This window comes from Maribacter sp. ACAM166, assembly GCF_005771495.1.
Taxonomy (GTDB): Bacteria; Bacteroidota; Bacteroidia; order Flavobacteriales; family Flavobacteriaceae; genus Maribacter.
Genome location: NZ_VAUW01000001.1, coordinates 57672 through 115342, shown reverse-complemented (window position 1 = coordinate 115342; position 57671 = coordinate 57672). Strand labels below are relative to the sequence as shown.

At 36.4% G+C, this 57671-nt stretch carries 38 protein-coding genes and 1 pseudogene (1 of these 39 only partly in view); 9 read left to right on the top strand and 30 right to left on the bottom strand.

Features of this window, described 5'->3' with window-relative positions; all coding sequences use genetic code 11:
- Nucleotides 1–19 precede the first annotated feature (19 nt).
- The 3 genes from ES765_RS00495 to ES765_RS00485 are packed head-to-tail and all read right to left on the bottom strand — an operon-like array spanning nucleotide 20 to nucleotide 6824.
- A complete protein-coding gene (locus ES765_RS00495; RefSeq protein WP_138110565.1) occupies nucleotides 20–3667 on the bottom strand; it encodes an ABC transporter permease/M1 family aminopeptidase in 3648 nt (1215 codons plus the stop codon).
- Between the two features lie 34 nt (nucleotides 3668–3701).
- The gene (locus ES765_RS00490) at nucleotides 3702–4589 is read right to left on the bottom strand and encodes an ABC transporter ATP-binding protein (protein WP_138110564.1); all 888 of its coding nucleotides are present in this window, start codon (nucleotides 4587–4589) and stop codon (nucleotides 3702–3704) included.
- A 60-nt stretch (nucleotides 4590–4649) separates the two neighbouring features.
- The gene (locus tag ES765_RS00485; protein WP_138110563.1) at nucleotides 4650–6824 is read right to left on the bottom strand and encodes an acylase; all 2175 of its coding nucleotides are present in this window, start codon (nucleotides 6822–6824) and stop codon (nucleotides 4650–4652) included.
- A gap of 125 nt (nucleotides 6825–6949) precedes the next feature.
- On the opposite strand from ES765_RS00485, the gene ES765_RS00480 reads away from it, so the two are divergent.
- Entirely contained in the window at nucleotides 6950–8686 is a 1737-nt protein-coding gene (locus ES765_RS00480) for an ABC transporter ATP-binding protein (protein WP_138110562.1), read from the top strand.
- A 309-nt stretch (nucleotides 8687–8995) separates the two neighbouring features.
- Here ES765_RS00480 and ES765_RS00470 read toward each other — a convergent pair whose 3' ends face one another.
- From ES765_RS00470 to ES765_RS00450, 5 genes and pseudogenes are all read right to left on the bottom strand, one after another.
- Nucleotides 8996–9325, bottom strand: a complete 330-nt coding sequence (locus ES765_RS00470; protein WP_138110561.1) for a 2Fe-2S iron-sulfur cluster-binding protein — start codon at nucleotides 9323–9325, stop codon at nucleotides 8996–8998.
- Nucleotides 9326–9361: 36 nt separating this feature from the next.
- Nucleotides 9362–9607 (bottom strand): annotated as a pseudogene (locus ES765_RS22820) (four helix bundle protein); the annotation flags it as partial.
- A 139-nt stretch (nucleotides 9608–9746) separates the two neighbouring features.
- A complete protein-coding gene (locus tag ES765_RS00460) occupies nucleotides 9747–10805 on the bottom strand; it encodes an NAD(P)/FAD-dependent oxidoreductase (protein WP_138110560.1) in 1059 nt (352 codons plus the stop codon).
- Between the two features lie 70 nt (nucleotides 10806–10875).
- Complete coding sequence (locus ES765_RS00455; protein ID WP_138110559.1) at nucleotides 10876–11121, bottom strand: NifU family protein; 246 nt, start codon at nucleotides 11119–11121, stop codon at nucleotides 10876–10878.
- A gap of 2 nt (nucleotides 11122–11123) precedes the next feature.
- On the bottom strand, nucleotides 11124–12266 hold the full coding sequence (locus ES765_RS00450; RefSeq protein WP_138110558.1) for an Mrp/NBP35 family ATP-binding protein: 1143 nt from the start codon (nucleotides 12264–12266) through the stop codon (nucleotides 11124–11126).
- Nucleotides 12267–12461: 195 nt separating this feature from the next.
- Here ES765_RS00450 and ES765_RS00445 point away from each other — a divergent pair, with 195 nt between their 5' ends.
- Nucleotides 12462–14135: an amidase gene (locus ES765_RS00445; protein ID WP_249356163.1), complete on the top strand. Its 1674-nt coding sequence runs from the start codon at nucleotides 12462–12464 to the stop codon at nucleotides 14133–14135.
- A gap of 220 nt (nucleotides 14136–14355) precedes the next feature.
- Here ES765_RS00445 and ES765_RS00440 read toward each other — a convergent pair whose 3' ends face one another.
- From ES765_RS00440 to ES765_RS00380, 13 genes are all read right to left on the bottom strand, one after another.
- On the bottom strand, nucleotides 14356–15021 hold the full coding sequence (locus ES765_RS00440; protein WP_138110557.1) for an ABC transporter ATP-binding protein: 666 nt from the start codon (nucleotides 15019–15021) through the stop codon (nucleotides 14356–14358).
- Nucleotides 15022–15033: 12 nt separating this feature from the next.
- Nucleotides 15034–17484, bottom strand: a complete 2451-nt coding sequence (locus tag ES765_RS00435) for an ABC transporter permease (protein ID WP_138110556.1) — start codon at nucleotides 17482–17484, stop codon at nucleotides 15034–15036.
- A 12-nt stretch (nucleotides 17485–17496) separates the two neighbouring features.
- Nucleotides 17497–19905 (bottom strand): ABC transporter permease, encoded by a 2409-nt coding sequence (locus ES765_RS00430; RefSeq protein WP_138110555.1) that lies wholly within the window; start codon nucleotides 19903–19905, stop codon nucleotides 17497–17499.
- A 100-nt stretch (nucleotides 19906–20005) separates the two neighbouring features.
- A complete protein-coding gene (locus ES765_RS00425) occupies nucleotides 20006–22390 on the bottom strand; it encodes an ABC transporter permease (RefSeq protein ID WP_138110554.1) in 2385 nt (794 codons plus the stop codon).
- 383 nt (nucleotides 22391–22773) lie between these two features.
- A complete protein-coding gene (locus ES765_RS00420; RefSeq protein ID WP_249356160.1) occupies nucleotides 22774–25194 on the bottom strand; it encodes an ABC transporter permease in 2421 nt (806 codons plus the stop codon).
- A 104-nt stretch (nucleotides 25195–25298) separates the two neighbouring features.
- Nucleotides 25299–27698 carry an ABC transporter permease gene (locus tag ES765_RS00415; RefSeq protein WP_138110553.1) on the bottom strand — a complete coding sequence of 800 codons (2400 nt, stop codon included), beginning with the start codon at nucleotides 27696–27698 and terminating at the stop codon, nucleotides 25299–25301.
- Nucleotides 27699–27778: 80 nt separating this feature from the next.
- On the bottom strand, nucleotides 27779–30211 hold the full coding sequence (locus tag ES765_RS00410; RefSeq protein ID WP_138110552.1) for an ABC transporter permease: 2433 nt from the start codon (nucleotides 30209–30211) through the stop codon (nucleotides 27779–27781).
- A gap of 243 nt (nucleotides 30212–30454) precedes the next feature.
- On the bottom strand, nucleotides 30455–32929 hold the full coding sequence (locus tag ES765_RS00405; RefSeq protein WP_138110551.1) for an ABC transporter permease: 2475 nt from the start codon (nucleotides 32927–32929) through the stop codon (nucleotides 30455–30457).
- Between the two features lie 68 nt (nucleotides 32930–32997).
- Nucleotides 32998–35415 carry an ABC transporter permease gene (locus tag ES765_RS00400; RefSeq protein WP_138110550.1) on the bottom strand — a complete coding sequence of 806 codons (2418 nt, stop codon included), beginning with the start codon at nucleotides 35413–35415 and terminating at the stop codon, nucleotides 32998–33000.
- A 56-nt stretch (nucleotides 35416–35471) separates the two neighbouring features.
- Nucleotides 35472–37820, bottom strand: a complete 2349-nt coding sequence (locus ES765_RS00395; RefSeq protein ID WP_138110549.1) for an ABC transporter permease — start codon at nucleotides 37818–37820, stop codon at nucleotides 35472–35474.
- A 138-nt stretch (nucleotides 37821–37958) separates the two neighbouring features.
- On the bottom strand, nucleotides 37959–38654 hold the full coding sequence (locus ES765_RS00390; protein WP_138110548.1) for an ABC transporter ATP-binding protein: 696 nt from the start codon (nucleotides 38652–38654) through the stop codon (nucleotides 37959–37961).
- A 64-nt stretch (nucleotides 38655–38718) separates the two neighbouring features.
- Entirely contained in the window at nucleotides 38719–39969 is a 1251-nt protein-coding gene (locus ES765_RS00385) for an efflux RND transporter periplasmic adaptor subunit (RefSeq protein ID WP_138110547.1), read from the bottom strand.
- A 100-nt stretch (nucleotides 39970–40069) separates the two neighbouring features.
- Complete coding sequence (locus ES765_RS00380; RefSeq protein ID WP_138110546.1) at nucleotides 40070–41416, bottom strand: TolC family protein; 1347 nt, start codon at nucleotides 41414–41416, stop codon at nucleotides 40070–40072.
- 204 nt (nucleotides 41417–41620) lie between these two features.
- On the opposite strand from ES765_RS00380, the gene ES765_RS00375 reads away from it, so the two are divergent.
- Both ES765_RS00375 and ES765_RS00370 read left to right on the top strand, forming a co-directional pair.
- Nucleotides 41621–42985 (top strand): sigma-54-dependent transcriptional regulator, encoded by a 1365-nt coding sequence (locus ES765_RS00375; RefSeq protein WP_138110545.1) that lies wholly within the window; start codon nucleotides 41621–41623, stop codon nucleotides 42983–42985.
- Nucleotides 42985–44331 carry a sensor histidine kinase gene (locus tag ES765_RS00370; RefSeq protein WP_138110544.1) on the top strand — a complete coding sequence of 449 codons (1347 nt, stop codon included), beginning with the start codon at nucleotides 42985–42987 and terminating at the stop codon, nucleotides 44329–44331. The genes ES765_RS00375 and ES765_RS00370 overlap by 1 nt, the downstream gene beginning before the upstream one ends.
- A 3-nt stretch (nucleotides 44332–44334) precedes the next feature.
- Here the strand turns inward: ES765_RS00370 and ES765_RS00365 are convergent, their stop codons facing one another.
- From ES765_RS00365 to ES765_RS00345, 5 genes are all read right to left on the bottom strand, one after another.
- Nucleotides 44335–44679: an MGMT family protein gene (locus ES765_RS00365; RefSeq protein WP_138110543.1), complete on the bottom strand. Its 345-nt coding sequence runs from the start codon at nucleotides 44677–44679 to the stop codon at nucleotides 44335–44337.
- A gap of 13 nt (nucleotides 44680–44692) precedes the next feature.
- Nucleotides 44693–45319, bottom strand: a complete 627-nt coding sequence (locus ES765_RS00360; RefSeq protein ID WP_138110542.1) for a LysE family transporter — start codon at nucleotides 45317–45319, stop codon at nucleotides 44693–44695.
- A gap of 4 nt (nucleotides 45320–45323) precedes the next feature.
- Entirely contained in the window at nucleotides 45324–45992 is a 669-nt protein-coding gene (trmB, locus tag ES765_RS00355; protein ID WP_138110541.1) for a tRNA (guanosine(46)-N7)-methyltransferase TrmB, read from the bottom strand.
- 70 nt (nucleotides 45993–46062) lie between these two features.
- On the bottom strand, nucleotides 46063–47004 hold the full coding sequence (locus ES765_RS00350; RefSeq protein ID WP_410504233.1) for a sensor histidine kinase: 942 nt from the start codon (nucleotides 47002–47004) through the stop codon (nucleotides 46063–46065).
- A gap of 111 nt (nucleotides 47005–47115) precedes the next feature.
- A complete protein-coding gene (locus ES765_RS00345; RefSeq protein WP_138110539.1) occupies nucleotides 47116–47802 on the bottom strand; it encodes a response regulator transcription factor in 687 nt (228 codons plus the stop codon).
- 182 nt (nucleotides 47803–47984) lie between these two features.
- On the opposite strand from ES765_RS00345, the gene ES765_RS00340 reads away from it, so the two are divergent.
- The 5 genes from ES765_RS00340 (at nucleotide 47985) to ES765_RS00320 (ending at nucleotide 55138) form a co-directional block, all read left to right on the top strand.
- Complete coding sequence (locus ES765_RS00340; protein WP_138110538.1) at nucleotides 47985–50831, top strand: TonB-dependent receptor; 2847 nt, start codon at nucleotides 47985–47987, stop codon at nucleotides 50829–50831.
- Nucleotides 50832–50894: 63 nt separating this feature from the next.
- Complete coding sequence (locus ES765_RS21985; protein WP_212744191.1) at nucleotides 50895–53123, top strand: hypothetical protein; 2229 nt, start codon at nucleotides 50895–50897, stop codon at nucleotides 53121–53123.
- A gap of 149 nt (nucleotides 53124–53272) precedes the next feature.
- Nucleotides 53273–53581, top strand: a complete 309-nt coding sequence (locus tag ES765_RS00330) for a T9SS type A sorting domain-containing protein (protein ID WP_138110537.1) — start codon at nucleotides 53273–53275, stop codon at nucleotides 53579–53581.
- Nucleotides 53582–53760: 179 nt separating this feature from the next.
- Nucleotides 53761–54084, top strand: coding sequence for a T9SS type A sorting domain-containing protein (locus ES765_RS00325; RefSeq protein WP_138110536.1), 324 nt, complete (start codon nucleotides 53761–53763; stop codon nucleotides 54082–54084).
- Between the two features lie 76 nt (nucleotides 54085–54160).
- On the top strand, nucleotides 54161–55138 hold the full coding sequence (locus tag ES765_RS00320) for an acyl transferase (RefSeq protein ID WP_138110535.1): 978 nt from the start codon (nucleotides 54161–54163) through the stop codon (nucleotides 55136–55138).
- 149 nt (nucleotides 55139–55287) lie between these two features.
- On the opposite strand, the gene ES765_RS00315 is transcribed toward ES765_RS00320, so the two are convergent.
- The 4 genes from ES765_RS00315 to tyrS all read right to left on the bottom strand — a co-directional run.
- Nucleotides 55288–55626, bottom strand: coding sequence for a hypothetical protein (locus tag ES765_RS00315; protein ID WP_138110534.1), 339 nt, complete (start codon nucleotides 55624–55626; stop codon nucleotides 55288–55290).
- Between the two features lie 16 nt (nucleotides 55627–55642).
- Nucleotides 55643–56176 (bottom strand): hypothetical protein, encoded by a 534-nt coding sequence (locus ES765_RS00310; RefSeq protein WP_138110533.1) that lies wholly within the window; start codon nucleotides 56174–56176, stop codon nucleotides 55643–55645.
- 83 nt (nucleotides 56177–56259) lie between these two features.
- The gene (locus ES765_RS00305; protein ID WP_138110532.1) at nucleotides 56260–56646 is read right to left on the bottom strand and encodes a hypothetical protein; all 387 of its coding nucleotides are present in this window, start codon (nucleotides 56644–56646) and stop codon (nucleotides 56260–56262) included.
- 49 nt (nucleotides 56647–56695) lie between these two features.
- A protein-coding gene (tyrS, locus tag ES765_RS00300) for a tyrosine--tRNA ligase (protein ID WP_138110531.1) crosses the window boundary here: on the bottom strand, nucleotides 56696–57671 show its 3' portion. It continues 320 nt past the right edge of the window; 976 of the gene's 1296 nt are visible here — the last part of the coding sequence; its start codon lies beyond the right edge, outside the window; the stop codon is at nucleotides 56696–56698.

Here is a 57671-nt window from a genome sequence, read left to right as displayed (position 1 = left end):
GAACTAATCCCAACAGATCCTAATAAGATAGCTCTTGTTCTTCTATATCCTGTACATTGTCATCAGGAATTCTATCGATCATTTTATTATAGGGATCTATACCCGCTTTTACCGGCAACTTTTTGGTTATAAACGTAAATGTACTGGTTCCCGGTTTCATCCATTTTCTCTCTAATATCAAGGGAACTTTTTTTGTTTTTCCATCGATTATGGTATCGTTTTGAAACACACCTATATCCAATAGATTAGCACGTTTAGGAGAACCCAACTCTTTTCCATTACCATCATAATAATTCTTCGAGCTTTCAACGGTAAGCTGAACTTCGAACGTATTATTCTCAAGCTTTTTAAATGTTGCTTCACTTACCTTGTTGGTATATAAGGTGATTTTCTCAAAACTATCTTCTAGATAATACTGTAATGAATCTGGTGTCACTTCCTTAATATAGCTATACCACTCATTCGACGTTGCAAAGGGTGCTTTTGGCCTAAACGCTGCACTATCGATAAATTTTTTGAATCCATTATTCAAATTTTTCTCACCTATATAGTCTTGAAGACCATATAAAACCAACCCTCCTTTTTGATACCATACATAACCCTGCGTATCATTGTCAAGCAATGTTTTTTCAAATTTATTTTCACCCGCTCTCCCTCTTAAGTAGCTGTCAAGTTCACGCTTTAAGAAGTCTTGCATAGCATCAACACCATACTCTTTTTTCATTACCATCAATGATGAATATTCTGCCATGGACTCTGATATTTGATTTGCCCCTCTCGTAGCTGAAGGTGTTATCTGATGTCCCCACCATTGATGTGCTACCTCATGTGACGTTACCATATATGCGTAATCTAAATCTTCGGGGTCGCTAAAATCAGCAGTCCAGCCAAAACTTTCAGCGTACGGAACCGTATTTGGAAAAGATTGTGCAAATGATTGATATCTTGGAAATTCAATAATTCTCATCTGGCGATATTGATAAGGGCCATAATTTTCAGAAAAATAATCAAATGAATGCCTGACTGCCTTAGCAAATCGTTCCACATTATAGTTGTGACTAGGGTGATGGAAAATTTCAACAGCTACTTTCTCTCCATTTTCGCCTTGCCATTCCTCTTTATAAATATCATACTTCGCAGAAGAAACATTAAAGAAGTAATCCATTTCACCTTCCATTTTATAATGATAGTATTTTCTACCATTATCTTCCCATTCCTTTTGCAAATACCCAGGCATAATTGCAATTTGGTCTGGGGCTGTACTTACAGTTCCTTCAAAAGTTACATAATCAGCATCATCATTAAACAATAAATTACTTAGACCCCATTTATCATCTTGTGGCGGTACAGAATATTCTTTTTCAACCAAATCATACTCTTTCCTGTATTTATCACTAGTAAGTTCAGATTGTTGATTATAGCCAAATGAAGGAAAAAATCCGTTATTTAAGAATGTGCCATTATAGACAATATCAGACCCACTGCCTTCATTTGGAAAACCTTTATACCCACGTTTAAGTGCCAATTTCATTATGACCGTATCGCCCGGCATCATTCTTTTTGGGAGTTTATAAATTTTATAATCAAACTTCTCGTATACCTTTCCCTCTTTTAAATCAATATCATTAACCGCTAATTTCAGTAGCTCGGTTTGCAGCAATTGATCATATCCCCAATTAATATGTAGCGAGTCGATAGGCTCATCTCCTTTATTTACCATTGTAAAAACACCCGACATGGTTGCATTGCGTTCTTCAGGAACTAAATCGACATCTACTTTTATATCTGTAAATTTTGGTTGATTTATGTAATTGTACTTACTCAGTTCTTTCTCGTAATTCGCCGATAGCACTCTTCCTTCCTTTACATTCTTATAAGAGTTTACCATACTTACATTATAATAGATATATGCTCCAGCACCTAGCCACACTAAGGCACCTAGCCCCATAACAATTTTAGCTTTACCTCCAAACCGTTGGCTTGCCTCTTTCCAACGGGACTTTAAGCCAGAATCGGTACCGCGCTTCCAGAATAAAAGCCCTATAACCGTTAAAATAGTTCCAAATCCTAACCAGTAAAGTCTAAACCAATTTTGTGCGGCCAAAAAATGCCCAAAACCATTCATGTCAGAAATAGTATAACCGGGCGCATACCCATATAGCACCATATTGTAATCGATATCTGCTAGGCTATTTATTGCAAACATTCCAGCCCAGATGGCGATTGTAATTACATGACCCAAAAACTTTTTAGCAATTAGGGCATGAATAAAAAATGCCAACATGACGTAGGTTATATATTTCGGAAACTCGATTAAATAGAGATCGGTAAAATACATTGCAAATTCAAAATTGAAGTATCCTTGGAGTACTTGGTTAAGTAAACCGCTAATCAGAATCATGTTCACCAATATGAAACAGACAAATACCAAGGCCCAAAATTTTGATCCATAAATCACCCAATTTGGCAATGGAAGCGCCCCATAAATCTGTTCATATTTCACACCTCTTTCACGATGCAATACTTCCCCAGTCATGAAAACGATAAGAATGAATATGAGAATTACATACGTAAAATCCTTTATCTCTAACATATAATAGGTCATCGGTAACATTGGCGTACCATAAGTGGGGTTACCAAACCAACCATCAAAAAATAGAAATGCCACGGCCGCTATTAAAATAGCCTTGAAGAATAGGTCTTTAGTAATATTTCTAAACTCCATCCAAGACAAGCTGAATAATAATTTAAAATTATTGCTTCCACTAAAAACTTGGGAGACTTTGGGTATTTTAGTAAATACTGCCGCAGATGAAACTTCATTATCATCAATACCCTCCTTTTTTGAGCCTAATTTTTTATTAAGAAAGCGCTGAAAATCAAATTTAAAAAGCGTAAAAATAAAAATTAAAACGCCTATACCCAACCATAATATGCGATTCCACAGAACGGTACCCTTGAAGGGTATGGTTAGTGTATTTTGTTCTTCTGGCGTCCAATATTGGATAGTATTATTCAAAGCACCAAAACCAAACGGATCTAATAAACTCACCAATTCCTTATTTTCAATATCTTGGGTCAAGGTTAAGGTCACCAAATAAATTATAAACAATATGGCCCCGCCAGCATAGGCGAGCATGATACGCTTTGTAAGTGCAACCAATGCAAAAAATATACAACCCGTAAAGAAAAAATTTGACCAGTAGAATATTAAGGAAGGTTGTAAATAATACCAAAGATTAAAACTCGCATAGCGCTCTGCCGGTTCATAGCCGGCGTACGGCCCAATTGCATAACCAATCATAAAACCAAGAATAAGACCAAAACTCACTACGAATAATGTAGCCATAGAGCCGGCAAACCGACCTAAGATATAGCCTTTCTCACTAATTGGATAACTGAATAAATAGTTTTGGGTTCCATGTTCAATATCTCTATAAACGGGCACGCCCATAATGGCACTTGCCAACATAATACCGAATATGCTTATAACATTCAACGTTGATGCCAAGGATGCCGGTGCATTTAAAAAAACTTTTTCGGAACCACCATCAAGACCCCCAATCGAGAGAAATAAGGCGTAAACAAACAATATTCCGAAATAAGCCCAGGTAGCAGGCCTCCTTAATCGGTATTTTAATTCAAATAAAAATATTTCAGTGAACATGGTGGATGATTTTTTAGGTTGATGAGATTGAACCTTATACCGTTACTTCATTTAGACGAGTGGTTATTTCGGTAAAATAAACATCTTCTAAATTTGCCGGACTTGGTTCAAAAGTATCATCTGGCCTAGTCGCACTGTGCACATGAATTATGGTACGACCCGCTTTTAAATGGGTAGATATGACCTGGAAATTAGATTTATAACCATCCAACTCTTTCTTGTCAATCATTTTCTTCCAAATCTTACCATGTATACCTTGTATAAGTTCCGTCGGGTTTCCTTGAGCTACCACTTCTCCTAAACAGATAATTGCCATATTTTTACACAGGTTGGCAACATCTTCCACAATATGTGTAGATAAAATAATAATTGTATTCTCTCCTATTTCACTCAATAAATTATGGAATCGAACACGTTCAGCAGGATCTAAGCCTGCAGTAGGCTCATCTACAATAATCAATTTTGGAGACCCTATCAATGCCTGAGCAATACCAAAACGTTGTTTCATTCCACCGGAATAGGTGCCTAAACTTTTATTTCGAACATGCCATAAATTTGTTTTATTCAATAAAGCCTCCACAAGTTGCTTTCGCTCCCCTTTATTGGAAACCCCTTTTAGCGAAGCGATATGATCAAGCATCTTATACGAAGTAACTTTAGGATAAACCCCAAATTCTTGAGGTAAATATCCCAACATCTCCCTCACTTTATCGGTGTCTTTTAAAATATCCACATCTCCCATGGTAATGGTTCCTGAATCTGCCTGTTGCAGCGTAGCCATAGTTCTCATTAACGAGGATTTTCCAGCACCATTTGGCCCTAATAATCCAAACATTCCCTGTGGAATGGTCAATGTAATATCCTTTAGTGCATGTACCCCATTTGAATAGGTTTTACTTAGATTCTCAATTTTCAGTTCCATGGTTGGTTGTTTTGGTTTTATGCATGATACTCTTATTCCATTGATTACTAGGTAAATATACTACTTTCTTTTCCCGGGGCTATACGTTTCCTTCGCCCCGTTTAAAACATCATCTCTATAAAAGGCAGCATCCTTCCAATCTATATTAATATATTTTTCGGTCTGGTCATTAAAATGGGATGATTTTGAGTCGCCGCTTTGGCCACCTGCCAAGATGGTTTTTGCTTTAACCTTATCCCCAAATTCTACTGCCGCTACAAAACTATTTCCTCGTGTACCGTATATTTTTTTAGCACTGGGAGCGGTATATCGTGCTCCATAAGCAGCCAACGCACCCCAAGTTCCTGAAGCAAAACCAACTCCAACACTTGGTAGACTATCATTAAACGCTTGCTTAACATCACCATTCAACCGTTGGTATCGATTAATATCACCCCAAGGCATTTGCCATTTTCCAAAATCAGTTTGCAATGTTTCCAATGTCTCTTCAAATAAGGCTAATTTTTCTGCATTAGGTGAATCACCCCCCCAATACTCCACCAATTCCATACTATTCATACCTTCTGGTCTAACGGCCTTTTGGTAACTCAAGGTTCCATAAAAGTGGCCCAACGTCATTGCAACAGATTCTTTTGAAGTCTTATAATCCCAATTACGGAATACTTCTATAGCTTCTCTTAATTCCCTTTTAGGACTGGCGTCATAGGCTTTAACCAACCCAGGAATCAAGGCTTCAAAAGCCGGCAAATAAGGGTCATGTGCCATTTGAATTAAACTGTCAATTGTATAACCCTTTCTATCAGTCAATAATTCAATGGCATGCACTCCTCTAAAATTCTCTTGGTCTTTAGACATATAATAAGGGTAATCTTTCTTTTTCGGACTGAATTCCAAAGCCGAGGTATAAGGCGTGGAATTACAATTCTGTATCCATCCATTTTTGGGATTCAACACCAAAATATTTTCATCTACGGTATGCAACCCTTGCCAATCTGTTTTAGGATTACTACCATCCACAGGTTCTGAATAATTGAAGCTCACATCTCTTTTAGGAACAAAATTTCCATGGAAATACGCAATGTTCCCTTCAGCATCGGCATATACTGTATTATTACTTGAATTAGTTCGAATATCCATCATCTCCTTAAATCCTTTATAACCATCTTGTTTGGTTCTAATGAACGACTGTTCTAAAGCTTTAACGGGTTCCCACATCATGGCTGAAGCGGTCCATTGACCCTCTGCCACATGGGTTATTGGTCCGTGATGAGTTCTGTAGGCTGGGAATACCTTTTCTTTAATCTGGTCACCATCTGTATATTTTAAAACAATCTCAGTTGATTTTACAGATCGAAGTTCCTCCCCATATTGATAGAACATAGTATCATCGTTCTTGATAATCGTTTCCTTGAATTCATCCATCACATCGGTATAGGTAGAGGTATGCATCCATCCAGTTTTTTCATTGAACCCTTGGTATACAAAAAACTGTCCCCAGGTTACCGCACCATATGCATTTAATCCTTCCTCAGATACCATATGAACTTCTCCCCTAAAAAAAAATGAGGTATGCGGATTAATTAATAACATTGAATTACCTGACTGCGTCAATTTTCCGGAAATAGCAATACCATTTGACCCTTGTGGCTCTTCTGCTTCTATCTCCTTTTTCAACTGTAATTCTTCTAGCTCAGGAATTTCCATATCACTTTCGTAAAACGCAGCTATCTTTTTGATGGATATGCGTTCAATATCACCACCAATAGAGCCTTCACTAAAGTACATAGGCATCCAAGGTTCAAAATGGGTCAATAATTTTGGGGTAACTTCTGGATGGGTATAGAGGTAATAATTCACGCCATCGGCAAAGGCATCACATAGTTTCTTTAACCAAGCCGGACTTTTTTCATAATTGGCTTTAGCTTCTTCCTCACTCATAAATAATTTAGCCCGTAAATCACTGTACAAAGCTTCTTCCCCTTCAACTTCTGCTAACCTACCTGTTGCCCAAATATAATTTTGCTCTACTCGGTTAAAATCATCTTCGCATTGTGCATATAGAAGTCCAAAAACAGCATCTGCATCTGTTTTGCCATATATATGCGGAACTCCGTAATTATCCCTAATAATTTCGATACTAGCTGCTTGAGCCTCCCATCGTTCTACATCACCATTTGTTTTTTCCTTTACGCAGGAAAACACAAGGAAAGCCGATAGAAAATAAATATATTTCATACTTTGATTTTTTTGAACCTACAAGATACAGCCAATCATTTAAAACCGTTAAGCTTCCAAATATAATATGAAGGCTTTTTGCATCGAATTACAGTACCTTGCAGGCTTTTAAAAATCACCTTTTCATGTCCGAAAAAAAAGTTAGTATTCTTACAGCATTCAAAACAATAATTTGGCCCAGAAGAAAACTCGTTTTCGTTGGCTTACTGTTAATCGTTATTAGTAAAGCAGCTAGTTTTGTTGCCCCCTTATCCCTTAAATACTTAATGGATGATATTATCCCCAACAAAAATATTGAACTATTAAAGTTATTGGTTGGTGCAGTTGCATTAGCCATATTAGTTCAATCGGTAACGTCTTTTTTATTGACCAAAATTTTAAGTGTTCAAGCCCAATATTTGATTTCGGAGTTAAGAGCACAAGTACAGAAAAAGGTACTTTCCCTTCCCATTCGCTTTTTTGACAACACAAAATCTGGTGCATTGGTTTCCCGAATTATGAGTGATGTGGAAGGCGTACGAAACCTAATAGGTACTGGGTTAGTTCAATTGGTTGGAGGCACTATTACTGCCGTAGTTTCCCTGATTTTACTTTTAAACATTAGCTGGACGATGACTTTATTCACCTTAGTACCACTCGCTGTTTTTGCGTTGATTGCATTAAAAGCGTTTAAAATAATTCGTCCAATATTTAGAAATAGAGGAAAAATCAATGCCGAAGTAACTGGTAGATTGACCGAAACTTTAGGTGGCGTACGTGTGATCAAAGGGTTTAATGCAGAGGACCAAGAAAATAAAATATTTGAAGAAGGTGTGGAGCGTCTTTTTCTAAATGTAAAAAAGAGTTTGACAGCCACCGCATTCATGACCAGTTCCTCAACATTTTTATTGGGGTTGGCAACAACAGGTATAATGGGTATAGGTGGATATAAAATTATGATGGATGAATTGACCATTGGAAATTTCTTAACATTCACCTTTTTATTGGGACTAATGGTAGCGCCAATTGTTCAAATGAGTAATATTGGAAGTCAACTGACCGAAGCTCTAGCTGGTTTAGATCGTACGGAAGAATTAATGAATATGACACCGGAATCCGATGAAGAGAACAGAACCAAATTCATAAAAAACCTGGAAGGCAATATTATTTTCGATGATGTTTCATTTGCTTATGAAGAGGATAAAGAAGTGCTACATAATATTAGTTTTGAAGCAAAATCTGGTGAAGTCATTGCCTTGGTGGGTAGTTCTGGATCAGGCAAAAGTACTATTGCCGGTTTAGCTGCTACTTTTTTAAATCCGCAATCGGGTATGATTACGGTTGATGGTGAAGATATTGCCAAAGTGAACTTGGGTAGTTTTAGAAAACATTTAGGCGTTGTATTGCAAGACGAATTTCTTTTTGAAGGTACTATTCGTCAGAACATTCTGTTTCCTAGACCAGATGCGACAGAAGGAGAATTGACCGCTGCGGTAAATGCCGCCTACGTAAATGAATTTACAGATCGTTTTGAAGATGGATTGGAAACCTTGATTGGTGAACGCGGAGTAAAATTATCTGGTGGACAAAGACAACGTATCGCCATTGCCAGAGCTGTTTTAGCCAACCCAAGAATTTTAATATTGGACGAAGCTACTTCTAACCTCGATACCGAAAGTGAAGCATTGATTCAAAAAAGTTTGGCAGAACTGACTAAGGGAAGAACCACTTTTGTCATTGCGCACCGTTTAAGCACGATTAGAAAAGCAAATCAAATTTTAGTGATTGAAAACGGACGTATTGCAGAGCAAGGTACGCATGACGAACTAATTGCTACAGAAGGTAGATACCACAATCTGTTTACATATCAAGCGAGGATATAATTTGGTTGATGGTTGATGGTTGATGGTTGATGGTTGATGGTTGATGGTTGATGGTTGATGGTTGATGGTTGATGGTTGATGGTTGATGGTTGATGGTTGATGGTTGATGGTAAAATAAAAAAAACAATTCATTCGAGCTGAATTTAGAACCAAAGGTTATACTGAGCGCAGTCGAAGCACCTCGCAATGACGTTGATGAAATCAGTATTTATTGACGTCTTAGCTAGTGCAGCGTGGCTAAAAGTTGGCTTGGAGCACCAAATATAACATATTACTTAGTTGCTAAAAACACTCCTCATAAAGTAGCAATCAAAGTTCCTCTGGTGCCAATTCTACCTCAAGACCATCCATATCTTCAGAGATGTGTAATTGACAACCTAATCTTGAATTATCCTTTACATTGAAAGCTTCGGAAAGCATTGCTTCTTCATCATCAGACATTTCTGGTAGTTGGTGATCAGACTTAACATAACATTGGCAGGAGGCACACATTGCCATACCACCACAAATACCAATCGTACCTTCTGGGGCTAATTCAAAAGCACGAACCACTTCCATAAGGTTCATATTCATATCAGTTGGCGCATCTATTTCATGCAATACTCCTTTGCGATCAGTAATTTTTATTTTAATATCCATTAAAAGGATTTAGTAGTTAGGATTTAGTGAACTAGTTTATTTCATTGATTGAATTAGTCCGTAAAGCATTCTAGAAATTTCATTCGAATTTTCAATTAACTCATTTGTTCTTTCCTTATGTAAATATTTCAATCTCTCGGACAAATATAACATTGGTCTTACTTCACCATTTGAGCTAATGGAAAAATATAGAAATCTTATAAAATCAGGATTAGTTTTTCTATCAAAACCCTCTGCTATATTATTGGAAATCGAAACAGAAGCTCTTGAGATTTGGTCTTTAAAGGAATTATCTTTTTAACCAGAAAAGTCTTGATAAATAAGTACAGCAAAATCTTGAGATTTCTACCAAACTATTAAATCTTCGAATTTCTTTACAGCCATTTTTACTATTTCCTTATCTCGTGGTTCCTGACTCCTTTCAATCTATCGCTTTTATAACTGCCTTTGGCGCTTCTTTTTTACTTCCATCAAATCCGTTTATACCACCTACAGTAGTATACTTCATAACATATTTTTTATCTGGAAATATTTTCTGAAAGGCACTTTGGCACATTAACGTAGCTTCATGAAAGCCACATAATATTAATTTTAATTTGCCGGGGTATGTATTCACATCACCAATGGCATATATACCAGGAATATTAGTTTGATAATCGAAAGTATCTACCTTAATGGCATTTTTTTCTATTTCAAAGCCCCAATCTCCAATAGGTCCTAATTTAGGGGAAAGTCCGAATAAAGGAATAAAGGAATCTACTTCTAAAATTATATCCTCTTTCGCATCACTGATTTTCCGTATCAAAACAGACTCTAGTACTTCGTCTCCGTTGAGACCTATAATTTCTGCAGGAGTAATCAAGTTTAATTTACCTTGATCTTTTAGTTCCTGTACCTTATCAACCGAATCTAAGGCTCCTCTAAATTCGGTTCTTCTGTGTACCAAGGTAACTTGTGCTGCAATATTAGCCAAGAATATACTCCAATCAAGGGCAGAGTCTCCACCACCAGCAATAACTACTTTCTTGTTGCGGTACACCTCGGGATCCTTTATCATATAAGCAAGGCCATTATCCTCATATTTTGATAAGTTCTCCAATAACGGTTTTCTAGGTTCAAAACTCCCCAAACCACCAGCAATTGCTACTATTGGCGCATTGTGTTGCGTTCCCTTATTGGTCGTAACAACAAAAGAGCCATCGTCTAATTTCTTGATAGTTTCAGCACGTTCACCCAATGTAAAACCAGGTTGAAATGGCTTAATCTGCTCCATAAGATTGTCTACCAAAGCACCAGCAAGAACTTCAGGAAAACCAGGAATATCGTAAATAGGTTTTTTGGGGTATATTTCTGAACACTGACCACCTGCCTGAGGTAGCGCATCAATTAAATGGCATTTTAATTTTAGTAATCCTGCTTCAAAAACTGCAAAAAGACCTGTAGGTCCTGCACCAATTATTAGTATATCGGTCTTAATCATTAAAAAATCTTTTTAAAAAACCCTTCAAAGTTATCCTACTACAGAAGTAAATATTATGACATATATCAGGTTAAAGTCCTGCTATACTAATTACTTCATCTATTTGAGGAGCATATTTTTTAATGGTCATTTCTACACCACTTTTTAGGGTCATTTGGTTGACGCTGCATCCTACGCAGGCACCTTCTAATCTTACTTTCACGGAGTGTTCATCATCAATGGAAATCAAGGTGATATCACCACCATCACTTTGTAAAAATGGTCTAATTTCCTCCAATGCTTTTTCAACATTTAATTTTAGTTCTTCCGGCGTCATATTTATTTTTTCTTAACAGCGGAACATCCCGCCATTGTTGTAATCTTTATTGCTTCTGTTGGAGGTAGTGTTTTATTTCTTCCTACAACTTCCATCACCACCTGTTTCGTAATCTCTTCAAAAGCAGCCTCTACAGGTGTCCCACTCTGTAATGCAGCAGGCCTACCTATATCACCTGCCTCACGTATACTTTGCACCAAAGGTATCTCGCCAAGGAAAGGTACTTTCAAATCTTCTGCTAAATGTTTGGCCCCTTCTTTGCCAAATATATAGTATTTATTCTCTGGCAATTCCGCTGGTGTAAAATAGGCCATGTTCTCTATAATCCCCAACACTGGTACGTTAATGGAATCTTGTTGAAACATTGCCACTCCCTTTCTTGCGTCTGCAAGAGCAACTTCTTGTGGTGTACTTACTACTACAGCACCCGTTACCGGTAATGATTGCATAATACTCAAATGAATATCTCCTGTACCTGGTGGTAAGTCAATCAACATAAAATCCAAGTCACCCCAATGTGCATCAAAAATCATTTGGTTCAACGCTTTAGAAGCCATCGGACCTCTCCAGATTACTGCCTGATCCCGTTGAGTAAAAAAGCCTATAGACAACATTTTTACACCATAACTTTCAACAGGTTTCATTTTCGATTTACCTTCTATATTTACTGCGAGTGGCTTTTCATTAGCTACATCAAACATAATAGGCATTGAAGGTCCATAAATATCAGCATCCAACAAACCTACTTTAAAGCCCATTTTTGCTAAAGTAACTGCAAGATTTGCAGTTACCGTCGATTTACCCACACCGCCTTTACCTGAAGCTACGGCAATGATATTGGTAATACCAGGTATTGGCTTCCCTTTTATTTCATTTACCTTGTTGGATTTAACTGGTGCTTCTACCTTGACGTTAATCTTGATTTTTGCCTTCTCATAAACCTCTTTATGGATAATCTTTAAAATCTCTACCTCTGTCTTTTTACGGGCTTGTAGACTAGGGTTTTTAATGGTAATATCCACCTCTACCTCATCACCAAATATCTGAATATTAGTTACTGCTCCACTCTCTACCATATTCTGGCCTTCACCGGGAACTGTAATATGTTCCAAAGCCTTCAAAATGTCATTTTTTTCTATCTTCATTATATAAATTCATTCTAAACAACAAAGGTACTCCTTAGATAGGAGATTATGAAGTTAGCGTATTGAAAATGAAGATGTCATTATAAACAGATCCTGTTATTAGTAGAATTTAAATTCTTTTTCATTTATTCCATAGACGGTAATAGAAACTATACAAAAACCGTAATTTAGAACACTTATAAAAATTAATAGTACATGTTCAAATCCATGAGAAGTTTAAGCCGCCTATTTGCGTTAAATTCAATTGTTATTTTATTGACCGCCTGTTCTAGTTCTAAAACAGAATTCTCCAAAAAGGATGTTCTTAAATCCCAAAAATTAATTGGGCTTGAATTCAATAAAAAGCATATTGACACTATATATCCCTACCTAAAACGTAATAAGGAAGGTTTTGATACTTTAAGAAAACACACATTAGGTAATGATGTTTTTCCTGCCATTCGATTCGACCCTTTACCACTTAACTTCTCGCCAAAACCACAGCCCGGTTTTCCTGATTGGGAAATTCCGGAAGACGTACAGCTCCCCAAGAAAGAGTCAGATTTGGCCTATTATAACATTCCACAACTTGCCTCTTTAATTAAAAGTAAAAAAATAAGTTCTTATGAACTGACCCAGTTTTTCATTGAACGATTAAAAAAGTACAATCCTATTTTACAATGTACCATTACCATTACCGAGGAAATGGCATTGGAACAAGCAAAAAAAATGGACCAAGAATTAGCTACCGGAACTTACCGTGGAATTCTACACGGTATACCTTACGGAGTTAAAGATTTAATGGCGGTTGATGGATACAAAACCACATGGGGAGCTGAACCGTATAGAAATCAGAAAATTGAAATGACGGCAACCGTAGTTGAAAAATTACAAAATGCTGGTGGCGTTTTGGTTGCTAAATTAGTTTCTGGTTCTTTAGCTCGAGGAGATGTTTGGTTTGACGGAAAGACAAAAAATCCTTGGGATACAGAGCAAGGTGCCACGGGGTCATCTGCGGGTTCTGGCTCTGCCACCGCTGCTGGATTAGTACCTTTTGCACTAGGAACAGAAACCTTAGGTTCTATAACCTCACCAAGTACCAGAAATGGAGTTACAGGATTACGCCCCACGTACGGCAGAGTAAGTAGGCATGGAGTTATGAGTTTGAGTTGGTCTATGGATAAAGTAGGACCCATGGCACGAAGTGCTGAAGATTGTGCCATAGTATATAGTGTTATCACAGGAAAGGACCCAAAAGACGCTACGACCACTGATTACCCCGATGGTTTTGAACCTAATAAAGACATAACAAAACTCCGTATTGGATACTTAAAAAAGGATATCGAAAAAGATACCTCCTTAAGTAAGGGTAATTTGGAAAATGCATTGGAAACCTTTAAAAAAATGGGTCTTACCTTAAACGAGGTTGAATTACCAGAAGATTTGCCCTATAAAAGTTTTGATGTGATTTTAAGAGCTGAAGCCGGTGCATTCTTTGATGAATTGGTTCGCTCAGGCGACGTGGACAAAATGGTAGAACAAGATCAGAGTTCAAGGGCAAATTCGTTACGCCAAGCTCGCTTTATACCCGCAGTAGAATACTTACAAGCCAACAGACACCGCCAAGTACTTATTGAAAAAATGGAGGCTATCATGAAAAATTATGACATTCTTATTTCTCCAACATTTGGGAATAAACAATTAGTAATTACTAACCTTACTGGGCATCCGGTAATTTCTATTCCAACGGGATTGGATAAAGAAAAACACCCAACGAGCATTACGCTCGTAGGTAATTTATATGATGAGGCCAGTATTCTTTTATTGGCAAAAGCTTTTCAAGAAAATACCGAATTTGATGAAATGCATCCTAAAGGATATACTGATTAGGTTTCATTTTTGAGTAAGCATGTCAGTCCGAGTGTTTAAATATCAATTTTTTTATTGGTATTTACATGTATCAAGAACCTTAATAAACCAAATGGTTTTCGATAATTTTTTCTTCATTGTATTTCGAAAAAACACTCGAACTGACCCCTGCTAGTTAAAAGATTCTATCAAAATGCACAACAGGTTAGGATATAATATTTGTGATGATTAGTCGTAAATTTTAAATCTTTCTTCCATCTAACAGGTTAAGAATACGTGAACCGTATTCTGCATTCTTTTCTGAATGGGTAACCTGTATAATGGTGACACCATCTTCTTTGTTCAAGTTCTGAAATAGCTCCATGATTTCCTCACTTTGTTGGGAATTTAAATTTCCTGTAGGCTCATCTGCTAAAATCAATTTAGGTTTTCCAATCAATGCGCGTGCCACACCAACTAATTGCTGCTGACCACCACTAAGCTGTGTAGGGAATAAATCTTTTTTACCAACAATATTGAATCTATCTAACATATCGGCAACTAAGGCTTTTCGTTCAGAGCCCTTTACTTTTTTATACAATAGAGGCATTTCTAAATTTTCCTCAACAGTAAGTTCATCCAATAAATGATAGGATTGAAATACAAAACCAATATACTCCTTGTATAAATTAGAGCGATATTTCTCTTTTAAAGTATGCACTGATTCATTCAAAAAATCATACTCACCTTCATCAAAAGTGTCCAACATGCCAATCACATTTAGCAAAGTAGATTTTCCAGAGCCCGATGGTCCCATTATGGAAATAAACTCACCATCCTCAACTTCTAGATTTATATCTTTTAGCAAGAATACGCGCTGCCCGCCTTGTTGAACCCATTTGAAAATATTATTTAATTGTAGTAGCATAGTTTATTGTTTTTATTCTGTTCGTAAGCTTTTGACGGGGTTAGTATTAGCAGAAGCAATTATTTTGATACTCATGATTAAAAGCGCTATCATAACCATAGCAAATCCACTCAATGTAAAAATCCACCAACTTAAGATAGTTTTATTTGCAAAACCTTCAAGCCAGTAAGTTAATCCGTACCATGCGATTGGTGTAGCAATTAAAAAGGCAATCAGTACTAATTTTAAAAAGTCTTTTGACAACAATAGGTTTAATTGAAAGATTGAAGCGCCAAGTATTTTTCGAACTCCTATCTCTTTAGTTCTACGTTCCGTAGTATGAATTACCAAACCTAATAATCCTAAACAACTAATAAGTATTGCCAAACCAGTTGCCCATTGCAAAAGAATAGAAGTTTTTTGTTCCTTTTCATAAAATTTTTTTACAGTATCGTCCATAAAATTATATTCGAAATCAGCATCTGGATATATAGCTTTCCATATTGTTTCAATTTGTGCAATTGAACTCGACCAATCGTTAGTGTCTAAGCTTTCAAGTTTAAAATGTATCGTTCTAAATTGTGTCCACTTACCATTATAAGAACCACCTGTAAATGCCATTGGTGCTACACCATATTTTAAGGAGTGTTGATTGAAATCGTTCATCACGCCAACGATAGGTGAATTTTCATTGTCTGCCCTTATCGCCTTACCAACTACATTTTCTGGATTACTTATACCTAAAACCTTTAAATAAGAGGTATTTACTACATATTCCCGAATAGAATCATTTAAAGGCATCCTACCCGCCACTAATTTTAAATCATATAAATTAAAAAAATGTGCATTCCCATATAGTAATTGTATATCTGAATTCACTTCCTTTTCTCCATCTACAAATAAGGCGCCCATGCTCATTGTAGAAAATGAAGCAGGTGGATTTCCAGAAAGCACAACTTTAGATATTCCTGGCAAATCTTCCATTTCACGAACAAACCTCGCTCGCTTTGTAGCAGATGTATCTCGCCAAGGCGTCTTAAAATAAGCAATTGCCTCCGTCTTAAAACCCATATCTTTTTTCATCACATAATTCAACTGCTTACCAACCAACAATGTGGCTATTATAAAAACTTGGGCTATTACAAATTGAAAAATGGTTAAGTACTTACGTAATGTGCCTTTATCGGAGTTCGGTATAACTTGTTGTTTAAATACCGATACGGGTTTATATTTTGACAACACCAATGCTGGATAAAAGCCCGAAAACAAAGTCACTACCAAAACCATTACGGCCATGCCTATTATAATCAAGGGATTCCAAAAAAGCTCAAAACTTAGACCTTCTGGAATAAAATCTGAAAATAAATGCACTAGCCATTTAGCTAAGAGTACTGAAAGTAAGGTCGCGGCTAAAGTCAATAAAAATGTTTCTCCTAAAAACTGAAATATCAGCTGCCTTCTAGAGCTACCCAAGGTTTTTCGTATCCCAATTTCCTTTGCTCGTTGCATGGCTTGGGCGGTATTTAAATTGATAAAGTTTATACACCCTAATAGAACCAAAATAGTAGCCAATAATAACAGGCTTTTTAAAGCTGATATAGTGGTGCGACTCTCACTAAAATCAAAAGTGCCATAATCTGGATTCAAATGAATATCTGCCAGTGGCTGAATATTATATGTATTGCTTCTGACAACTGCTACCATTTCTGGTTCATCATGCTCTTTTGCTATTTGTGTTAGGGTTTTTTGAACCTTAGTTGGGTCTGTTTTTTCTGATAGCTTAATGAACAATTGGGAGGCAGAGTTGGTATTGTTCCAATTGGCTTCATATACCGCATTGGTCATATCTTGAGTAGCTGCTGTTTTTAAGGATATAAACTCTTCAAATACGATGTCTGTTCTATCTTTAAAATTAGCTACAATCCCGGATATCTTAGCTGGAATTGTATCGTTATAAACTACTGATTTTCCAAGGATGTCGTCCAAGTCTTGGTTAGGAAAATATTTTTTTGCACGTTCTTCTGATAACACTACATTGTTAGGCTCTTCCAAGGCACTTTGCGCGTCGCCTGCCAGCCAATCATATTTAAATGTTTGAAAAAATGAAGGTTCTGTATAGATTACGAATTCTGGATTTTTAAATCGATTTCCGGTTTCTTGATTTTCAACAAATAAGGGATAGGTAGTAAAAAAAGGAGCTACCGTTTCTAATTCTTCCATATTAAGATCTTTTAGCGCTTGCGCCAAGGGTACCGTTACACCTGCGTTATAAAAATCGCCATCGGGACTTTTAAATGCAGTGGTGACTCTATAGATTCGATCACCACCTGGGTGGAATTTATCAAAGGAAAGGTCATAAACAACCATAGCACCAATCACAAAAGCAGCACTTAGGCCAATGGAAAGACCTAAAATATTAATAATGGAAAACACCTTGTTTTTCCAAATAGTACGAAAAGCAATCTTTAAATAATTACGTAACATATCAACCTAATTTTACTCTGTCCGTAAACTTTTTACAGGGTTGGCCCTAGCAGCCCTTACAGTTCGTGATCCAATGGTTAGTAAAGCAATTAGCACTGCAATCGCTCCCGCTCCCACAAAGAACCAAACACTAAGGTCAATTCGATAGGCATAATTCTGCAGCCACTCGCTCATTACCCACCACGCAACAGGAGATGCAATTAAGAATGCAACCAAAACCAATTTTAAAAAATCTTTTGTGAGTATATATGTAATAGACGTTACACTCGCCCCTACCACTTTTCTAATTCCTATCTCCTTCGTACGTTGCGAAACAATTAATAAAGACATTGCGAAAAGCCCCATACAGCTTAATATAATTGCTATTATGGAACCACTTGCTATCATTTTAGCCGTGGTTTTTTCGCGCCTAAAGGTTCTATCTATGTTTTCATCTAAAAATGAACCTAAAAATTCGGCATTTGGTTCTAGTTTTTTCCAAGCGCTTTCGAGAACTGTAAAAGAATTGGCCATATTGGTCGGAGAAACCTTAGCATAGGCATAGGTTAGCCCCCATTCCTTACTCATATAAAAAGTGATTGGCTCAATGGCCCTATCCAAGTCGTTAAAATTATAATCCTTAATAACACCTAGAACAGGAAAATATACTCCGTCACTTATTTCCAATTGTGCAGTCAATGGATCCTGCTCCGCCAACTCTTTGGCCATAGTTTCATTAATGACAACCCCTAAACTATCTGAAGGACTCTGGAAGTTTCTTCCTGATACCATTTTTATCCCCAACGTTTGCACATACTCATGATCTACTACCAAAAAATTGGTTTGTACTACGCGTCCCTTATATTCAAAACCTATTTTACTTGAAGACCTACTGCCATCTTTTCCTAATCCTAAATTACTATCAGCACCGCTAATAGAAAGAATATTTGGATCACCTTTTAATTCATCACGTAGCAATGCTACTACATCATTACTATTCCGTTTGCCGTTCAAAGGAAAGGAAACTACCTGCTCCTTATCATAGCCCAAATCTTTATTACGCATGTATTCAATCTGGCTCCACAATATTAATGTACCGGTTATCAAGAGTATGGCAATACCAAACTGAAATACCATAAGCATATCCCTTACCTTATTACTCCCAGTTGATTGTAATTTTCCTTTCAAGGATTGAATCGTTCCTAAACGGCTCATCAATAAAGCAGGATAGCCTCCAACCAATAGCGTGATGAGCATTATAACGCCAACAAATAGGATTAAAACGGTAGGTTGTAAAAGCATTTCTGATGAAACTTGGGTATTGAACATTGTTTTAAAATCATTCAAAAACACTACACTGAGTAGCACCCCTATACTTATGGATACTAGAAAAACTAAAAGACTTTCGCTCCAAAACTGAAAAAACAGTTCATTTTTTTGAGCACCCAAGGTTTTGCGCATGCCTATTTCCTTAAGGCGTTTGGCAGATTTTGCAATACTCATATTAATGTAGTTCACACAGGCAATAAACAGAATTAAAAAAGCAATGCCTAGAATAAGGTAGGGCAAACTTCTACTTATTTCAACAAAACCATTTTTAAGATTTGTAAAATGAACGTCATTTAAGGGAACCAATTTTAAATTTATAAAACGTCCGTTTTTATCAGCAGATGCACCATCCCTTTTTAACATATCAATACCTTCTTTATAATGAAGGTCAATGAACGACTCACTACTTTTCTCAAAACTTGACGCGGTCACACCTTCTTCGAGCTCTACATACACATCATGATATTGGGAATCCCATGCTTCTTTATTCTCGGAATAATCTTGATGACTTTCAAAACGGGCGGCTATTTCAAAATCCAAATTACTTTCTGGAAGTATATCATCTGCAATAGCACTGACTGTAAATGGTTGTTCTATCCCATTCACTAAAAGGCTGAATGTCTTTCCTATAACGTCTGTTGAACCAAACAAATTAGTCGCCGATTTTTTTGTCAATACAACCGACGATAAATCACTTAAAGAGGTGTTTCCATCTCCATTGGTTATTGGAAAACTAAACATAGAAAAGAAATCTTTGTCTACCCAAATGATATCCATGTCCATTTCTTTCTCCGCTTGTATTGCAAGCATACCGTCTTGTAAATATCTTGTGATTCGCTTTATACCAGGCACTTCTGTTGCTAAAGAAGGTGAAAGTGGAGCTGGTTGTGATGTCACGGCTTCCGGACCCTTAGGTGTTTGTTGCGTTTTTACTATTTTGTAGATGGATTCCCTATTCTTATGAAAACCATCATATGAAAGTTGAAACAATGCTGCCATTCCCAGTAAAATGGCAACCGCAAATGCTACAGATAAACCTATCACATTCAAACTTGTGTTCGTTTTATCCTTTAGTAGCGTTCTCCAGGCAATTTTGAAATAATTCTTAAACATAGTTTTATAGAGAATTAGTAATTTGGTGCTCGCAGTTCGTTACTTTTAGTATTCTTATGAATGAAAAACAATTTCTGTTTACTGTACACTGCAAATTGATTTATTCTGTTCGTAAACTTTGTACAGGATTTGCCGTTGCTGATTTTATAGCTTGAATTCCTAATGTGAATGCGGTAATGAAAAGAGCTATTAATCCTGATAATACAAACATCCACCACTGAATAGCAATACTATAAGCGAAACTGCCCAACCATGCATTCATCATATACCAAGCAATCGGAAAAGCAATTAAAGCCCCTATACTTACTAATATGATATAATCCTTAGAAAGTAATACTACAATTTTCAGTACACCAGCACCCAAGACCTTACGGATTCCAATTTCTTTAATCCTTCTTTTTGCCATGAATGAAATAAGTCCGAACATGCCCAAGCAGGAGATAAAAATGGTCAAAAGTGCCACAATATTTATTGTTTTCAGCATACCTTCTATTAAGCGGTATTGACCACTTACTTTTTCGGTCAGAAAACTTTGGGCAAAGGTTTTTCTAGAATCTATTTTGGCAAAGGCAGCTGTCATGATATCTTGTACCCCTTTTTCCTCCCCTTCCATCACACGGACGGATAGGTAGCGATGTGCCGCTAAATCTTTTTCGTCATTGTAATAATGTACCAAGGGTTCTACAGCATTCTGCAAATCTTGATAATGAAAATCCTTCATCAACCCCACAATTCGGTGGCCCTTAGAATCATCATTCTTCCACTTTAGGCGTTTTCCTTCAATGGAGTTCCACCCAAAAGCTTCCATAGCACTGCGGTTAATGATGACGGATAACTCCTCTCCATTATCCAAGGTACTATCAAAATCTCGGCCTTCCAAAAGCGGAATTTTAAGGGTTTTAAGATAACCTTGATCCGTATAAGAGCGGCGAATGCGTACATCGGTATCTGTATTCGCATCGTAAAAATTGGTGTAATTAAAGTAATAATCGGATGGAATTGCCTGACTCGTGCTCACATTCGTGACATAGGGATTAGCCTTCAGATTATCTAACAGCACCTTAAAACTGGAATTGGCGGCATCAATGTTTTTATAATCAAGGTCGATGTTTCCCACGATGACATTTTCCCGCTCAAAGCCTAAATCGGCCTTTTTCATAAACCCGATTTGACTATTCAAAATAATAGCAATGCAGATAAAAAGTATGGCGATGGAAAACTGAAGAATGATAAAAGCGTTTTTAAAGAAGAAATTCCCTTTTACACTATTTATTTTCCCTTTTATCCCTTGAGAAACTGGCAGAGATACAAATCGTAAGGTAGGAAGTATACCCACCACAAGGGTTACGGCTATTCCTAATGTAATAGCACCTAAAACCACAAGGTAATCATCGGTAAAGCTAAAATTAATCTTGCCAAAATCGGCACCAAAGACATCGTTCAATTGAGGCAATAAAACGCCAAGGAAGAGTCCGCCAGAAATTAATATAGACAACAAAACTAAAATACCATTTTCCAAACAAAACTGGGTAATGACACCTTTGCTACTCCCACCCAATATTTTCCTTATCGCAATATCCTTAGTTCTTCTGAACATGGTTGAAGTATTCAAATTCAATAAGTTTACCAGTACCAAAAGCAAGACAAAAAAAGAGGTTGCAATGTTACCGCCAATAATTATTCCAACCACAGGTATCGCATCCATCCTCATTTTTGAGTGGGGAATTATTTCCATTCTCGAAATAACCGAGGGATCCGAATAGTTGTTGTGAACCAATTGGTCAATTCTGCTTTCCAATTGTGCAATATCAACATCTGGCCGTAATTTTAGAAAGATGGGCGAAAAACTATCACCCCAATTTATTTGTCGCTTAAACCCGGGATTATCCTTTAATAAGGTATTCGGCAGTAAAACGCCCAATCGGAAAGAAGAATAGGGACTTATAGGTTCCAAAACACCAGTTATGGTCAGGTTTAGGGTATCTGCTGCTATCAGGGATTTCCCAACAGGGTTCGTATCCCCAAATAGTTGCTGGCTTACCTTATCTGTCAAAACAATAGAATACTTTTCCTTTAATGCGGTGCTTTGATTTCCGTGTTTGAATGGCAGTCCAAAAACTTCAAAAAACTCAGGATCGGCATAATTCGTCTCTTTTTGAAATTCTTTATCTCCTACTTCCAACCAAACATTACCCCAACCATGTAAATGGGTACCCGCTTCTACTTCTGGAGATGTACTAATTATTTTATCCATTAACGGATAAGCGGCCTCCATATAGTCGTTCCCATCCGTAAGATGGGTTTTAACGTAGTAAATTTGCTCGTGTTCGGGGATATTGTTATCGGCTATATAAAAGGCATAAACCGAAAACATCAGCGTTAAAACACTGCCTATACCGATGCTCAGCCCCAAAAGATTTAGGAAGGAGAGCAATCTGTTCTTCCATAAGTTTCTAAACGATAATCTTAAGTGGTTCAGTAGCATCAGTATGTTCTTTAGTCATTCCTGCGCTTGTGCTGAACTTGTTTCAGTAAAGAAGGAAATCTATTAATTTATGTCAAAAAATCTACGATCTTCAAAAGTTATCCTCTTGGTCACTTCTAAATGAAATCGATTTTCATGCCATATTCTCAACCTATTGTAAATCTGATAGTTATACTATATTATTGGTAGGACAAAACTCAATAATGTAAAATTTTTGGACAGTTTTTGTATAAAAATTTTACAATGAATTAGTAATCTTTTTAGGTCAAGTTAATTGTAGCACGCTAAAAATTTTACTTTCAATCGCCTCAAAATAAAAAATTAAATTACCTACTTATTTTAAAAGATTGGCTGAAAATTCTAATTAATATCATTCTGTCAAATTATTCCGTTCTCAAACTTTTTACTGGATTGGCCCTTGCTGCAGTATAACTTTGCCAGCTTACCGTAAGCATGGCTATTGTCAAGGCAATAATCCCTGCCAAAGCAAAAATCCACCAATTCATTGTGGTTCTATATGCAAAATCCATCAACCAATGATTCATAGCAAACCAAGCGATAGGAACAGCAATGATAAAAGCCAACCCGACCCATTTTACAAAGTCTTTGTTCAAAAGAACAAGTACTTGCCTAATAGTGGCTCCATTTACTTTTCGTATGCCAATTTCTTTTTTACGCTGTACCACGGTGTAAGAAGTAAGACCAAATAGGCCCATAGAAGCAATAAGTATCGCCAAAATTGCAAATATTTGAAAGGCCGAACCAAAGGCCCTATCCTCATTATATTGCGCTTCGAATTTTTGGTCCAAAAATGTATAATTGAATGTGCTTTCAGGAAACCTTTCCATCCATTTACTCTCAATTTGGCTAATTGCCCCGTTCACACCTCCTATTGAAACAGCATTCTGGTCTATTTTTATAAGTATGTTGCTTACATTCTTGTCGTAACGTAAAAGCATCGGCTCAATACTTGTTTTCAAACCAAAATGATGATAGTCTTCTATAACTCCAGAAATAATCCAATCTTCCTCAAAGAATTTTACCGTTTTGCCTATGGCATTCTCCATATTCAATATTCCCATATGTTTCACAAAGCGTTCGTTTAAAACAATTTGATTACTATACCCTTTTGAATTTTTTATAAAAGAATTACCCGCCACAAATTCCATATCCATCAACTGAAAATATTCAGGACCGACGGCGTAGTTATACCAAATACGTGTTTCATCTCTTCTACCATTCGGAAAGGTTATGCCTACATTAGAAGAAAGGTTGTCATATTCTCCGCCGGGATAGGTCTGTGCCAGGACGGTGGTTTTAACATAGGATAAGTTCCTGATTTCGTTTTTTAATTCTTCTATTTCATTTCTTCTAATGGAATCGGATTTATTACCCATAATTTTTCCATTTACTGCTAGCACTTGGTTTAAAGTTGCACCAATAGGTTGATCTTGTAAAAAATCTATTTGCTTTGTAATCGTAATTGTCCCTATCAGCAATATTATGGTTGCTAAAAATTGACCCATAATTAAGGTTTTTCGTAATGTAAGCCCACTGCTTGAAGCACGTATCTTTCCTTTCAAGGCGTTGGCGGTGGTAAAATTGCTAAGAATAAAAGCTGGATACAATCCAGACAGCAATGTTCCAAAAAGAATGAATCCAATCATTGGTATAAAATGCTGAATCGTCGAAAGACCAACAATTAATTCTTTACCTATATACCTATTAAAAATTGGTAGCGTAATTAATATTATAACAGTGGCCATGACAATAGCAACCAAATTCAATAATGAGGATTCTAAGAGTGATTGCAAAATGATCTGAGATTTTTTAGCACCAGCCACTTTACGTATACCGGTTTCCTTTACACGCTCCAAAGATTTTGCGGTCGAAAGATTCACATAGTTCAACCAAGAAAGGATAATGATAATCAGTGCAATCGCCAATAAAAAACGAACCCTACGTATACTTCCATTTGCCTCTGCCTCATACGGTTTATCCGAATATAAATGAATATCTTCTAAAGGTTCAATATTATGTCTTTCAAAGGGCAAGGCATCCACTTTAAAAGCCATTATCTTTTTCTTCAAAAGAGCTATATCTGCATTTTCGCCAAGTTTGATATAGGTAAATATATTATTACCACTCCAGTTAGGTTCTGGATTATCTCGATACCCCTCCCAAGTTAGTGCTGTGTTGAATGAAATTAAGAAATCATTTTTCATATGGGTGTTCTTTGGCAGATCTTCCAAAACGCCATTTACCGTAAACACTTTTTCCCCACCATAAAAAATTTGTACCGATTTACCCATAGGATTCAGATTCCCGAAAATCTTTTTGGCAAGCGATTCCGTCAATACAATAGTGTAGGGATCTTTTAAAACGGTATTATAATCACCCTTAAGTAAGGGATACTTAAAAACAGTGACGTAAGATGGATCCGCCAGTGCCCCTTTCTCCCCATTAATCAGTTTATTTTCATGTTTAAATGTAACATTGGTAATATGACTTAACCGTGTGAATTCTTTGATTTCAGGAAATGCTTCTTTCAAAGTAGGTCCGCTCAAATTATAAGTCTGCGCATCCCCAGGAACAAACACACCTTCTTCGGTATAGTCCATGTAAACCCGTTGTACATTTTCAGAGCCTTCAAAGGTATCATAAGCGTATTCGTAATTTACGTACATCGAAATAAGTACAAACGAAGCGATACCTATTGCCAGCCCAAAAATATTTATAAATGAGTACAGCCCATTTTTTAGTAGGTACCTAAAAGCAATTTTTAAATAAAGTGTAGTCATCATTTTAGATTTGTTCGCTTAGACAATCCTATTACTTATTGTTTACATTTTCCCAGATTACAAACAACTAAATTCTGTTAACTGATTACTGAACACAGCTTATTAATTCACTCCGTCCTTAAACTCTTTACCGGATTAGTCTTGGCGGCCTTAATTGCTTGAAAACTAACCGTTAAAAGGGTTACTAACATAGCTCCCACCATGGCCGATGCGAAAATCCACCACTGTAATACTACTCTATATGGATATGCTTGCAACCAGCCATTCATAACGTAGTATGCGATGGGTACTGCTATAAAGCAAGAGGTAATCACTAGTTTCAGAAAGTCTTTTGAAAGCATATTCCACACATTAAATATCGATGCTCCCAATACTTTTCGTACTCCTATTTCTTTCTTTCGTTGTTCTGCCACAAATGAGGTAAGACCAAATAGCCCCAAACAACTAATTAGTATAGCCAGTGCAGTGAAAATGCCCGAAAGTGTACCTATACGCTCTTCTGATGCAAATTTTTCTCCGTATTGTCCATCTACAAATTCGTATTCAAAAGGGATGTCTGGAAAATGCTCTTTAAAAACCCGTTCAATTTCAACAATGTTTTGAGTAGCACTATGATTTGGGTTTAGCCTTAGATTATAGTAACTCGAATTATTGAACCTATCATATACATAAACACCCTGTTTAACCGGTTCATAAGGAGATTGAGTTATCATATCTTGTACCACACCAATAATTTTCAACGATGGTCCCGGATCTTCTTCGTCATCGTCTCTTAAAAGTTGACCCACAGGGTTTTCCATACCTAAATATTTCTTCGCCGTTTCATTAATGAGTACTCCTAAAGAATCCGTAGCAAAATCTCTTGAAAAATCTCTTCCTTCTATAATTTTGAGATTTAAGGATTTTGCATACTCTGGCGAGACTTCTGTCCATGCTAAATCTTCTTGAAATCCTTCTGGTTTTCCTTCCCATGTAAAACCTCCTCTATTAGACCAAATTTGTGTAGTCGGACTACTAGAAGTTGACATTTCTACAACGGCTCCCGAACCTAAAAACTCAGTTCGAATCAAATCATATTTACCTAAAAAATCTTGACTAAATGTCGGAATTTGTATGAGACCTTCCTTATCATAACCAACCGGACGGTTCTTAGCATGATTTATTTGCTGCATTACAATCACCGTACCAATGATAAAAGCTACTGAAACGGTAAACTGTACCACAACCATTATCTTTCTCGGCAAACCTGCATATTTTCCCACTTTAAAAGTTCCCTTTAAAACATCTACAGGCTTAAAAGAAGATAGATACAACGCCGGATAACTACCTGCCAATAATGAGGTGAATAGAATGAATACGATGGAAATCAGCCAAAAAGTGCCATTATCCCAAGGAAACGAAATTTCCTTTCTCGACAATTCATTAAATCCGCTCAAGGATAGAATTACAAGCAACATGGCTAAGAAAAAAGCAAATAAAACAACTAAAAAAGATTCACTTAAAAATTGATATATTAATTGACCTCTCTGTGATCCTATTGCTTTTCGAATGCCAACTTCTTTACCACGTTTCTCTGATCTAGCCGTACTTAAATTCATGAAATTAATACATGCCAGAAGCAGTACAAAAGCCCCGATAATACCAAAAAGCCATACATATTTAATACGACCACCTACTTGTTTCCCGTTCTCAAAATTATTACGCAAATACCAGTCTTTCATAGGGAAAAGGAAAATCTGAGGATTAAATTGAGCTGTATCCTCATTAAGATTCTTTTTTACATCCTTGATTGTATTGGTGACTTTATCGAATGTTGTATTGTCGGCCAATTGAACGAACATTTGAAAAGAATTATTACCCCATTGGTCTTCTGCATTTCGAATCCATTCATTACTTGCCAAATATTTCTCCCAAGGAATTATAAAATCGGTGTCATTAAACGTATTGTTAAAAGGGATATCGGTATAGATTGCACTTACATTTAATTTGTGTTCATTACTTACTGTAACTGTTTTTCCAATCGGATCTTCGCTAGCAAATAGTGCCGCGGCAGTAGATTCGGACAGCATGATGGAGTTAATTTCTCGAAGTCCGTCTTTCTCTCCTCTAATTATTTCTAGACCAAATAGTTCTGGCCCCACCTGTTGCATATAATTACCAGGTCTAGATATACTTGTCTCGCCATATTTTAAATAATGATTATTGGTCCAAGAACACATGGTCAAATGTTTAAAATTGTCATCATAACCATCCCTCAAGGCCTTTTCTAAAGGTCTAGGAATCGCAGGTCCGCTCTCTGTTTCTCCATTCAAAGTCTGTGATTGATAGACTTGGGCGATGCTATCCCTATTTTTAAAATAACTATTATGGGATTGTTCATCCTGTATCCAAAGCCCGATAATCAGTGTTACGGCCATACCCAATGCGAGACCCCCAACATTTATAAAAGTATACCCCTTGTTCTTCCAAAGATTTCGCCAAGCGATTTTTACATAGTTTTTAAACATGATTCTCGTTTTTTGATTTGATTGATGTTTCTTATTATTAATTCATTCTACTATAAAGAGTGATTTAATATTCAAATGTTTCATTCTGACCGTAAACTTTTTACTGGGTTTACAATGGCCGCTTTAATACTTTGAAAACTTACCGTCACAACTGCTACCGTAATTGCCAAAAAGGCGGCTAAAGCAAATACCCCGAAGCCAATTTCAATACGGTAGGAAAAATCTTCTAGCCATTTGTTCATCACGTACCAGCCTAATGGCATTGCAATAAGAATTGCTATACCTACCATTTTTAAAAAATCGGTCGTAAGTCGGAAACTGATTTGACCGACACTGGCACCCAATACTTTTCGTATGCCTATTTCCTTAGTTCGTTTTTGTGCGTTGAAGGCTGCCAATCCGAACAACCCGAGACAGGCGATTAGAATGGATAAAAAAGTAAATACAGTGAATATTTTGCCCAGGCGTTGTTCTGCATCATAGGTAGCGTTGAACGATTCATCCATAAACCGATAACTAAAGGGTTGCCCCGGTGCCATATTATTCCAAATACCTTCGATACCTGCAAGGGCTTCTGAAAAGTCCCCTGCTTTTAATTTAACCGCCATAGTACCTGTTGATGCGCCCATAAAGAGTCCTAAAGGTTGAATATTCTCCTTTAAAGACTCAAAGTGAAAATTCTTTACCACCCCGATTACCTTAAAATATTGGGGAATCTCTTTTTCGATATCTTCAGAAATACGCATTCCCAATGCCTCGGTGGCATTTACCCCCATAATGGGCAACGTGGCCTCGTTAATAATGACCGAAAGAGAATCGGCTATTATTTTTTTATCAAAATCGCGACCTGCAATAAGTTCCATATTCAATGTTGACATATAATCGTCATCTACTTTCCATGTCTGAATAGAAATGGCACTTTCTTGATCTCTAGCTCCTTCCTCAAAATAAGAACTATTTGATCGCCATGATGGCGTCGGTAAAAAGCCGCTTACTGTAGCGTTCTCCACCTGACTCAACTCCTTAATTTCATCCTTAAATACAGTAATCTGATTGCCTAGACTAAACGTATCCTCCAAGATCAAAATTTGATCCTTGGTAAAGCCTAGGTCCTTACTCTGAATAAAATTCAATTGTTGAAATACCACTAATGTTCCTACGATCAGAAAAACGGAAATTCCGAATTGAAACACAACCAATGCATTTCTCACCTTACCTCCGCCAACACTACTTTGTCCTCCACCTTGAAGGGTTTTTACCGGCTCAAATTGAGACATAAAAGAAGCAGGATAACTACCTGAAAAAAGACCCAATAAAACTGTGGCCGCTAAAATAATTATCCAAAAAGTAGCATTAGTAAACGGTATGGAAATCTCCTTTCCGGAAAGTTGATTGAAATATGGAAGTAACGCTGCACTTAATAGCATGCCCGCCACGAGGGATAGAAACGAAATCAATACCGATTCGGTTAAAAACTGCCATACTAAATCTCGGGTGCTAGACCCCAGCGTTTTTCGCACGCCAATCTCTTTTGCCCTTTTTAGGGAATGCGCCGTAGACAGGTTCATAAAGTTCACACTGGCCAATATCATGAGAAAGAGTCCTATAAACGATAAGATATACACGTTTTGAATACTACCATTGGCACTCATTTCTTGGTCGCGTTGTGAATAAAGATGAATGTCAGCTAAGGGCATGGTATGATAGCGTATATAATTACCAGAAGCTTCAAAGGTTTCACCTGTCATTCCCGGAAAATACTTCTGTGCCCAAGGCAACATATAATCTTCCAACATACCTTGCAAAGGCTCTTGAAAATCTTCAATATCGGCACCTGATGCCAGTTTTATAAATGTGACAAAATTACTGCCTCCCCAATTATTTTCCTTAGATGCAGGATAGCCTTCCATAGCCATAAAAATGGAATAATCCCTAAGAATTGAGTTTTTTGGAAGATCATCTATAACCCCACTTACGGTATACGTATCCGTGTTATTAAGCAACAGCCGCTTTCCTAACGCAGATTCCTTACCAAAATGCTTTTCGGCCGCAGTTTTTGTCAGGACTAATGTTTTGGGTTCGGACAACGCCGTCTTGGCATCGCCAGATACTACATCAATCCCGAAAAAATCAAAAAAAAAGGCATCGGCAAAAGCTACGTTCGTTTCCTTGGCGTTCGCTTGCTCGCCCACTGGCCTTACAAGGGCACTTCCTCTAGTGCGTAATCTAACGGTTTGCTTCACTTGCGGAAAATCTTTTTTCATGGCTGCCGCCATGGGCGCAGCAGCTTCGGCGGCTTTCATTTCCACACCGCCGAACTTGATGTCCGTATCTATGCGATAAATCCGGTCCACATCTTTGAACATCGTATCATGATTTACTTCATCAACTACATATAGCGTAATCAACAATGCTCCCGTGATACCAATGGAAAGACCAATTATGTTGAGAAATGTAAAAAAAGATTGCTTTTTTAAACTTCTCCAAGCGATTTTAAAATAGTTTGCAAACATGATTGTCGTTTTTTGATGCTTCGGCTACGCTTCTATTTCGTTCAGTGAATGCGCTCAGCACAAGTTGATGATAACACCTATTATCTATATACGAAAGACTAATTTCATGCCACACACCTAATGTATTGATTATTAATTATTTAAATTAATTACTATTTTTAAACTGTAAAATATTTGGACAAAGGATGTCTAATATATTTACAATAAAATAATCATCAACCTGCTTATGACGAACAATAATTCTTATTCGTTTCTTAAGCTTTTTACCGGATTTGCAATTGCTGCTTTAATCGCTTGAAAGCCCATTGTAACCATTGCTATAACTAAAGCCATGACTCCTGAAAATATAAAAACCCACCAAGGAATTTCAATTTTATATGCAAAATTTTGCAACCATTTATTCATATAAAACCAAGCGAATGGAATAGCAATAAGTAAGGCTATAAAAATCAACTTTACAAAATCTATAGCTAGAAGCTGAACAATCTCTACTATACTCGCACCCAATACTTTTCTAATTCCTATTTCTTTTGTTTTCTGTTGGGCGACAAATGAAATTAAACCAAGCAAGCCCATACAAGCAATAAAAATGGTTAAGAATGAAAAAATACCAAATAAATTAGCTTGCCTTTTGTCTGCTATATAAGCCGTATTTAAATCGTCATCAAGAAAAGAATACTCAAACGGAATACCTGATTGATAGCCATTCCACTTATTTTCGATGGCCTCTAAAATTTTTCCTGTGTTATCTGATTTAATTTTTAAAGTTATATAAGATACACCTGTATCATAACTTTCCGATGTTTTTGAAAATAATGCAAACGGTGTAATATGACTGTGTAACGATTCTAAATTAAAATCTTTTAAAACCCCAATCACCTTATACGACTCCATTCTTCCGCCTGGGTAACGAATCATGTTTCCAATAGGGTTCTCCCACCCTATCTGTTTAGCAGTAGCCTCATTTATTACAACCGATAGCGAATCGTTAAACTTATTATTAAAATCGCGGCCTTCTATGAGGTTTAAGTTTAAAGTTGAGATAAAATGCTCATCGACAAGATATGATTGTAATGATATATCTTTTGCAATATTATCTTCTGTATTAGAAGTTTCTGGTACATAAAAATCACCAAAATTACCTTTAGTGAGCATACCCGAAGAAATGGCAGCACTTTTAACCTCTGTTAGCGCTTCTAGTTCTTGCCTAAAAGTTTCTTCGCTTCTTTCTAATTTTTCGGTGTTTTGAATTACTACTAAATTTTCTTTGTCATAGCCTAAATCTCTATTTTGGGTATAGTTTAATTGTAAATAAACAATGCATGTGGCTATGACCATAATAATGGCAATAGTAAATTGAAAAACTACGAGTCCATTTCTTATAAAGCCACCTTTTTTATTCGATAAACTAGTATCTCCTTTTAAAATATTAACAGGTTTATAAGACGTAAGATAAAAAGCTGGGTAAATACCTGCTAAAAACGCAGTTAAAATACTGAGACATAGTATAAATAACCAAATACCATCTTTAAATATATATTGAAACAGAAGGGTTTTGCCTGACAACTGATTAAATAGTGGCAACAATGCCCAAACCAACACAACTGCTAAAACTGTAGATATTATCGTATAAAAAACTGCTTCAGCAAGAAATTGCTTTATTAACTGGCTTCTATATGACCCTAAAACTTTACGGATTCCAATTTCTTTACCTCTTTTTGATGCTTGTGCAGTGGATAGATTAACGAAATTAACACAAGCTAGTACAATTAAAAAGAATGCAATAATTCCGAAAATATATAAATTATTAATATTGTTTTGCTCGGTAATAGAAGATTCTATTACACCTGAATATAAATGTATATCGGTTAAGGCCTGTAAGTGAAAGTCCCATTTATTTCCATTTTCTAAAAACTCCTCAAAAGGTTGTCCAATTCTATCGAAAGCATTAGCGGCGTGTACCTTTACCATTGCTGGAAATTGGGCTTCTAAATGATTTAGTATATCTGGATTTTCAGCTGCTTTATCAGTTAATTTCACATAAGTTGCCATTTGTAACCATACCCAACTCCAATTAAAACGAGTAACACTTTCAATATTTTTAACAGGTATTAAAAAATCAAACTTTACAGAAACCGGAAGGGTGGTTATATCTTTCAATACTCCGGTTACTTTTAACGGTTGTCTTTGTTTCCCATAGAAAAGAATTTTACCCATGGGGTCAACATCTCCAAAATATTTCTTTGCAATACTATTGGTAAGAACTACACTATTTGTTTCTTGAAGACAGCTCTTAGAATTTCCTTTCAGTAAAGGATAGCTGAAAACATCAAGAAAGTTAGTATCTACAGCATAAATCTTATTTTCATTAAAGGTCTTTTTTTCATTATTACCTTCAAATTCGAGGACATCTACACCTGGTCTATATATTCTGGTATAGCTCTCTATTTCGGGAAAATTTTCTGTAAGTGTTAAACCAGCGGGTGGTGGCGTATATCCGGCATGAAATTCTCCATCACCCATTTTACCATTTATATTAACTCTATAAATTTGGTCGGCATTTTCAAAAAAACGATCATACCTTAATTCATCGGTAACAAATAAGGCTATTAATATTACACACGTTAAACCTATAACAAGACCAGCTATGTTTATTATACTATTGCTTTTATGTCTCAACGAATTTCTAAATGCTACTTTTAAATAATTTTTAAACATGGTTTATTTTTGATGATTGATGTTTTTTATTAAGACTACGCTGAATGAACTCGCTCAACAAAATTTTTTTATTCTGTTCTTAACCCTTTTAAAGGTTTTATGAGTGCCGCACTTACAGACTGATAGCTGATGGTAAGTATAGCTATGGTTAAAGCAATGAGTGAGGCTACTAAAAATGTGCCCCAGCCAATAGTAATATGATATGCAAAATCTTGTAGCCAACGGTTCATTAAATACCAACCTATCGGAATTGCAATACAGATTGAAATAAATATCAACTTCATAAAATCAAGCGTTAGCAATTGGTAAATACTTTTAAAAGGAGCACCTAAAACTAACCGTATGCTAATTTCTTTTTTTCGTTGTTCTACCATGAAAGCAGATAGTGCAAAGAGGCCTAAACATGCTACGAAAATGGCGAAGAGCGCGAAACTGTTGAATATTTTGCCCATGCGTTGAACATCATCATGCATACGTGTAAACTCTTGATCTAAAAAGTTATAATTGATAGATTGATTTGGAATATTTTTATTCCAAAGAGATTCTATGGATGCTAATGCTTGGTTAACATTTCCTTTTTCAAGTTTTACCGATATCGCACCAGTATCTTTACCTATAACTAGTGACAGTGATGAAATATCTTCTTTTAAAGACTTAAAATGAAAATCTTCAACAATGCCAATGATTTTAAACATTTGCCCGTTATTGTCAATTTCTTGGCCTATAGCATTGGTTAACCCAAGTTCGTGTTCCATACTAGCGTTGATAATAATAGCGTTTAAAGAATCGGAAGCGAACTTTTTAGAAAAATCCCTACCTTCTTTTAACTTCATCCCCAATGTTTTAATGTAATCGTAATCTACTCTCCAAATTTGAGCTGGCACACCCCTACCTTCATTCCCTTCATCAGCCCGCCTAAACGTATTCCCGTTTCTACTCGCCCCATCAACTGGTAAATAATTTGTTACGGTAACCTCCTTAACCATTGGTAATTGTAGTAGTTGAGCTTTGAACGCTTCGGTACTTTTACCTAAAACATTGGTTCCTTCAAGAATAACTACGTGCTCTTTATCATACCCCAATTCCTTTTTAAGGATAAAGTCCATTTGTTGATAAATGATTAGGGTTCCAATAATTAAGATGACCGAAGTAGTAAATTGAAATATAACTAGACCACTTCTTAGTTTCCCACTTTTACCTCCTAGACTTAAACTTCCTTTTAATACATTGACAGGTTTAAAGGATGATAAATAAAATGCAGGATATAGCCCAGCGATTGCCCCAACCAATAGCGCAGAAACTAAGACCATGGGTAAAAACCACCATACTGTCCATGGCATTGTAATTGTTTTAGAGGCAATTGAATTAAACGAAGGAAGTAACAACCACGCTAGCAGAATACCAAGCAGAAAAGAGACTAGACTAAACATTATAGATTCGGTCAGAAATTGGAAAATTAAGTTACTTTTAAATGCTCCAATGGTCTTTCTAAGGCCAACCTCTTTGGCTCTATTGGCTGATTTTGCTGTAGATAAATTAATGAAATTTATGACCGCCAATAACAAAACGAAACCGGCAATGGCGGCAAATAACCATACAAAACGGATATCTCCATGTTTTAAACCGTCTGCCATTTTAATATCGGAATACAGATGGATATCGGTTACCGGTTGAAGCTTATATTCAATAGTTCTAAGAACGTCTATAAAATCTGGTGCGCGACCTCGGTCTAATTGTGCGGGAATAACATAGTCTTCAACAATGGAAATCATCTTTTTCTCCAATTCTTGAATATTGGTATTCGGGTCAACCAAAACATAGGTAAAGTAGTTTTGATTTGTCCAACTCATTCGGGTATCTTCTATGGGAAGCAGAAAATCAAAATTAAGATGTGAGTTCTTCGGAATATCTTTCATCACTCCTGTTACCGTATAAGGCGTTGAAGAATCATTGTCCAAAATAATGGTTTCTCCTAATACTTTACCGTCTTTGAAATATTTAGCCGCCTTCGTTTTAGAAATGACAATACTTTTTGGATTGGATAACGCGGTTTCAGGATTACCCTGCTCTAAGTTGATTTCTAAAATTTCAAAGGCCTCTTGATCTGCAAGTAGAAAACCATCCTCAAAATTATTCTGATTAAAACCTTCAAGACGCATACCACGTTTACCGGCGCCAAAGATTTCGATATTATTTACCTTACCTGCTTTAATTATTTCAGGAAAATCTGATTGTAGTGCATCAGCAAGTGGTAATTGAAAATGGGTGCTTTTAACAGTTTCGCTATTAAATAAGCCCTGCATTACTACCCTATATATTTGATTTTTATTCTTATAATGCTGGTCATAACCTACTTCATTTCGAATGAACAAGGCAATCAACAAACAGGCTGCAATACCAACCGCAAAACCACCAATTTTAATGGTGGTAAAAAGCTTATCTTTTTTTATGCTTCGCCAAGCTATTTTAATATGATTTCTAAACATGATTCTCGTTTTTGATGATTGATAATGCGATAAACTCACCGCATTTTATTTTTACTTCATTGTGTACGTAAACTTTTTACAGGGTTTGCTCTTGCCGCTTTGATAGCTTGAAAACTTACGGTAAGCAACGCGATGACCATTGCAACCATACCAGCAATAACAAAAACCCAAATATTAATAGAAATACGATAGGCAAAACTCTCCAACCAGTTTTGCATGAGCAACCAAGCAATAGGGCTTGCAATTAAAATAGCGATAGCTACCAATTGCATAAAATCTTTTGACAATAAGCTAACAATACTGGTAATACTAGACCCTAAAACTTTACGAACACCAATTTCTTTACGACGCTGATCTGCAGTAAATGCCGATAATCCAAATAGACCTAAACAAGAAATAATAATTGCCAGCAAAGCGAAAATTTGAGAAAGGCTTCCTATTAATTTTTCACTTTTAAATTTGGCATTAAATGCATCATCTACGAATTCATACTCAAATGGATACGCCGGATTATATTTTTCCAAGGTCACTTTCATCGCAGACAAGGCCGAAGCTGTTGCTATACCAGACTTGGCTTTTACATATAGAAAACGCGCCTCACCATGGTAATTGAAAAATAGTACTGGATCACTAGAACCATACATGTCATCATATAAATAGTCTTTAACAACACCTATTACGGGGTAATCATTTTCTACTGTTTTACCAATAGCACTACCCGCTCCCATTAACTTTGCAAACGACTCGCTAACAATAAGGTTGGTACTATCCTTCAAAGGATTACTACTAAACCCTCTACCCTCAACTATTTCCATACCAGCAGTATCAAAAAAACCTGAACTTATATACCGCGTTGAAACTAACACATTTTCAGTATCTACACCACCCTGCCATTCTAAGCCAGATGTATTATTACCTCCTGATAAGATTTCAGAATTATTGAGACCCAAATTTTTAATCATGCCCGATGCAATCATGTCTTGTTTTATAACCTCAAAATTTTTGATGATATCTCCGTTCACAGGAATTTTAACTAGATTTTCCTTTTCATATCCCAAATCTCTTCCCTTAACGTGCTGTACCTGCTGATATACTATTATAGTACTGATAATAAATACTATGGAAATAATAAATTGAGTTGCAACTAATCCTTTTCGTATTAAGGGTGCACTACCTTGGTTACTAAGAGATCCTTTAAGTACATCTACAGGTTTAAAAGAGGATAAATAGAATGCAGGATACCAACCTGCAATTACACCACAAACCAATGTTATTCCTAGTATTGTAAACACGTGTACTGGGTTAAACAAACCAAGCTCCAATTGTTTATCAATAAGCAAATTAAACTGAGGAATAAGTAGTTTTAACAACACTACACTCACCATGGCAGATAAAGAAGCAGTAATAACCGCTTCGGCCATAAATTGAGAAATTAGTCCTTTTCTGCCTGACCCTAATACCTTTCTTACCCCAACTTCATTGGCCCGCTTTTCGCTTCTAGCGGTAGCTAGGTTCATAAAATTAATACACGCTATCAATAGTATAATAAGGGCTATAAGTCCAAATAACCGTACATATATAATTTGTCCTCCAATTTTTTTTCCGCCTTCAAAGGTTGACCTTAAATGCCAATCTTTCATTGCATGCAAAAATGCATAGGTTTCTTCATCTTCCGTCTTTGCTGGTAGTATTTTTTCTACCGTACTATTCACGGTATTAAAATCTGCTTCTGGAGAAAGTTCTACAAATGTATCTGAGAAAAGAGAACCATATTCCAGCATCCAATCTTTACCAACGGCATATCGTTCAAATGGAGCAACCCAATCAAAACTATACGTTACATTGCTCGGCAAATCTTCAAAAACTCCTGATATGGTATAATTGGTATCGTTATTAACTTTAACCACTTTTCCTAAAGCTGCTGTATGTTTCCCATAAAGTTGCGTGGCTGCTTTCTTTGAAATTACAATTGCATCTACTTCATTGAAAGCGTTTTCTAAACTCCCCTCCACAAAAGAAAGACTGAACATGTTTAGAAAATCTGGATCAGCAAACCGTCCGTTTTTATTGATAGATTTGTCATCTACTTGAAACAGCAAATCCTCTCCCTTTGTTCTGGCAGCACCGACAATACCCGGAACCTCATCTTTCAACTCTTGAGCCAACGGACCCGGAGTTGCCTGAAAAAACGTTCGCCATTCCCCATCATATTGCTGATTGGTAGGCACATAATACACAACATCTTGTTTCGAAAAATTGCTATCAAAACCAACCTCATCCTCTACCCAAAGCAGTATCATGGCTGCACAGGTAATCCCTATTGCCAAGCCAAAAATATTGAGCAAACTATACCCTTTATTCTTCCAGAGATTTCGCCAAGCGATTTTGATATAGTTTTTAAACATGGTTTGCTTTTTTGTTCGTTTTCTTACTGAACATCCGTGATTAAGGGATACATTTGGTTGGCTGGTTCTTCGACTTCACTTCGGCTACGCTCAGTGGTTGCGCTCAGTACAAGTTTTATTGATGAATAAACTCTCTTATTATATCATTGCGCCTATAGCCCTATTCTGACTTTCAGTTACAATTTGACCATCGAATAGGTTGACTATTCTATGGGCAAAATGAGAATCATGGTCTGAGTGGGTAACCATTACTATTGTGGTTCCTTCTTGATTTAATTCTGTTAATAGATTCATGACCTCCAATCCATTCTTAGAATCTAGATTACCTGTAGGCTCATCGGCCAATATCAGTTTTGGGTTAGTTACCACCGCTCTTGAAATAGCAACACGTTGCTGTTGACCACCCGACAATTGCTGCGGAAAATGCTTTTCTCGATGGGCAATCTTCATACGCTCCAAAACCTTCATTACTTTCTCTTTACGTTCTGCTTTCCCCATTTTCAAATAGATTAAAGGCAGTTCTACATTTTCATAAACAGTAAGTTCATCTATTAGATTAAAACTTTGAAATACGAACCCCAGATTTCCTTTTCGTAATTGTGTACGTTGACTTTCTTTTAAGCCACCAACCTCGTTACCGGCAAAATTGTAACTACCATCAGTAGGGTTATCCAACATGCCTATTATATTTAGAAGCGTAGATTTACCGCAACCAGAAGGCCCCATAATAGCAACAAACTCACCATCCTCAACTTTAAGATTGACGTTGTTCAAAGCCAAAGTTTCTACTTCTTCTGTTTTAAAGCTCTTTTTTAGATTCGTAATGGTTATCATTTTTAATTGATTTTAATTGTTATGTAAAAGACAGCTCTGCACTGCTCGATGTGACAGTTTGATTCTATTTTAATACTATTCTTTCGGCCTCTCCGAAATTATCATAGTTACTTGTAATTACTTTTTCCCCTGCTTCTAAACCTTCCAATACTTCGTAAAATCTAGAGTTCTGTTTTCCTATTCGAATGTTTCTTTTGATAGCCTCATCGCCATTTGGTCCTACTACAAAAATCCATTGACCACCGGTACTTTGAAAAAAGCTCCCTTTTGGTAATAAAAGGGCATCGTTAGATTCTCCCAACTGTAATTTGATGTTATAACTCTGCCCGGTTCTAATAGTTTCAGGTTTATATTTTGTAAAGACTAATTCTACCTCAAACTTTCCGTTATTCACTTGGGGAAAAACTTTTCGCAATCGAAGTGGATATTCTTTACCGTTTCGATCTAAAAGTGCAGTCAAATCTTTTACGACCCGGTCAAGATAGTGTTCGTCTATGTTCGCTTTTATTTTGAAATCGGTTAATACATTGATTTCTCCGATACGTTGGCCTTGTGTAATACTTTGTCCAATTTCGGCATCTAAAAACCCTAATTGGCCATCTGCTGGCGCGCGGACGTTTAGGTGGTCCAAACGTTGGTAGACCATACCAAGTGTTTCTTGCATACGATTTAAATCTGTTTCCAGTACCGGCAATGATGTTTCTCTTAACTCATTATCGTTCTCTGTCTGTACTTTTACAATTTCATATTGTTTTTGCGATAGTTCAAAGTTTTCCTTTGATATCTGATATACTTCCTTCGAAATCAATTCTTCTTTGAACAGAGCCTGGTTCTGTTCAAAATTTCTTTTTAACCTTTGAAGTTCGGTGCTGGCCGTTGCCAAAGATTTTCTGCCTTCTACCTGTCTTGAATCAAAATTCAATTTAGTTTGTCGCAAATCGTTCTGTTTTAATGCCAATCCACTTTCACTCTGTAATATCTGCTCATAGAGATTAATATTATCCAATTTCAGAATAATCTCACCCTTTTTGACCATTGCACCCTCTTCCATTAATTTTTCCTCTACACGTCCACCTTCGTAAGCATCCATATAAATTGTGGCTATAGGAGCTACATTACCATTAATGGTAATGTAATCATCGAATTTGCCAGCTGTCACATCTGCTATTGATAGCTTGTCCTTTTCCGTTCTAAAGGTTGAAACCGAGCTTGCAAACAGAAGTTTATATCCCACAAATAGAATCAATAAACCTATTGCGATGTACCCATAATGCTTGGGCTTTAATCCTTTTTTCTTTTCTAATTTTATATCCATTATTTAGTTGTTCGTTGTTCTATTATTAAAAGCCAGACGAAGTGATTTATAAACAGTTTGCTTCGTACTTAGCAAAGACATCATATTTCCTTTTTTTTAATTAGTTTATATTAAATACTGGTAAACCCCTGTAAAAATCTAACGTACTTTTATTTATTTCTGAGCGAAGCTTTACCTGTAAATTTTCATTTTGTGCACTTGCAAACAAATTCTTTGCGGTGAATAACTCCAATGCATTTATCATCCCTTTTTCATATCTTTTTTGTGCAATGGTGAACGCAAGGTTTTGCGCTTCCATTTTTTGATTGCTCTGTACCAGTTCAACCAGTAATGAATTATATTCTTGAACTAATTTCTGAATTGCCTGAAAAAGCTCCTGTTCTTGGGTCTTCAAATTATTCTCTACCCTAAGTCGTTCTATTTTTGATTGTTTCACTCTAGACCTTGCAGACCAACCATTGCTTATAGGGACATTTAGATTCACACCTATATATTGTGATGTATTATCTCTAAACTGCTCTCTAAAGGGTAATGTATTCCCTAATGTATCTCGTGTAGTTTCAAAATAGCCTGTACCCACACCAGCAAATAGTGAAAGTGATGGATAGAGTCTTCCTCTTGATATCGCTACTTGCTTTTTAGCGGCTTTTGCCCTCATTTCTTGTGCCTTAATTAAAGGTAAAAACTCCCTAGCCTCAATGTAAATAGAATCTGATTTTAGTTCCTCATCCTTTAACACATCAGTCATAGTATCGAAATCTTCTTGAATTAAAATATCTGAAACATTTTCCAAATTCATCTCTTGAATAAGTGCAAGCTTGGCACCAGCTAATTGATTATTACTTTGTGTCACATTCAACTTATCGGTCAATAATAACGATTCCGCTTCGTACAAATCGGCACCGGCTTTTAGCCCTAATTCTATTTGCTTCTCTACCAAATCATAATTGGATTGGGAAACGGTTAACTGCTCTTTCGATATAGCGACCAGCCCTTCAAAGAACTGAATATCATAAAAAGCCTGCATAACCCTAAAGGCCAATAAATATTTTTGCTGCAATACTTCTTCTTGCGTTGCCTTAAATAAAAACTTTGACGCTTTGATGGAATTGATTTTCTGAAATCCTTGAAACAAATCAATCGACGATTCTAAAGAATAATTATTAGAGTAAAAATCTTGATTAACGAATGTTCCCGTATTCGGATCTTCTGCTCTACCAAAACTGACATTATAATTAGTACTGGCATTAACTGATGGTAATAAATTACGGATTGATTGTCTGTACGTCTCCCTGTTAGATTCGTTGTTATATTCAAAGTCATTGATTTGTAAATTATGCTCTAATGCAAAGGACACACATTCATCTAACGTCCATGTTTCTTGAGAAAAGATGGAACTCCACATGGAGAAGAGTAAAATGGTTGTTATTTTAATTTTTTGATTCATTTCTATAATGGTATGCAATACACATTACTATATATGTGCCAAGATTCTAATTCGTTGCTTATCAGCTTCTTATATATTTCATATTAATTCAAATTTAGATAGACTGTAAAAATGTTGTACAGATAATGTAAAATATTTTGACACTTTGTGAAATTCATACGCTTCTATATGTAGCTTTATGTAGAAGTAAACTTTATATCGCCAATGATTGATGCCAATATACTTGTAGTCGATGACACTAAAAGCGTTCTGAGCGCTTTAGAAATACTATTACAATTTGAATATAAGAGTGTACAAACTATTTCCAATCCTAATCTACTCTCATCATTCCCTAATCTTGTAGAAATAGATATCATTTTATTGGACATGAATTTTTCAGCTGGGGTCAATACTGGTAATGAAGGTCTCTACTGGCTGCGTGAAATAAAAAAGAAAGCACCGCATATTTCAGTCATTATGATGACCGCTTATGGTGCCATTGAACTTGCAGTAGAAGCATTAAAAGAAGGTGCATCAGATTTTGTTTTGAAACCATGGAACAATGAACGGTTATTAACCACAGTTAAATCGGCATACGAACTAAGAAAATCACAGAAAGAGGTTTTACAGCTGCGACAAAAAGAAAGCAATCTAAAACAGGTGATTAATCAGAATAAAAATTATATCATAGGGAATTCAAAAGCGCTAAATAATGTTCTTAGCCTTGTTCAGAAAGTAGCCAAAACAGATGTCAATATTTTAGTCACTGGTGAGAATGGTACCGGAAAAGAATTGATTGCCAGAGAACTGCATAAATCTTCTGCCAGAAATAATGAAGTCTTTATTACTGTAGATATGGGTTCTATTTCAGAAAATTTATTTGAGAGTGAACTTTTCGGACACGTAAAGGGTTCTTTTACGGATGCAAAAGATGATCGTGCCGGTAAATTCGAAGCGGCAAACGGCGGCACTTTGTTTTTAGATGAGATAGGAAACCTTTCTTTACAAATGCAGGCCAAACTATTGTCTGTCATTCAAAATAGGGTTGTGGTAAGAGTAGGGTCCAACAAACCAATCCCTGTAGATATTCGTTTAATCTGTGCCACCAATTGTAACTTAGACCAAATGGTAACAGACGGTCTTTTTAGAGAGGATCTTTTATACCGTATCAATACGATACAAATAGAAGTACCCGCACTAAGAGACCGTGAAGGAGATATTTTGATTTTATCCGATTTCTTTTTGAAAAAATTTGCAAATAAATATGTTAAACCGAGCATAAAAATAAATCAAACTGCCCAAGAAAAGCTGATGGACTATGCCTGGCCTGGCAATGTGAGGGAGTTGCTGCATACGATGGAACGCGCGGTAATTCTATCTGAAGGAAACGTACTAAAACCTATAGATTTTCTTTTGGAAACAAAAACGACAGTCTCTTCAGAGAATGGTCCGAAAACCATAGAAGAGATGGAATTGAGAATGATAAACAAGGCATTAGATGAGCATGAAGGTAATTACAGCGCAGCCGCCGACCAATTGGGAATCTCTCGACAGACGCTTTATAACAAACTAAAAAAATCAGGTAAATAATGGTCAGCAAAAGTATTTACTACCAACTGATTTTTAGAATCATTCTTATTGCAGCTTCGGCCTTTTTGCTTGCTTTTCTCTTTTTTAGAGCGCACTATCTCATTTGCAGCCTTCTTTGTATGGTCTTCATTTGGCAGGCCTACAGTTTGATTCGTTATGTAAACCAGACCAATAGGAAAATTGCGTATTTCTTTGATGCCATAAAAAATGAGGATTTCACCTTACGGTTTCCTGAAAAATTGAGCGTTAAATCGTTGGAGGAGCTTAACCATAGCTTGAATATGCTGAATATTATGATTCAAGATATTCATTTAAAAAAACAAGCCCAAGAACAGTACTATCAAGAAATTCTACGACAGGCAGATATTGGTATTTTTACTATTAATGTTAAAGGCCACATATTATACGCGAACCCCACAGTGCAAAATCTATTAAACTATAGACCACTCAACCATGTAAAACAGCTCAAGCAAATCGACCCTACTCTTTATGGCTTATTTGAAGCCTTAGAGCCCTTTGAAAGCACTTTATATTCTTTAGGCAATGAGCGAGGAAAAAAAGAACTGACACTAAAGTGTACCCCAATTACGATTGAAGGAAAAAAACTCTTGCTCGTAATCATCCATGATATTCAAAAGGAATTGGATGACAAGGAAACTGATTCTTGGGTGAAACTGATACGGGTACTAACACATGAGATTATGAATACCATCACCCCAATTACCTCCATCTCAGAATCTATTCTAAAGTATTTTAAAAAAGGTAAGGAATTAGCTACAGCAGAAGAGTTTGGGGAAATTCAAATAAAGAATACCGCAAAAGGGTTGGAAGTTATCAAAGAACAGGGAAATGATTTAATGAGTTTTGTACAGTCGTACCGAACATTTTTAAGCGTTCCCGAACCCGATAGGGAACTTATTCCAGCAAAAAAGATTTTAGAAAAAGTGAGATTGCTTTTACAGGAATATACAAGTGCCCATGATATAACCTTGGATGTGAATTGTGATCCTGAAAATTTAGAGCTCTATATTGATGAAAAACAGCTCACCCAAATACTACTTAATTTGGGGAAAAATGCGCAACAGGCAATAGATGGTCAAGAAAACGGCCGCATTGTCATACATGCAGGAATTGCCGAGCAGGGCAAAAAATTTATAACCGTAAAAGATAATGGACCCGGGATTTCTCCTGAACTTATTGATGAAATTTTTGTCCCCTTCTTTACCACCAAAAACACAGGTACAGGAATTGGCTTAAGTCTTTCAAAGCAAATCATGCGATTGCATGGTGGTAGTATTCGTGTAATCTCTAACGGGAATACTACCTTTACCCTAACATTCGAATAAATATTAAATATCTACCTGAAGCTCCTTAAAAGGGTCCCAGAAATAGGTGTCAAGATTCACAATTTGAAGATCTATAATTTCAATACCTTCTCCTTCCAACAATTGTTGCATTAGGTTAGTTCCGTCAAAATGATGTTTCCCTGTTAACAGTCCGGCTTTATTTACGACCCTATGGGCTGGAATATCTTCCATTGTATGCGAAGCATTCATTGCCCAACCAACCATTCTAGCACTTCGGGCGGCACCTAAATATTTGGCAATAGCCCCATAAGAAGTTACTCGGCCTTCAGGAATCAATCTGGCCACCTGATACACCCTTTCAAAGAAATTTTCATTTTCAGGTTTCATAGGCATGCTAACTTTAATTAAATAATCTAACGCATGTAATAATAAATAGAAGCACCATTAAAGCACTTAAAATATAATTACTGTTTTTGGAGAATGCATTTGTTTTATGCTCCATTCTATCAAAATAGAAAACGTAGAGATACATGGCTAAGAACGTTCCACTACCCGTCGCAATTATGAATATAATTTCGTCGACAATGTTATAACTCATGAACCCTTGCGCTTGAAATATAGTATTCAAGCCGCTGTAATAAGGTATCGCCAGCAGATTAATTAAAGCTAAAAACACCCCTTTAGAGAAGCTATTACGTTTCTTTGCTTCTACAACTACAAAAGGCTCTCTATGTTGTTTTTTTGCTTTAACAAAAAAATAAATTGCCAACACAAAAAACAGTACTAAGGCTATTTGCATTAGTACTTCTATAACATGTTGATTTCTAGAAATATATTTAGCAATACGAACAGCAAGATATGTTTGAAGCATTACTGCAACCGACACGCCTAAACCGAAAATAACTCCATTAGATTTCCCCTTCTCGACACCGGTTTTAGCCGCATTCAAATTTAGTAGACCCGGTGGCAATGATGCTATAAAGGCAGCAGCAGAGGTGAATACAAATAAAGTTACTAATTGTTGCATAGAATCAGTTTACCCTGAACCTAATAAAGGTAATTGGTTTTCCTTTTTCAAGATACTGATTTTCATAGAAAGTCTGAATTTCAATTACTTCTTGCGGACTGCCTTCATTTTTATAAACATCGTGATTGGCGTAAAGCACCTCTAATCCAAGCCCATGAAGCAACCCTAATGTATACCCATGCATGAATTCACTATCCGTTTTTAGATTCACAGTACCGGTAGGTGTCAAAATCTGTTTGTATCGCTTTAAAAACTCACTGTTCGTCATGCGATGCTTGGTACGCTTATACTTGATTTGAGGATCAGGAAAAGTAATCCATATTTCAGTTACTTCTTCTTCTCCAAAAACTAGATCTACCAATTCTATTTGAGTACGTACAAAGGTTACATTGGTCAAACCTTCTTCAATAGCGGTTTTGGCACCTTTCCAAAAACGTGCCCCTTTGATATCGATACCAATAAAATTTTTGTTTGGAAATCTTTTTGCTAAGCCGACGGTATATTCCCCTTTTCCACAACCCAGTTCCAACACAATGGGGTTGTCATTCTTAAAATGGGTATTCCATTTTCCCTTAAGTGAAAATCCGCTTACTATTTCTTCCCTAGTAGGTTGAATTACATTTGGAAAAGTCTCGTTTTCCTGAAATCGTTTTAATTTATTTTTACTTCCCACAATTATTAATTCTAAACTGTGACAAATCTAAGAAAAAAGAGAGGGTTAAAGATTATTGCTTGTCCACTAATTAGATAGAACTTTTTTCAAGGGTAAATGAAAATTCAGACCCTACCTCAACGGCACTTTCAATATAGATTTTTTCACCGTGAGCCTCAATTACATGCTTAACGATAGCCAACCCTAATCCAGAGCCGCCTTCGCGTCTACTACCACTTTGGTCAACCCTGTAAAAACGTTCGAAAAGTCTTGGTATGTAGGCTGCTGGTATGCCTTCGCCATTATCCGTTACCCTTACAATAACCTTATTTTTAACCAAATTTTCAACACTCACCTCTGTAGTACCATTGTCATTTCCATATTTAATCGAGTTCACTAACAAATTTGTGAGCACCTGTTGAATCTTCTCCTTATCTGCAAACACCATAATCGGTTTAGCATATACAATATCAAATGTAAGCGTGATATTCTTTTTGTCTGCTTTCATTTCCAATAAATCAAAGACATTTCGAATTAGTTCAACGACATTAAAAGATTTCTTCTCGAGGTTAAGGTCACCTACTTCTAATTTGGTAATGAGATCAAGGTCTTTTACGATATAAATTAAACGGTCAACCGCTTTATTTGCACGAATGATGTATTTCTTTCTTACGTTTTTATCATCGATGGCACCATCTAATAACGTTTCTAAATAACCTTGAACTGTAAACAGTGGAGTTTTAAGTTCATGTGAAACATTCCCTAAAAAATCCTTTCGGTATTCTTCCCGAATTTTTAAAGTGTCTATTTCTATTTTCTTATCCTTCGCAAACTTTTCAATTTCTGCCGTCAAAGTTTGCATATCAGTAGTTACGGGATAAGATGGTATAGTGGAAGATTCCAACAACGCTACGTCATCATAGATTTTTTTTATCTTTTTGTAAATGAATTTATCTATTCGAAGTTGTAGCGTAACAAATGAAGTTGCAAAGAAAATAATTCCGACCAAAATCAATACCACCCAATTTAGCATATTGAAGGACCAGAACAATAAAACCAAAAAAATTATGGCTATTATGGCGATATATATTGAAGAGCGAAATGCAAAACGGTACGATTTTTTAGAGCGTAGATGAGCTGCCATTTATAGTACGAACTTATAACCTACTCCCTTTACCGTTTTAAAATGGTCCTCACCAATCTTTTCGCGAAGTTTTCTAATATGAACATCAATAGTACGGCCGCCAACAACAACTTCATTACCCCAAACTCTATCAAGAATTACATCTCTTTTGAAAACCTTACTAGGCTTAGAGGTCAGAAGTGCAAGAAGTTCAAATTCTTTTCTGGGTAAAATAATCTCTACCCCTTTTTTAATAATTTTGTATTCCTCTCTGTTGATTACTATATCCCCTACCTTAACAATATCTTCTTGGGTATTTTCTTCCTTTTTTAGACGTCTTAAAAGGGCATTCACTTTACTTACCAATACTTTCGGCTTTATAGGTTTGGTAATGTAATCATCTGCGCCTGCGTCAAAACCAGCCACCTGAGAATAGTCTTCTCCCCTAGCCGTTAAAAAAGTGATAATGGTATTCTCCATACCAGGAGTCTTTCTCAAAATCTCACAAGCTTCAATACCATCCATCTCGGGCATCATCACATCTAAAATAATTAAATGAGGCAATTTCTTTTTGGCCTTAGCTACACCATCAGCACCATTTTTAGCCGTAAAAACTTCGTAACCTTCCGCAGAAAGGTTATAACTAACTATCTCAAGAATATCAGGTTCATCATCTACTAAAAGTATTCTTATATCCTTTTTTTTCATGGTCTCAGTTAGTTTATTTCGCTCAAAAGTAAAGATAATACTGTTACTGAAGCGGGAGTTAACATTGATTTAATGTAGTAACAATTAGGTAACACTAAGAAAATAAAGGTTTAACATATACGTAACTCGACCTTTACAACCACTAACGTCCTTTACCGCTGATTAAAGAATCAATATATCTAATGAACAAATTATTGTTATTTACATTCCTTTTTGTCTTGGTAAATGTTACCGCTCAAGACTCTGGAAACATTGTTGGAAAATTAATTGATAAGGAAGTCAGTGATGAGCCCTTAGCATTCGCTAACATATTATTAAAAGGAACCACAAAAGGAACCACTTCAGATTTTGATGGATTATATGAAATATCAAATGTAGCACCTGGAACATATACTGTTTCGTATAGCTATTTAGGATATGAAACTGTTGAAATTCCAGCAGTAGAAGTAATAGCAGGAAAAGTAACTACCATAGATGTACCATTAAGTGCATCAGAAGGAGTTTCCTTAGATGAAGTAACCGTAACAACAATAGCACGTAAAGATTCTGAAACTGCTCTATTATTAGACCAGAAAAAGAAAGTTACTCTCGAAACTGCTATAGGGGCACAAGAACTAGCTAGAAAAGGTGCTAGTGATGCAGCTACCGCCGTAAGTAAAGTAACTGGCATTTCTAAAGAAGAAGGATCTGGCAATGTTTACGTTCGTGGACTTGGTGATAGATTTAATATCACTACCCTAAACGGGTTGCCAATACCTTCGAACAATACTTCTAAAAAGAATATTGACCTTAGTATTTTTAGCACTAGCATAATAGAATCAATAGGAATTGATAAAACTTTTAATGCCAGTAACTATGGTGATTTTGGCGGAGCCAATATCAATATATTATCAAGAGATTATAATGGTTCTGGGTTTTTCGAGCTAACTACTCAATCCGGTGCAAACACTGAGGCTATTGGTGTCGATAGCTTCTATTTGAATAATGGTCCTGATTTTTCAGGATTTTACAACGCGGCTATTCCAAACAATCCATTTTCAAATACTTTCTCAACCAGTTGGGATAGAGAACAAAGTGCTACACCTATAAACTCAAGCTTCTCATTAAAAGGCGGAGATTCCTATAACCTAGGTGAAGAAACACGATTAAACTTCTTTGCCGTGGGATCCTTTGGTAATGACAATGCTTATAGACAAGGTGTCAATAGAGGCGCACCAAATGTTGGAAACGGCTTACCAAACTCAGATTTTGAGTACGAAAGATTTAGCTATAATACCTCGACTACCTTAATGGGTAATGTAGGATTAAGATTGGGAACCAAATCTAGTTTTAAATACAATTTTTTGTTGCTTAACAATTCAAGTCAAAAGCAGGAAGAATTTAATGGTATAATTGACCGGGAAGATGATGCACCAGAAGGTGGTGGCTTTATTCAGAGATCAACTTATGATAGAACTACCCTTTATATTCATCAACTTTTGGGAGAACACAAATTTGGAGAAAACTTAGAAATCAACTGGGGAGGGGCTTATAACTATGTTAAGAATGTTATTCCAGACAGAAGACAAAACACCCTGTTACCTGTAAGAAATAATCAGCCTGATGGTCCAAAATCATTTGCTCTAGTTTCCGCAGCATCTGAAAACCACAGATTCTATCAAGAACTAGATGAAGAAGAAATTTCGGCTACTATTTCAACAATGTATAAGTTTGAAAAAAATAATGATGAGGAGTTTAATGGCAAGGTAACCCTAGGGTATAATGGTAGGTTTAAAAATGTAGATTTTGATGCTACACAATTTAATTATCAATTCTTAAAGGTTAACGAACAACCTATTGTTGACCCTAGAAATATTGATGCTTATTTTGAACAAAACCCACTAAGTTCAGGGTTATATCAAATAAGAACTTTTAGAGGCCCAGCTTCATTTGCTGACGCTATACTTCCTCAAACTTTTGGCGGAGAACAACAAATTAATGCAGGATTCATAACCCTTGAGTATAATTTCTCTCCAAAATTCACATTGTTCGCAGGAGCTCGAGGTGAACAAATTAAACAAGATATTACTTGGAACACCGTAATTCAAGGTGAGGGGAATAATAATTTGGATATTTTCGAATTCTTACCATCGTTAGCACTTAAGTACTCATTAAACGATAAGCAAAACCTTCGATTTGCGGCAAGTAGAACCTATACCTTACCACAATTTAAGGAACGTGCACCATTCCTATTTCAAGAGGAAATAAATCAAGACTCCTTTGGTAATCCAGATTTGACAAATTCCATCAATTACAACTTTGACATTCGTTGGGAGCTATTTCCTACGGCTAGTGAACTTCTTTCTTTCGGTGTATTCGGAAAACTCATTAAAGACCCAATCAATACCTTCTTGGTAGTTTCTGCAGCTAATGATTTGAGTTATGCTAATACCGGTGATAGTGCCACTGCTTTTGGTGCTGAATTAGAACTTAGATTAAATGTTATAGAAAAGGAAAAAGAAACCGAAAATGCTTTTTTAAAGGAAACATTAAGTTTTGGCGGTAACGTTTCTTACCTAAAAACAAATCAAGAATTAGATTCGCAGAAAGTTGCCGATGAAACTCGTTTATCAGCCGCATTTACAAATACTGAAGCCCCATTACAAGGTGCATCCGATGTACTTCTAAATGGTGATTTAAGCTATTACATAGAATTCGCTAAAGAAAAGAATTTTAGATCTACACTAGCTGCCAATTATTTCTCAGAACGTCTTTTCGCTTTAGGAAGCACAGGCAGAGGTCACTTAGTAGATAAGGGCTATGTAACGCTTGATTTGATTTCGAAGGCAGAATTTGGCAAACATCTTGCCGTTGGATTAAACCTTAGAAACTTATTGAATCCTCTTGTAGAAAGAGTGAATGAAAATGCCGAAGGAAAACTTGATTTAGACAACCCAGCAGTACCAGGTTTTTTAGAGGATGGACCTGTAACTGTATTATCCTATAAAAGAGGGATGGATCTATCACTATCACTCACCTATCGTTTCTAATAAAAAGAATACCTAACTATTTTAACATAGGTCTCAATTAAAAATAAATTAAAATTTGTAAACATGAAAAAAACAATTTTCTCTTTAATGCTAGGTTTATCAACCTTGGCTTTTGTAACATCATGTAGTGATGATGATACTATACCTACCAATGAAGCAACATGCTCGGATGGTATAAAAAATGGTGATGAAACAGGTATTGATTGTGGTGGATCATGTACAGCCTGTACCGTCGAATCTGTAGATTTAACTGGTGATATAACCGAAAATACAACACTTGATGCTGCAATTGCATATAATCTTACTGGTGCATATGTAGTTAAGTCCGGTTATTCTCTAACAATTCCTGCTGGTACAACAATTAAAGCTGCAGGTGGTACTGCCGCATTTATTGGCGTTGAAAGAGGTGCTCAAATATTCATCAACGGTACGGCTGCCGCTCCAGTTATTCTGACTTCTGGAGCTACAAATGCTGCTGCTGGTGATTGGGGTGGTTTAGTTATTGCTGGTGATGCACCAACGAATAAAGGTGTAGATGTAACCACAGAAGTGGGTGACCTAACCTACGGAGGTTCAAACTCTTCAGATAATTCAGGAGAAATTACTTACTTAAGAGTAGAATATACAGGCGCTACATTTTCTAATGATAAAGAATTTAACGGAGTTTCTTTATTTGGTGTAGGTTCAGGTACTACATTCGAGTATGTTCAATCTTTTAATGGAGGTGATGACGGAATTGAATTCTTCGGTGGTTCTGTAACAGGAAACAACTTAGTTTCCATAGGAAGTGGTGACGATTCAATTGACTTTGCCGATGGATGGATAGGTAGTGGCTCTAACTGGTATATTGCTGGTGGTGCTAAAGCTGGAATCGAAGGTTCAAATAACGGAGATGATGGAAACGCTACTCCTGTAACAACAACAACGCTAAGTAACATTACCGTAGTAGGTCCTGTAAGCGAAGGAGCGTTATACTTCAAAGAAGGTGGTGGAAACTTTACAATTGAAAATTTCTATATAAGTGGTGCAGATTTAGGTATTAAAGTTAAGGATACTGACATCGAAGCAAACGCTAGAATAGATGCTGATAATCTAGCAATTTCAAATATTCAATTTGCTGATACTCCTGCTGAATTTACTGCAACTGATTATATCGGCACCAATTTAGACTTCTTTGTTGAAGGTTTAGCAACTGGCGCTGGTAACGGTGCGGCCGCTCCTGACTGGGCAGCTGGCTGGACAACTGGATTAAGCAATAGTGCTGCTTCAACCCAACAAAATTTAGCGGGTGAAGTTACAGGTGATGTTTCTTTAGATGCTAGTATTGAATACATTCTTACAAATGGTTTTGTAGTAAAAACTGGTGGATCATTAACTATCCCTGCTGGTACTCTAATTAAGGCGACAGGTGGCACAGCCGCTTTCGTAGGTGTTGAAAGAGGAGCTCAGATTTTTATAAACGGCACAGCTACTGCTCCTGTTATAATGACATCTGGTTCAGATACACCAGCAGCTGGCGATTGGGGCGGTTTGGTAATTGCTGGTAATGCAGCTACTAACAAAGGTGTTGACGTTACTACCGAGGTTGGTGATTTAACTTACGGCGGAACCGAAAATGATGACGATTCTGGTGATATCACCTATTTAAGAGTTGAGTATACTGGTGCTACTTTTTCTAATGACAAAGAGTTTAACGGTGTCTCTTTATTTGGAGTTGGTTCAGGCACAAAATTCGAAAACGTACAATCTTATATGGGAGGTGATGACGGAATCGAATTCTTCGGTGGAGCTGTTGATGGAGTTAATCTAGTATCAATAGGAAGTGGTGACGATTCAATTGACTTTGCTGATGGATGGACAGGTAATGGTACTAACTGGTACATAAAAGGCGGTGCTAAAGCTGGAATAGAAGGTTCAAACAATGGTGATGATGGCGATGCCTCTCCAGTAACAACAACTACTTTAACTAACATAACTGTAGTAGGTCCTGTATCTGAGGGTGCACTTTATTTCAAAGAAGGTGGTGGTTCTTTTACCATTACTAATTTCTACACTTCAGGTGTTGATCTAGGTGTTAAGGTAAAAGATACTGATACAGAAGCAGGCGTTCGTATTGAAGCCGATGCTCTAACAATTAATCCGATTCAATTTGATACTCCTGCACCTGAATTTATTCAAACTGATTATACAGGTGCTAATACTACATTTATCACTACTGGTGATAACACTGGAGCAGGCGCAGGCGCTAGCGAACCAACATGGGCAGCTGGTTGGACAACTGGAATTAACTAATAATAAGCACCTAAGTTTAAGAAAGAGCCCGCAAATTGTGGGCTTTTTTGCGTTTCATCGAAAAAATGCAAAATAATAGGTCTACCACCTTGACTTTCAGTAATCAATATTCATATATTTGTGGTATACAATTTGTATGGTAGTAGCGTATGAAGCACCTTTACTTAATCATCTTTTTTCTTTTTATCTCCTTCAGCTATGGACAAAGCACCAGAAGCGATGGAGATATCGATGGTTTTAGTATGTACCCGAATCCGGTTACTACTGGCAAAGTTTATATTTCCACAAACCTCAATGCACCTAAAGAAATCTTTATTTACGATGTCTTTGGCACCTTATTGCTAAAAACAACAATACTAGGTAAAGAATTAAATCTTTCAGATTTAGATGCAGGTGTGTACGTTTTACGTGTCTTTGAAAAAAATAAGCTAGCTACTCGAAAATTAATTGTAAAGTAGTATATTTCCCTTTAACGTTATCAAGTAACTTCTTAATGCTTATCGGCAAAATGCATATATTTCCGACGAATTACATCACGTATATTGTTGACCTACAAAATCTTAGCTTTCACAACATTTTTAATCCCCTAGTATAGCTTATAAGTACCTTTATACCGTTGACCCCAAATCAATTAAACATGAAGAAAATCTACTTTCTACTATTTATGGTAGTTCACGTTGGTGTTTATGCTCAGGATACCATAGATTTCAATAACCTACGAAATGATGAAATCGCCGGTTTTAAACTCTATCCAAACCCTGTTCTTGCAGATGTAGTCTATGTTTCTACAGAAAAGAACAATCTAAAGGATGTTAGAGTTTACGATGTTTTTGGAGAATTAGTGCTAACCGACAGGTTATCCACCAAAGCAATGAATATTTCACGACTATCCCCTGGGGTTTATGTGATTCAGGTCACTGAGAATAAAAAATCAATTACCCGTAAACTGGTGGTTAAATAATACCGCTTACTTAATTTGACAACAAAACCATTAAAATACTTTGGTTCAGTATCTTTGTTTCAACGGGAAATAATTCATGAAGCAAAATGCTATTTTCAATATACGCACCGAAGAGGAGTTTTTAACCCAGGCACTGCATACTTTTCAGTTTCAATACAGAAACAACCCAGTATATCATTCATTTTGCTCTCATTTAAACGTGCACCCTGGTATAGTTACATCAGTAGATCAAATTCCATTTTTACCCATCGAATTTTTTAAGTCAAAAAGTGTTGTAAGTTCTAACAATCCTGCAGAAATAATTTTCACTAGCAGTGGCACCACAGGAAGTGAAACCAGCAAGCACTCCGTCACAGCACTCGAACTGTATCACGAGAGTTATTTGAAAGCTTTCAAAGCATTTTATGGTACTGTAGAAGACTATTGCATTTTAGCACTACTGCCCTCCTATTTGGAACGTACAGGATCTTCCCTTATTTATATGGTTGAAGATTTGATAGCCAAATCCAAGCATCCTAAAAGTGGTTTCTTTTTAAATGAATATGACCAGTTATACCAGCATATACTAGAACTTCAAAAAACGAATACTAAACTATTAATTATAGGAGTTTCCTTTGCGCTATTAGAGTTTACTGAAAACTATCAGCTATTACTACCAAATACCATAATAATGGAAACTGGAGGCATGAAAGGCCGCCGCAAGGAACTCGTACGGCAAGAATTGCATCAACTACTCTCAAAAGGCTTTGGAGTGAATGAAATTCATTCTGAATACGGAATGACAGAATTATTATCACAAGCATATTCTAAAGGTCATGGTGTGTTTAATTGCCCACCTTGGATGAAGGTGTTAGTCCGGGATACAGAAGACCCTTTAACCTATCAGAAAATAGGTAAAACAGGTGGTATAAATGTCATTGACCTTGCCAATGTCAATTCCTGCTCCTTCATTGCAACACAAGATCTAGGCAAGGTACATAAAGATGGTTCGTTTGAAGTTATTGGCAGATTTGACAATTCTGATATTAGAGGATGTAATTTAATGCTGCTTTAGTTTTTATTACGTGCATAATCTAACCCTGGCCCATCACAAGCCATCCACATATTAGTAATTCTATTTGAAGTCCTGTATATTATAAGTTCATTGTTATCACCTGTACAATTCCCTACTAACTCTTTACCGGTTTCATAGGTTAGTTCCAATTAATGCTCGGTATCATATTCTATTACCTCAAAAGTGCCGTTGCACTCTGTAACAACTTCATCCCTAATTCTTGATTTAATGAACGTGCCATTTGGTGTAAATAGATAGGATTCTTGACAGTCCATCTCGTCACCTGTACTTTCAGAACCTACAAAACTACCTGTCATTTTTATCAATCCCCATTTTTGCTCAGCATAGACAAACTCGGTAGATTCCAATCCGAAATCATCAGGATAAGAACATGAAAGTATGGTAACTATTAATAAGGCAAAAGCAGCAATTTTTCTCACAACGTCAATACGTAATGAGAAGATGTAATCCAACAAAAAACGTTGCATGTAATGGTTTCGAAGTTTAAAGTCCTAATATCTTAGCATCAACAAAAAAGGTAGAGTTCACCTCCAATTCATGGTCTGTACTAATCAGTTCGTCAGTCACCGTATTTAAGCGAAGAATAAACTCATCTTTTTTAATATATTCTTTCAAATCTATATCGGATGTATTCAACGTAATTTTATTTCCTGAATTTTCGGGCACATCATCCAAAAATGCTATCTTAATTTCTTCTAAATCATCCGCAGAAATATACACTTCTATTGAATTCAAAAAGCTAAAATCAGCGTTGTCTGGCGAAATAATAACCAGTTCTAGCTCTGTTAAGGTTATTTCTTCTATTAGATCTTTTCTTGTATCGTTTACCGAAAATTTAGATTCTGAATTCGTTTCCATCTCGGGGGTAAAAACATCAAAAGGTAAATTTATACCTGTGGATGAAGGAATAGTGGCCTGTTGGCTATATTCAATATCAAATTTGGTGAGCTCGTCTAATTTATCACAACTAACAAATAGTGTAAAGACAGTTAAAATAAAAGCATACTTCTTATACATAATATGGGGGTTTATGCTGTGCTAACGATTAATTCGCTGTATTATTTCAAATAAAAGTCAATGTAATGGTGTGGAAATTAATTCTACCTTTTAAAAACATAGGTTACTTCATCATCGGCTATTTGAGGGTTGTCTTGAAAGGTTAGTGTAAGCCTTGATTCATCAACTTCAAAGCGGTATACCGAATCGTCTGAAAACCCTATACGGTCAACTTGTCCACCATAAAAATATTCGCCGGCTTCTCTGAAAAAAGTATACTCCCCATTCTGTGTAACGGTTACCAAATCTCTTTCCGTATCAAAATTAATCTGGGTGAGGGCAAAATCGGTATCCGGGTCAAATCCGCAATAACATAAAACTTGTGACAACACCCAATCACCCTCTAAAGCAGTATCTACAATGGCAGGTTCATCGTCTTGATTACAAGCAGATAGCAACATAGTCAATACAACTAAAAGTTTAACCTTCATAGCACTACATTTTCTATAAGATGATTCAACACGCCAATGGTTGCTTTGCTTACTTCAATACGAGTACAAAATAATTTTTCTTACCACGTTGCAACAACACAAATTTATCGTTGATCAAATCATCTGCAGTAATCAAAAAGTCTTCCTTTACTTTCTCTTTATTTACCGAAATGGAATTTTGTTTTAATTCTCTTCTAGCTTCGCCATTGGAACCTAAAAAGTTGGTTTTGGCTGCAAGGGCCCCAATCATATCCAAACCATCATTCAGTTCAGATTTTGAAAGTTCCGCTTGTGGCACACCTTCAAAAATCTCTAAAAATGTTTTTTCATTTAATCCCTTCAAATCTGTTGCAGTGGACTTACCAAATAAAATTTCACTTGCACGTACAGCATTATCCAAATCATCTTTTGAGTGCACCATTACGGTAACCTCATCTGCCAACCTTTTCTGCAACAATCTTACATGTGGTGCGTCTTGATGTTGTTTGGTTAATTCTTCTATTTCTTCCTGACCTAAAAATGTAAATATCTTAATATATTTTTCCGCATCTTCATCAGAGGTATTCAACCAATATTGGTAAAATTTATAAGGCGATGTTCGCTCTGCATCTAACCAAATATTACCCCCTTCTGTTTTACCAAATTTGGTACCATCGGCCTTTGTAATTAAGGGACACGTAAGTGCATAGCCTTTACCACCAGCAATTCTTCGAATCAATTCGGTGCCGGTGGTAATGTTCCCCCACTGATCGCTACCGCCCATTTGAAGGCTACAATTATGCGCTCTGTACAAATGTAAAAAGTCATAGCCTTGCACCAGCTGATAGGTGAATTCAGTAAAAGACATTCCTTCCTTTGCTTCTGCAGAAAGACGTTTCTTCACCGAGTCTTTTGACATCATGTAATTAACGGTTATGTGCTTCCCTACGTCCCTAATGAATTCCAAAAAGGAGAAATTCTTCATCCAGTCATAATTATTGACCAAAACTGCCGTATTATCGCCATCAACATTAAAATCTAAAAAA

What these genes read in the sequence shown, in the direction of transcription:
- ES765_RS21985 (WP_212744191.1), top strand. Translation starts at nt 50,895, where the DNA reads ATGAAAAAAACAATTTTCTCTTTAATGCTAGGTTTATCAACCTTGGCT.
- ES765_RS00380 (WP_138110546.1), bottom strand. Translation starts at nt 41,416, where the DNA reads ATGAATCAAAAAATTAAAATAACAACCATTTTACTCTTCTCCATGTGG.
- ES765_RS00490 (WP_138110564.1), bottom strand. Translation starts at nt 4,589, where the DNA reads ATGGAACTGAAAATTGAGAATCTAAGTAAAACCTATTCAAATGGGGTA.
- ES765_RS00430 (WP_138110555.1), bottom strand. Translation starts at nt 19,905, where the DNA reads ATGTTTAAGAATTATTTCAAAATTGCCTGGAGAACGCTACTAAAGGAT.
- ES765_RS00400 (WP_138110550.1), bottom strand. Translation starts at nt 35,415, where the DNA reads ATGTTTAGAAATCATATTAAAATAGCTTGGCGAAGCATAAAAAAAGAT.
- ES765_RS00485 (WP_138110563.1), bottom strand. Translation starts at nt 6,824, where the DNA reads ATGAAATATATTTATTTTCTATCGGCTTTCCTTGTGTTTTCCTGCGTA.
- ES765_RS00410 (WP_138110552.1), bottom strand. Translation starts at nt 30,211, where the DNA reads ATGTTTGCAAACTATTTTAAAATCGCTTGGAGAAGTTTAAAAAAGCAA.
- ES765_RS00460 (WP_138110560.1), bottom strand. Translation starts at nt 10,805, where the DNA reads ATGATTAAGACCGATATACTAATAATTGGTGCAGGACCTACAGGTCTT.
- ES765_RS00440 (WP_138110557.1), bottom strand. Translation starts at nt 15,021, where the DNA reads ATGCTACTACAATTAAATAATATTTTCAAATGGGTTCAACAAGGCGGG.
- ES765_RS00365 (WP_138110543.1), bottom strand. Translation starts at nt 44,679, where the DNA reads ATGAAACCTGAAAATGAAAATTTCTTTGAAAGGGTGTATCAGGTGGCC.
- ES765_RS00305 (WP_138110532.1), bottom strand. Translation starts at nt 56,646, where the DNA reads ATGAAGGTTAAACTTTTAGTTGTATTGACTATGTTGCTATCTGCTTGT.
- ES765_RS00350 (WP_410504233.1), bottom strand. Translation starts at nt 47,004, where the DNA reads ATGCTAAATTGGGTGGTATTGATTTTGGTCGGAATTATTTTCTTTGCA.
- ES765_RS00405 (WP_138110551.1), bottom strand. Translation starts at nt 32,929, where the DNA reads ATGTTTAAAAATTATTTAAAAGTAGCATTTAGAAATTCGTTGAGACAT.
- ES765_RS00340 (WP_138110538.1), top strand. Translation starts at nt 47,985, where the DNA reads ATGAACAAATTATTGTTATTTACATTCCTTTTTGTCTTGGTAAATGTT.
- ES765_RS00435 (WP_138110556.1), bottom strand. Translation starts at nt 17,484, where the DNA reads ATGTTACGTAATTATTTAAAGATTGCTTTTCGTACTATTTGGAAAAAC.
- ES765_RS00445 (WP_249356163.1), top strand. Translation starts at nt 12,462, where the DNA reads ATGTTCAAATCCATGAGAAGTTTAAGCCGCCTATTTGCGTTAAATTCA.
- ES765_RS00315 (WP_138110534.1), bottom strand. Translation starts at nt 55,626, where the DNA reads ATGCAACGTTTTTTGTTGGATTACATCTTCTCATTACGTATTGACGTT.
- ES765_RS00415 (WP_138110553.1), bottom strand. Translation starts at nt 27,698, where the DNA reads ATGTTTAAAAACTATGTAAAAATCGCTTGGCGAAATCTTTGGAAGAAC.
- ES765_RS00370 (WP_138110544.1), top strand. Translation starts at nt 42,985, where the DNA reads ATGGTCAGCAAAAGTATTTACTACCAACTGATTTTTAGAATCATTCTT.
- ES765_RS00395 (WP_138110549.1), bottom strand. Translation starts at nt 37,820, where the DNA reads ATGTTTAAAAACTATATCAAAATCGCTTGGCGAAATCTCTGGAAGAAT.
- ES765_RS00425 (WP_138110554.1), bottom strand. Translation starts at nt 22,390, where the DNA reads ATGCTACTGAACCACTTAAGATTATCGTTTAGAAACTTATGGAAGAAC.
- ES765_RS00375 (WP_138110545.1), top strand. Translation starts at nt 41,621, where the DNA reads ATGATTGATGCCAATATACTTGTAGTCGATGACACTAAAAGCGTTCTG.
- ES765_RS00455 (WP_138110559.1), bottom strand. Translation starts at nt 11,121, where the DNA reads ATGACGCCGGAAGAACTAAAATTAAATGTTGAAAAAGCATTGGAGGAA.
- ES765_RS00325 (WP_138110536.1), top strand. Translation starts at nt 53,761, where the DNA reads ATGAAGAAAATCTACTTTCTACTATTTATGGTAGTTCACGTTGGTGTT.
- ES765_RS00310 (WP_138110533.1), bottom strand. Translation starts at nt 56,176, where the DNA reads ATGTATAAGAAGTATGCTTTTATTTTAACTGTCTTTACACTATTTGTT.
- ES765_RS00330 (WP_138110537.1), top strand. Translation starts at nt 53,273, where the DNA reads ATGAAGCACCTTTACTTAATCATCTTTTTTCTTTTTATCTCCTTCAGC.
- ES765_RS00495 (WP_138110565.1), bottom strand. Translation starts at nt 3,667, where the DNA reads ATGTTCACTGAAATATTTTTATTTGAATTAAAATACCGATTAAGGAGG.
- ES765_RS00390 (WP_138110548.1), bottom strand. Translation starts at nt 38,654, where the DNA reads ATGATAACCATTACGAATCTAAAAAAGAGCTTTAAAACAGAAGAAGTA.
- ES765_RS00470 (WP_138110561.1), bottom strand. Translation starts at nt 9,325, where the DNA reads ATGGATATTAAAATAAAAATTACTGATCGCAAAGGAGTATTGCATGAA.
- ES765_RS00450 (WP_138110558.1), bottom strand. Translation starts at nt 12,266, where the DNA reads ATGAAGATAGAAAAAAATGACATTTTGAAGGCTTTGGAACATATTACA.
- ES765_RS00420 (WP_249356160.1), bottom strand. Translation starts at nt 25,194, where the DNA reads ATGATGACTACACTTTATTTAAAAATTGCTTTTAGGTACCTACTAAAA.
- ES765_RS00345 (WP_138110539.1), bottom strand. Translation starts at nt 47,802, where the DNA reads ATGAAAAAAAAGGATATAAGAATACTTTTAGTAGATGATGAACCTGAT.
- ES765_RS00360 (WP_138110542.1), bottom strand. Translation starts at nt 45,319, where the DNA reads ATGCAACAATTAGTAACTTTATTTGTATTCACCTCTGCTGCTGCCTTT.
- ES765_RS00480 (WP_138110562.1), top strand. Translation starts at nt 6,950, where the DNA reads ATGTCCGAAAAAAAAGTTAGTATTCTTACAGCATTCAAAACAATAATT.
- ES765_RS00320 (WP_138110535.1), top strand. Translation starts at nt 54,161, where the DNA reads ATGAAGCAAAATGCTATTTTCAATATACGCACCGAAGAGGAGTTTTTA.
- ES765_RS00385 (WP_138110547.1), bottom strand. Translation starts at nt 39,969, where the DNA reads ATGGATATAAAATTAGAAAAGAAAAAAGGATTAAAGCCCAAGCATTAT.